This window comes from Mycetocola sp. TRD_SC_2 (assembly GCF_055361225.1).
The window spans coordinates 450,515-508,185 of sequence record NZ_CM143954.1 but is presented as its reverse complement, the minus strand read 5'-3'; the positions used below and the strand labels follow the sequence as shown (position 1 = coordinate 508,185).

General features: G+C 66.0%; 45 protein-coding genes, 1 tRNA gene, 1 other RNA gene and 1 pseudogene (2 of these 48 running past the window's edge). 8 read left to right on the top strand and 40 right to left on the bottom strand.

The window, feature by feature from the left end:
- The 12 genes from ACWA1Q_RS02495 to ACWA1Q_RS02440 all read right to left on the bottom strand — a co-directional run.
- Positions 1-927 carry the 5' portion of a diacylglycerol/lipid kinase family protein gene (locus ACWA1Q_RS02495; protein ID WP_463759241.1) on the bottom strand. It extends 60 nt beyond the left edge of the window, so the window shows 927 of its 987 coding nt (coding positions 1-927); the start codon lies at positions 925-927; its stop codon lies off the left edge, out of view.
- A gap of 153 nt (positions 928-1,080) precedes the next feature.
- A complete protein-coding gene (locus ACWA1Q_RS02490) occupies positions 1,081-1,635 on the bottom strand; it encodes a hypothetical protein (protein WP_463759240.1) in 555 nt (184 codons plus the stop codon).
- Between the two features lie 103 nt (positions 1,636-1,738).
- Positions 1,739-2,353 (bottom strand): thymidine kinase, encoded by a 615-nt coding sequence (locus tag ACWA1Q_RS02485; RefSeq protein ID WP_463759238.1) that lies wholly within the window; start codon positions 2,351-2,353, stop codon positions 1,739-1,741.
- Between the two features lie 19 nt (positions 2,354-2,372).
- Positions 2,373-3,635 carry a glycosyltransferase gene (locus tag ACWA1Q_RS02480; RefSeq protein WP_463760746.1) on the bottom strand — a complete coding sequence of 421 codons (1,263 nt, stop codon included), beginning with the start codon at positions 3,633-3,635 and terminating at the stop codon, positions 2,373-2,375.
- A gap of 189 nt (positions 3,636-3,824) precedes the next feature.
- Positions 3,825-5,303 (bottom strand): malate:quinone oxidoreductase, encoded by a 1,479-nt coding sequence (locus ACWA1Q_RS02475; RefSeq protein WP_463759236.1) that lies wholly within the window; start codon positions 5,301-5,303, stop codon positions 3,825-3,827.
- A 49-nt stretch (positions 5,304-5,352) separates the two neighbouring features.
- Entirely contained in the window at positions 5,353-5,769 is a 417-nt protein-coding gene (locus ACWA1Q_RS02470; protein WP_463759234.1) for a hypothetical protein, read from the bottom strand.
- A gap of 117 nt (positions 5,770-5,886) precedes the next feature.
- A complete protein-coding gene (locus tag ACWA1Q_RS02465; RefSeq protein WP_463759232.1) occupies positions 5,887-7,074 on the bottom strand; it encodes a GGDEF domain-containing protein in 1,188 nt (395 codons plus the stop codon).
- Positions 7,071-8,720 carry a sensor histidine kinase gene (locus tag ACWA1Q_RS02460; protein WP_463759231.1) on the bottom strand — a complete coding sequence of 550 codons (1,650 nt, stop codon included), beginning with the start codon at positions 8,718-8,720 and terminating at the stop codon, positions 7,071-7,073. The genes ACWA1Q_RS02465 and ACWA1Q_RS02460 overlap by 4 nt, the downstream gene beginning before the upstream one ends.
- Before the next feature lie 46 nt (positions 8,721-8,766).
- Positions 8,767-9,825: an aspartate-semialdehyde dehydrogenase gene (locus ACWA1Q_RS02455; protein ID WP_463759229.1), complete on the bottom strand. Its 1,059-nt coding sequence runs from the start codon at positions 9,823-9,825 to the stop codon at positions 8,767-8,769.
- A gap of 137 nt (positions 9,826-9,962) precedes the next feature.
- On the bottom strand, positions 9,963-11,231 hold the full coding sequence (locus ACWA1Q_RS02450) for an aspartate kinase (protein WP_463759227.1): 1,269 nt from the start codon (positions 11,229-11,231) through the stop codon (positions 9,963-9,965).
- 110 nt (positions 11,232-11,341) lie between these two features.
- Complete coding sequence (gene recR, locus ACWA1Q_RS02445) at positions 11,342-11,941, bottom strand: recombination mediator RecR (protein WP_121671627.1); 600 nt, start codon at positions 11,939-11,941, stop codon at positions 11,342-11,344.
- A 6-nt stretch (positions 11,942-11,947) separates the two neighbouring features.
- Positions 11,948-14,797, bottom strand: a complete 2,850-nt coding sequence (locus ACWA1Q_RS02440) for a DNA polymerase III subunit gamma and tau (protein ID WP_463759225.1) — start codon at positions 14,795-14,797, stop codon at positions 11,948-11,950.
- A gap of 239 nt (positions 14,798-15,036) precedes the next feature.
- On the opposite strand from ACWA1Q_RS02440, the gene ACWA1Q_RS02435 reads away from it, so the two are divergent.
- From ACWA1Q_RS02435 to ACWA1Q_RS02420, 4 genes are all read left to right on the top strand, one after another.
- Positions 15,037-16,158, top strand: a complete 1,122-nt coding sequence (locus ACWA1Q_RS02435) for an ABC transporter substrate-binding protein (RefSeq protein ID WP_463759223.1) — start codon at positions 15,037-15,039, stop codon at positions 16,156-16,158.
- A 79-nt stretch (positions 16,159-16,237) separates the two neighbouring features.
- The gene (locus tag ACWA1Q_RS02430; RefSeq protein ID WP_463759222.1) at positions 16,238-17,074 is read left to right on the top strand and encodes an ABC transporter permease; all 837 of its coding nucleotides are present in this window, start codon (positions 16,238-16,240) and stop codon (positions 17,072-17,074) included.
- Complete coding sequence (locus ACWA1Q_RS02425; RefSeq protein WP_463759220.1) at positions 17,062-17,883, top strand: ABC transporter permease; 822 nt, start codon at positions 17,062-17,064, stop codon at positions 17,881-17,883. Before ACWA1Q_RS02430 ends, ACWA1Q_RS02425 begins: the two co-directional genes overlap by 13 nt.
- Positions 17,880-18,956, top strand: coding sequence for an ABC transporter ATP-binding protein (locus ACWA1Q_RS02420; RefSeq protein ID WP_463759218.1), 1,077 nt, complete (start codon positions 17,880-17,882; stop codon positions 18,954-18,956). Before ACWA1Q_RS02425 ends, ACWA1Q_RS02420 begins: the two co-directional genes overlap by 4 nt.
- 90 nt (positions 18,957-19,046) lie before the next feature.
- Here the strand turns inward: ACWA1Q_RS02420 and ACWA1Q_RS02415 are convergent, their stop codons facing one another.
- From ACWA1Q_RS02415 to ffs, 8 genes are all read right to left on the bottom strand, one after another.
- Positions 19,047-20,294, bottom strand: coding sequence for an MFS transporter (locus ACWA1Q_RS02415; protein WP_463759217.1), 1,248 nt, complete (start codon positions 20,292-20,294; stop codon positions 19,047-19,049).
- A 9-nt stretch (positions 20,295-20,303) separates the two neighbouring features.
- Entirely contained in the window at positions 20,304-20,906 is a 603-nt protein-coding gene (locus ACWA1Q_RS02410; protein ID WP_463759215.1) for an ArsR/SmtB family transcription factor, read from the bottom strand.
- A 72-nt stretch (positions 20,907-20,978) separates the two neighbouring features.
- On the bottom strand, positions 20,979-22,619 hold the full coding sequence (locus ACWA1Q_RS02405) for a sensor histidine kinase (protein ID WP_463759213.1): 1,641 nt from the start codon (positions 22,617-22,619) through the stop codon (positions 20,979-20,981).
- Positions 22,616-23,836, bottom strand: a complete 1,221-nt coding sequence (locus ACWA1Q_RS02400; protein ID WP_463759212.1) for an acetate kinase — start codon at positions 23,834-23,836, stop codon at positions 22,616-22,618. Before ACWA1Q_RS02400 ends, ACWA1Q_RS02405 begins: the two co-directional genes overlap by 4 nt.
- Positions 23,833-25,947 carry a phosphate acetyltransferase gene (gene pta, locus ACWA1Q_RS02395; protein WP_463759210.1) on the bottom strand — a complete coding sequence of 705 codons (2,115 nt, stop codon included), beginning with the start codon at positions 25,945-25,947 and terminating at the stop codon, positions 23,833-23,835. Before pta ends, ACWA1Q_RS02400 begins: the two co-directional genes overlap by 4 nt.
- Positions 25,948-26,004: 57 nt before the next feature.
- On the bottom strand, positions 26,005-28,458 hold the full coding sequence (locus ACWA1Q_RS02390; protein ID WP_463759209.1) for a phosphoketolase family protein: 2,454 nt from the start codon (positions 28,456-28,458) through the stop codon (positions 26,005-26,007).
- Between the two features lie 137 nt (positions 28,459-28,595).
- On the bottom strand, positions 28,596-32,180 hold the full coding sequence (locus ACWA1Q_RS02385) for an endo-1,4-beta-xylanase (RefSeq protein ID WP_463759207.1): 3,585 nt from the start codon (positions 32,178-32,180) through the stop codon (positions 28,596-28,598).
- Between the two features lie 282 nt (positions 32,181-32,462).
- Positions 32,463-32,559, bottom strand: an RNA gene (gene ffs / locus ACWA1Q_RS02380) — signal recognition particle sRNA small type.
- 119 nt (positions 32,560-32,678) lie between these two features.
- Between ffs and ACWA1Q_RS02375 the strand changes: the two genes are divergently transcribed.
- Positions 32,679-32,766, top strand: a tRNA-Ser gene (locus ACWA1Q_RS02375).
- Positions 32,767-33,164: 398 nt separating this feature from the next.
- Entirely contained in the window at positions 33,165-33,710 is a 546-nt protein-coding gene (locus ACWA1Q_RS02370) for a hypothetical protein (RefSeq protein ID WP_463759205.1), read from the top strand.
- On the opposite strand, the gene ACWA1Q_RS02365 is transcribed toward ACWA1Q_RS02370, so the two are convergent.
- Positions 33,707-34,291, bottom strand: coding sequence for a GNAT family N-acetyltransferase (locus tag ACWA1Q_RS02365; protein ID WP_463759203.1), 585 nt, complete (start codon positions 34,289-34,291; stop codon positions 33,707-33,709). The genes ACWA1Q_RS02370 and ACWA1Q_RS02365 overlap by 4 nt on opposite strands.
- Positions 34,292-34,328: 37 nt before the next feature.
- On the opposite strand from ACWA1Q_RS02365, the gene ACWA1Q_RS02360 reads away from it, so the two are divergent.
- Positions 34,329-35,144: an aminoglycoside phosphotransferase family protein gene (locus tag ACWA1Q_RS02360; protein WP_463759201.1), complete on the top strand. Its 816-nt coding sequence runs from the start codon at positions 34,329-34,331 to the stop codon at positions 35,142-35,144.
- 219 nt (positions 35,145-35,363) lie between these two features.
- Here ACWA1Q_RS02360 and ACWA1Q_RS02355 read toward each other — a convergent pair.
- The 8 genes and pseudogenes from ACWA1Q_RS02355 to ACWA1Q_RS02320 form a co-directional block, all read right to left on the bottom strand.
- Positions 35,364-35,696, bottom strand: a pseudogene (locus tag ACWA1Q_RS02355) (helicase HerA-like domain-containing protein); the annotation flags it as partial.
- The gene (locus tag ACWA1Q_RS02350) at positions 35,693-36,520 is read right to left on the bottom strand and encodes a hypothetical protein (RefSeq protein WP_463759199.1); all 828 of its coding nucleotides are present in this window, start codon (positions 36,518-36,520) and stop codon (positions 35,693-35,695) included. The pseudogene ACWA1Q_RS02355 and the gene ACWA1Q_RS02350, both read right to left, overlap by 4 nt.
- 288 nt (positions 36,521-36,808) lie before the next feature.
- On the bottom strand, positions 36,809-38,071 hold the full coding sequence (locus tag ACWA1Q_RS02345; protein WP_463759197.1) for a D-arabinono-1,4-lactone oxidase: 1,263 nt from the start codon (positions 38,069-38,071) through the stop codon (positions 36,809-36,811).
- An 85-nt stretch (positions 38,072-38,156) separates the two neighbouring features.
- Entirely contained in the window at positions 38,157-40,031 is a 1,875-nt protein-coding gene (locus ACWA1Q_RS02340) for a glycoside hydrolase family 127 protein (protein WP_463759196.1), read from the bottom strand.
- A 172-nt stretch (positions 40,032-40,203) separates the two neighbouring features.
- Positions 40,204-41,313, bottom strand: coding sequence for an o-succinylbenzoate synthase (gene menC / locus ACWA1Q_RS02335; RefSeq protein ID WP_463759194.1), 1,110 nt, complete (start codon positions 41,311-41,313; stop codon positions 40,204-40,206).
- 76 nt (positions 41,314-41,389) lie between these two features.
- On the bottom strand, positions 41,390-42,421 hold the full coding sequence (locus tag ACWA1Q_RS02330; RefSeq protein WP_463759192.1) for an aldo/keto reductase: 1,032 nt from the start codon (positions 42,419-42,421) through the stop codon (positions 41,390-41,392).
- A gap of 66 nt (positions 42,422-42,487) precedes the next feature.
- Positions 42,488-43,270: a hypothetical protein gene (locus ACWA1Q_RS02325; RefSeq protein ID WP_463759190.1), complete on the bottom strand. Its 783-nt coding sequence runs from the start codon at positions 43,268-43,270 to the stop codon at positions 42,488-42,490.
- Entirely contained in the window at positions 43,267-43,962 is a 696-nt protein-coding gene (locus ACWA1Q_RS02320) for a phosphatase PAP2 family protein (RefSeq protein WP_463759188.1), read from the bottom strand. The genes ACWA1Q_RS02325 and ACWA1Q_RS02320 overlap by 4 nt, the downstream gene beginning before the upstream one ends.
- 199 nt (positions 43,963-44,161) lie before the next feature.
- Between ACWA1Q_RS02320 and ACWA1Q_RS02315 the strand changes: the two genes are divergently transcribed.
- Complete coding sequence (locus ACWA1Q_RS02315; RefSeq protein WP_463759186.1) at positions 44,162-44,980, top strand: DUF2382 domain-containing protein; 819 nt, start codon at positions 44,162-44,164, stop codon at positions 44,978-44,980.
- A gap of 127 nt (positions 44,981-45,107) precedes the next feature.
- Here ACWA1Q_RS02315 and ACWA1Q_RS02310 read toward each other — a convergent pair whose 3' ends face one another.
- From ACWA1Q_RS02310 to ACWA1Q_RS02260, 11 genes are all read right to left on the bottom strand, one after another.
- Positions 45,108-46,139 (bottom strand): arabinan endo-1,5-alpha-L-arabinosidase, encoded by a 1,032-nt coding sequence (locus tag ACWA1Q_RS02310; RefSeq protein WP_463759184.1) that lies wholly within the window; start codon positions 46,137-46,139, stop codon positions 45,108-45,110.
- Between the two features lie 9 nt (positions 46,140-46,148).
- Positions 46,149-47,654 (bottom strand): arabinosylfuranosidase ArfA, encoded by a 1,506-nt coding sequence (arfA, locus tag ACWA1Q_RS02305; protein WP_463759183.1) that lies wholly within the window; start codon positions 47,652-47,654, stop codon positions 46,149-46,151.
- Positions 47,651-48,379 carry a YesL family protein gene (locus ACWA1Q_RS02300; RefSeq protein ID WP_463759181.1) on the bottom strand — a complete coding sequence of 243 codons (729 nt, stop codon included), beginning with the start codon at positions 48,377-48,379 and terminating at the stop codon, positions 47,651-47,653. The genes arfA and ACWA1Q_RS02300 overlap by 4 nt, the downstream gene beginning before the upstream one ends.
- Complete coding sequence (locus ACWA1Q_RS02295; RefSeq protein WP_463759179.1) at positions 48,372-49,712, bottom strand: arabinan endo-1,5-alpha-L-arabinosidase; 1,341 nt, start codon at positions 49,710-49,712, stop codon at positions 48,372-48,374. Before ACWA1Q_RS02295 ends, ACWA1Q_RS02300 begins: the two co-directional genes overlap by 8 nt.
- 2 nt (positions 49,713-49,714) lie before the next feature.
- A complete protein-coding gene (locus tag ACWA1Q_RS02290; RefSeq protein WP_463759176.1) occupies positions 49,715-50,680 on the bottom strand; it encodes a carbohydrate ABC transporter permease in 966 nt (321 codons plus the stop codon).
- A gap of 11 nt (positions 50,681-50,691) precedes the next feature.
- Positions 50,692-51,600, bottom strand: coding sequence for a carbohydrate ABC transporter permease (locus ACWA1Q_RS02285; protein ID WP_463759174.1), 909 nt, complete (start codon positions 51,598-51,600; stop codon positions 50,692-50,694).
- A 92-nt stretch (positions 51,601-51,692) separates the two neighbouring features.
- Positions 51,693-53,027, bottom strand: coding sequence for an ABC transporter substrate-binding protein (locus ACWA1Q_RS02280; RefSeq protein ID WP_463759172.1), 1,335 nt, complete (start codon positions 53,025-53,027; stop codon positions 51,693-51,695).
- Between the two features lie 373 nt (positions 53,028-53,400).
- Positions 53,401-54,408, bottom strand: a complete 1,008-nt coding sequence (locus ACWA1Q_RS02275; protein ID WP_463759171.1) for a LacI family DNA-binding transcriptional regulator — start codon at positions 54,406-54,408, stop codon at positions 53,401-53,403.
- A 150-nt stretch (positions 54,409-54,558) separates the two neighbouring features.
- Positions 54,559-54,750: a YbdD/YjiX family protein gene (locus tag ACWA1Q_RS02270; protein WP_463759169.1), complete on the bottom strand. Its 192-nt coding sequence runs from the start codon at positions 54,748-54,750 to the stop codon at positions 54,559-54,561.
- Positions 54,747-57,041 carry a carbon starvation CstA family protein gene (locus ACWA1Q_RS02265; RefSeq protein WP_463759167.1) on the bottom strand — a complete coding sequence of 765 codons (2,295 nt, stop codon included), beginning with the start codon at positions 57,039-57,041 and terminating at the stop codon, positions 54,747-54,749. The genes ACWA1Q_RS02270 and ACWA1Q_RS02265 overlap by 4 nt, the downstream gene beginning before the upstream one ends.
- A 181-nt stretch (positions 57,042-57,222) precedes the next feature.
- On the bottom strand, positions 57,223-57,671 hold the final stretch of the coding sequence (locus tag ACWA1Q_RS02260) for a multidrug effflux MFS transporter (RefSeq protein ID WP_463759165.1). 781 nt of this gene lie beyond the right edge of the window; the window shows 449 of its 1,230 coding nt (coding positions 782-1,230); the start codon falls outside the window, past its right edge; its stop codon occupies positions 57,223-57,225.

Sequence of the window (57,671 nt, the reverse complement as noted above, 5' to 3'; positions counted from 1 at the left end):
AACCGCGGTTCCCATGCCGTCGCCATCGAGCTCGATCTCCTCGGCCCGGCTGAGCTTCATCGTGAGTTCCCGGCCCTTGACGTAGTTGAGCGCGTTGACGTCCTTCGTCGGCATCTTGCGGCCGAGCTTGGTGCGCATGAGCACCCCGTTCTCCCAGATGATCTTGAACAGGATCTGCACCCAGTGGAACGGGTTTTCGGGCCGCAGAATCAGAATGTCAAACTCGCCGTCGTCGACAGCGGCCTCCGGCAAGAGCAGAACGTTGGCCTGCAGGGAGCCGCAGTTTCCGACAATGATGGTGTGCGCTCGCACGTTCTTGACCCGCCCGGAATCGAGCTTGTAGCGCACGCGCAACTCGTTCTTGTCGGTCAGCGCCTTGAAGATCGCGCCGACGTACGCGAGCCAGCCGACTTTCTTCTTGAGGTCTTCGTCGGTGTTCGCCAGCATCTTCGCGTCGAGTCCGAGGCCCGCCATCACGAGGAACACGTGGCTCGTCGTCGCCGACTCCCCCGACCGGATGTCGATCATGCCCAGGTCGATGTCGCGATCCCGGCCGGTGAACGCCGAGTGGATCGAGTGCTCGAGATCGTCGAGGGTGAGGTCGAGGTTGCGTGCGAGGAGGTTTCCGGTGCCGGACGGAAGCAACGCCAGCGCGGCATCTGAATCGTGGATCGCTTCAGCGGCGGCACGGACGGTGCCGTCTCCCCCGGCAACGATGACCATGTCCACGCCCGCCTCGAGGGCTCGCTTCGTCGCGCCCTGACCCGGGTCTTCGATCGAGGTCTCGAAATACCGCGTCTCGCCCCATCCCGCCGCCTTCTCCTCGGCGGCGACGACGGCCTTGATGGCGTCGAGGTCGACCTTGATCGGGTTGTAGACGAGGGCAGCGACCTTGGCTGATGCCGCGGGCTGGGTGGAGTCGCTCATGATTTTCGCTTCCTGGATCGGGGGCACTGTGCGCACTGCAACGCAGCAGGAGATACGGCAGCTGCTTCTCAGCCTAGGGATCGCCGCCGCCGGAACGCGAAAGCGCCCGGGGCCTTGACAGAGCCCGGACACTTCGGCGTTGAGGGCAGGAATTCAGCGGCGGAACATCTTTGCCGTCGTCTCGAACAGTCCCTTGACCGGGCGCTGCTGCTCACCCTGCTGGGCACCGAGCACGATCATCACGAGGGTGAGCGCCGGCGTCACCCACTGCAGAACCTTCTGCACCTTCTGCGCGGTCTGCATTCCCTCGGATGCCTCCGGCTTGGGCTCGGTGACCCCCTCCGCACCCTCCTCGGAGTGGTCGTCGATGATCCGGCCGAGGATGCCCGAGATGACCGTCGAGGTTCCGGCAGCGATGGTGAACCCGAGCTTGACCGCGGTGTTGCTGCGGCTCTCGGCCTGGTTCTTGAGGCGTTCCTTGTTGCTGGCAATGAGGCCGATGCCGCCGATGCCGTGGATCACGATGGCCGCGAGCTCGACCGGTAGCCAGCGCCACCAGCCGATCGATGCGAGGCGGAGTCCTTCCGACGAGTCGCGAGCCTTCGCCGCTGCGCCGTTGAGCCCGACGGCACCCATGAGGGACCCTCCGAACCAGGCGGCCAGGCCGACATCATGCATGCTGCGGACAACGGTGTTACGACTGGGCATGAGAGTCCTTCCCTTTGAACGATGAGTGTCCAAGGAACCTACGCTCGCCCTCTCCTCACCGGGAGGGACTTGACAGCGCCGCCGAACCGCACGCGGGGAGCGGTCAGCGCACCGGCCCGAGGGCCCCGGCAGACTCCTGCAGGTAACAGACACCACAGAGCGACTCGTAGGTCACCTCGACACCGTCGATCGCGACCTGGTCGCCGTCGAAGATGAACCGGTCCCCCACACGCCGCCCGTTGAACAGCGCTTTGCGGCCACACCGGCAGATCGTCTTGAGCTCTTCGAGGCTGTGCGCGACCTCGAGCAGGCGGCGGCTACCAGGAAAAGCCACCGTCTGAAAGTCAGTGCGGATGCCGTAAGCCAGCACCGGAATCCCCTCGAGCAGCGCGATCCGCAGAAGCCCGTTCACCTGTTCGTCGGTCAGGAACTGCGCCTCATCGATCAGCAGACAGCTGAGGTCGGCGCCGTTTCGCTGGAGTGCCGCCGCCCGGTGGTGCTGGAAGAGAGCGTAGGTGTCGGCATCCGGTTCGATGACGAAGTCGACGGGGCGGTCGACACCGAGCCTGCTCTCGATGTGCGACTCGGCTTTGGTGTCGACGGCGGGTTTGGCGAGGAGAACGTGGTGGCCGCGTTCCTCGTAGTTGAACGCAGCCTGGAGGAGGGCCGTGCTCTTGCCGGAGTTCATCGCGCCGTAGCGGAAGTAGAGTTTTGCCACCCGTCGAGTTTAGTGGTGGTCAGGAGACCGCCGAGCTGTTGCGCTCGGACCACACCCGCTCGGTCGGGCGGCCGTAGGCGAGCTCTGTCGGCTGCCGGAGGGCTCTCAGGTACGCGTCGACGAGGACCCGGCCGGCAGCGGTCCAGGTGAGCTCCTGTGCCCGGGCGAGAGCCGCGCGACGCAACTGCTCACGTGCCTTCGGCTGGTCGAACAGCAGGTCGAGATGTGCGGCGAGTTGCTCGGTGTCGCCCGGCTGGTGGATGAGCCCGTTCACGCCGTGGTCGACGACGGCACCGCTCGAGGTCGAGACGAGAGGCACAACGCCTGCACCCTGTGCTTCGTACGTGACGAGCGCGCTCCCCTCCTCGACGCTGGGAAGCAACAGCACGTCGGCCTTCGCGTAGGCGGTGGCCGGCTTCTTCGTTGGTCCGCAGAGGAAGATCGATGGGTCGTCGAGCAGCGTCGCTACCTGCTCGCGGTAGTCCTCGTCGATCTCGCCGTAGATCAACAGTCGGCCTGTCTCGCTCGCCCGCGACGACAACCATGCGCGGAGCGCATAGTGAAGCCCTTTGCGCGGAACGCCCCGGCCCATGAAGACGGCCGTGAAAGGGTGATCCTTCTCGAACACCGGCACGCGGATCTCGGTCGGGTCGAACCCGTAGCGGTGCCGGATGAGGCGGGAGGATTCGTAGCCGCGCGACAGGAACGAGTCGGCGACGGCATCCGACGGCACGAGAAGCGCGGTGGCGGCGTTGTATTCACGTTCCTCGAGCTCGAGCCGGTCGACGTCACCGAAGGTGGACCAGACCGGCGGGATCTCGAGACCGAGCCGCGCGTACTCCCGGCTCACGACCGTGCACGCCACGGCGATATGGGATCCGGGTGCTTCACGCACACCGGCGACACCCATCCGCTGCGCGAGCTCCAGCGTGCGGGCTCCAGCGAGCGGCCAGGTGTGCACGACGTCGAACGCACCCGCAGCGAGCACCCGGCGCGCCCGCCAGTCGTGCCACATGTAGGCGCGAGCCCGTCCGAGGGTGCGTTCGGGGATCATCCGTCCGACGACATCGAGGGAGCGCACCAGTGCACGGATGCCGACGACAGGTCGGGCGACGCTGGCCACGACGAGCGTCACATCGTGACCGAGGCGAACGAGCTGGTTGACCTGGTGCCAGGCGACCACGCCAGCGCCGGGCCCGCCGATGGCGCCGGGGAAGCTGTACAGGATGTTGAGCGCTGCGGACTCCGGACCGGTATTGCCTGCTGCACCCACAACGACCATCACCCTCTGACACCGACCAGAGGGTGTCTCTCGAGCCGGGCGCGTTTAGGGACGCTGTGGTCCGTTGGAGAATTCCGGGTTGGACCCCCGACTAGGGCTCAAATATACTCTGTTCCCTGAGAGTTGCTCAACTTTGAGCGAACAGGGGTTCCCCAAACAGGGGACCCCTGCTAGTGCGTCTTTCGAGCGTCAGCGAGTGATGGCGAGGGCGTCTGCCGTCTTTGACAAAACCGCCTCAGCCTGCGCCGGGTTCTCGTTGAGCATCGTGCCGTAGCTCGGGATCAGGCTGCTGATCTGCGGTTCCCACCGGGAGAACTCCTGCGGGAAACAGCGCTTGAGAACATCGAGCATGATCGGAACAGCGGTGGATGCCCCTGGCGACGCCCCGAGGAGGCCGGCGATGGTTCCGTCCTCGGCCGCGATGACCTCGGTTCCGAACTGCAGGACGCCACCTTTGTCGGCGTCTTTTTTCATCACCTGGGCGCGCTGGCCGGCGGTGATGAGGTACCAGTCCTCCGGCTTCGCGGTCGGCATGAAGTCCTGCAACGAGCGGAACTTCTTGGACTTGCTCGCGAGCAACTCACCGACGAGGTAGGTGATGAGGCTCGGGTTGTCCTTCGCGACAGCGAGCATCGGCAGGAGGTTCGACGGGCGAACCTGGGTAACGATGTCGAGAATCGACCCGTTCTTGAGGAATTTGGGGCTGAACCCGGCGTACGGGCCGAAGAGCAAGCTCGTGTCGCCGTCGACAACGCGAGCGTCGAGGTGCGGAACCGACATGGGCGGTGCTCCGACAGCGGCCTGGCTGTACACCTTGGCCTGGTGCTCGGCGACGATCTTGGGGTTGTCGGTGCGCAGGAACTGACCCGAGATCGGGAAGACACCGTAACCCTTGATCTCAGGAATCCCGGATTTCTGCAGGAGCTTGAGCGCCCACCCTCCGGCGCCGACGAACACGAATCGGGCGTGTGTCTCGCCCGGGGTCTTGCCCACGAGTTTGCGGTGACGGATTTGCCACGTTCCGTCTTTCTGCTTCTTGAGCCCACGAACCTCGGTGTTGAGGCGAAGCGTGGCTCCGGCATCCGTCGTGGCATCGATCAGCTGATGGGTCAGCGCGCCGAAGTCGACATCGGTGCCCGAGGCGACACGGGTGGCGGCGAATGGCTCGCCCTTGAGGCGCTTCTTCATGAGCAGCGGCGCCCACTTGTGGATGACGCGGGAGTCCTCGGAGTACTCGATGTCGCTGAAGAGTGGCTGCTGCTTGAGCACGTTGTAGCGCTCGCGCAGGTACTTGACGTTCTTCTCGCCCTGCACGAAGGTCATGTGCGGGGTGGCGTTGATGAACGTGGATGGATCGCGCAGGATGCCACGGGCAACGAGCGAGGACCAGAACTGGCGGCTGAGCTGGAACTGCTCGTTGATGCTGATCGCCTTGCCCGGGTCGAGCGAGCCGTCCTTGCCCTCGGGCATGTAGTTGAGCTCGCAGAGGGCGGCGTGGCCGGTGCCGGCGTTGTTCCAGGGGTTTGAGCTCTCCTCGGCGACATCGCCGAGACGCTCGAAGATTTCGATGGTCCAGTCCGGCTGGAGCTGCTTGATCAGGGATGCGAGGGTCGCGCTCATGATGCCGCCACCGATGAGGGCGACATCCACCGGGCTGGAAGCTGTCATGCCTCTAGTTTAGGCGGCGCAGCTGGCCGCGGGCGCACGGAGCGCTCGCTTAGTTCAGCTGCGCCACCCCCTCGCCGATCAGTCCAACCCCGCCGAGCACGAGCCCGGCAGCGAGGACCACAGCACCCACATAGAGCAACAGCACGAACCGGTTGGGCTTCTCCGGGTCGCGGCCGATCACCGAGAGGAAGAATCCGGCGGGCATGAGGATGGCCGCCGACAGGACGAGTGTCGGCGCAGCGACCACCGGCCCGGTCGCACCGCTGCCGTCGACGAGGAGTAGCGTGACCAGGCCGAGGATCACGAGAACGCCGGCGTGAGCGTGGCCCGCGCGGAAGAAACTGGTCTGCAGCGCATTGGCCGGTTGGTGCCCGCGGACGACCCTGAGGAGGAACACGCCTCCTGACTCGATGGCGACCACCGTGAGGAGGACGATTCCCGCGGTGATGATGTTGGGTGCATTCATTGCTGCTCCTGCGATTGGATAGCTGAGGTATCCCATTATGGATATCGCTGCTATCTAACACAAGGGGTCGGCTGAAAGTGCCCTGCCGCGGTTCTGTGGTTTCAGGCGGTATCGACCCTAGCGGGCAGCGGCGGGGTCTACCGCGATGCGATTGCCGCCGGCAGCTTGTGCAGATGCGACGAGCTTGCGGACCTGCGCCGTAAGCGACGCGATGTCCGGCTCGCGCGGCGGCACGAGGACGACTCCCCAGCTGACGCCGAGCCGCAGGCCATTCGCGCTCTCGATCGGCGAGTCGACGAGAGCGGCGCGAACGTCTTCGATATGCGCGTAAGCATCGTCGAGGTCATCGACCATCATGACGCACGCGAACTGCGCTCCCGCGCGACGGCCGATGAGAGCCGTCGTCGGGAGGTGCTCCTGCAGCATCGAGGTGAACGAATCGATTGCGTCGTCGCCAAACGAACGCCCGAACGCCGTGTTCATGTCGGCGAGATTGTCGATCTCCGCTCCGACGAACGCGACGCCCTCACCCCGGCGATTGGCCCGGCGAATCCGGTCGGCGGCCGGGGTCGAGAACTGCGTGTCCGTGAGGATGCCGCTCCACTGAGCCTGCTCGATCGCTCGCGGCACAGTGGGGCTCGGGCGCTCAGCGCGGAGGATCGACATCGATGTGGATGCCACGATGACGAAAAGGATGGTGCAGAAGGTCGTGACCTCGGTTCCGTAGTACTGGCGGAAGAAGTCACTCTCCGGTCCGACGATGACAAAGGCCACCGCTCGCGTTCCGTAGTAAAAGCCGACCAACAGCATGACGAAGGCGAGGATTCGCGCGTTGACGCTCCGCCGCATCCGTGATCGAAACGCTTCGGCGCCGGCAAGTGAGGCGAACGCCGAAACCCCGAGAAGGAACACGATTCCTCCGGCCCAGTCGCCGCCGTCCGGCCCTTCGACGAGCGCGGCGAGTGCGGTGACGAGTGCTCCTCCAGCGACAACGGGGAAGAGGGACCTCCGACCGTTGAACACTCGCGCGCCCGCCCAGACAAAGCCCATGGCGAGCACGAGAGACGCATTGCCGACGGCGACCGCCCACCAGGCGGCGGGCTCCGCTCCCCAGATGGCGAACGACACGGTGGCGAGGATTCCAGCGACGAATGCTGCGCTCCAGAGCCGCCCAGGTGAGTCGTTGCGGCCGAAGATCGTGTTGATGATGAAGGAGACCCCGCAGATCGCGACGATCATGCCGCTGGCGAGGAGAAGCGTCTGAAGGTCGAGCGTGCTCGACCTTTCTTCTATTGCTGTGATCATTCGTCGACGTCCTCGTCGTTTTCGCGCGGGAGGGTGACGACCATCGTCGTCCCGCTGGGGCTACTGGCAGACATCCGGACGTCGCCACCGTGGGATCGGGCGATCTCCCGGCTGATGCTGAGGCCGAGTCCCGTGCCGTGAACCGTCGAGTTACGCACGGACTCGGCCCGGTAGAAGCGCTGAAACAAGTTCTTCTGTTCTTCCTCGGTCATGCCGCGACCGGTGTCGGACACGAATATTTCGACTTCGTCGATATCGCCGATGACAGCGATGCTCACGCGGCCACCGGGGTTGTTGTATTTGACCGCGTTGGAGAGCAGGTTGTCGATGACCTGCCGAATCCGGAACTCGTCTGCGTAAACAACTGGGTCGCCGATCGATGTCAGCAACAGGGATATTTTGCGTTCCTCTGCCACGGGCTTGAGCGCCTGGATCGACTGCTTCGCAATGACGGCGAGATCGGTCGGGGCGAAGTTGAGAAGAAACCCGACCTGTTCGTCATGGGACGCGACGAGGAGGTCAGAGACGAGCGACAGCATCCGGTCGGCGTTCTTCAGCGCTATCTCGACGCGTTCTCGGCTTTCGTCCCCGACGTCTTCGCTGTCTGCGACGAGTTCGAGGTATCCGAGGATCGATGTGAGCGGTGTGCGCAGCTCGTGTGACACCGAGACCACGAGGTCGTCGCGGGCGCCGATCGCCTCGAGCTCAGCGGTGATATCGCGCGACACCCAAACCGAGCCCTCCTGACGACCGTCGGTGTCACGAAGCGGCCGGCCGGTGATAGCGAGTGCTTCGCGGTATCCGCCGGGTTCGCCATACCAGAGCACGACGTCGTCGAAGGATTCCCCGCGCATCAGGCGCTTGTACGGGCGCTCCTCGATGGGGAACGGAGTCGTTTTGTCGGCACGGTAGACGAAGTCGGGGACGATGTCGCTCTCCGCGTAGCCGAAGCGCCGCATGCGGTCGCGATGTGCCCGGTTGACAATCGTGGGGCGGCCGTTCTTGTCGTAGGAGACGACCCCGAAGGTGACGGCGTTGACGACCTCGTCAAGGGTGCGTTGCTGGCGCCTGGCTCGGTCGAATGCATCCTCGAGCAGCATGGCCTGCTGCCGGAGCAAGCGGCGCTGCGCGAGATTCTTCTGGGTGCCGATGTAGCTCGCCGTCGACACGAACGCAAGCACGATGGGCAGAACGAGGAGCTTGGCATTGGCTTCGACGGTTCCCGGGCTGAACAGCCAGAACCCCCAGACGATGAGGCTCGAGAGCGTCGGGCCGACAACCGCACCGATCAAGCCATAGTAGGTCGCCAGCCAGATCACCGGGAAAATGTAGAACAGTGCGGCGCCGAGGGTCGGCTCACCGTAGTTGATCAGGGCGATACCCACGATGTCGATGATCGGCAGCGCAATCGCCACTCGCCGCGCGACTTTGCGCCACGTCAGGGCGGATGCCGCCATGGTCGCCACAAAGATGGCGGCGACGCCGAAAAGCAGCGCGGGCTCTTTCGAGAGGTCGACGCTGATGAGCAGGAGGACGCAGACGAGGACAAGGACCCCGGTGGCCAGCAGCAACTGCCAAAGGAAGACCGAACGCTCGAATCGCGCCTGCCCGTGCGACTCCACGCGGGACGCGGAGGGTAGGGTCATGCCTCTGACCTTACAACCCCGCCAGCAACCGCCACGCTGCGCTGGACTAGACCGCGGCGCTGAGGCGCGCGGCGACGAGCTCCGCGATCTGCACCGCGTTGAGCGCTGCACCCTTGCGGAGGTTGTCGTTCGAGATGAAGAGCGCGAGGCCTTTGCCCTCCGGTGCGCTCTGGTCCGCGCGGATCCGCCCCACGAGGGAGGGATCCTGCCCCGCTGCCTCAAGAGGCGTCGGGATGTCGGCAAGAGCAACGCCTGGGGCATCCGCCAGCAGTTCCGTGGCCCGCTCCGGCGTGAGGGTGCGCGTGAACTCGGCGTTGATCGACAGCGAGTGACCGGTGAAAACGGGAACACGGACGCACGTGCCCGAGACGAGGAGTCCGGGGAGTTCGAGGATCTTGCGGCTCTCGTTGCGTAGCTTCTTCTCTTCGTCGGTCTCGTTCTCGCCGTCGTCGACGATCGAGCCCGCGAGCGGGATCACGTCGAACGCGATCGGGCGCTTGTAGACGACCGGCTCGGGCATGGAGACGGCGGATCCGTCGTGAACGAGCTGCAGCAGGTTGCCGTCTTCGGCTGCGACGCGGATCTGGGTCGCGAGTTCGCGAGCGCCGGCGAGACCGGAGCCCGAGACCGCCTGGTAGGTGCTGACGATGAGACGCTCGAGGCCGGCCTCTTCGTGCAAAACCTTGAGCACGGGCATCGCTGCCATCGTGGTGCAGTTCGGGTTGGCAATGATGCCCTTTTTCGCCTCGTTGATGGCGTGCGGGTTCACTTCGGAGACGACGAGCGGAACCTCGGGGTCCATGCGCCACGCGCTCGAGTTGTCGATGACCGTGGCACCGGCTGCGGCGAACCGCTCGGCCTGGGCGCGGCTGCTCGTTGCACCGGCCGAGAAGAGGGCGATGTCGAGTCCGCTGGGGTCAGCCGTCGCGGCATCCTCAACGGTGATGTCTTCGCCGCGGAAGGAGAGGGTCGTGCCCGCCGAACGCGCCGATGCGAAGAACCGGATGCTCGCAATCGGGAACTCTCGCTGCTCCAGAAGGGTGCGCATGACGGCACCAACCTGGCCTGTCGCGCCGACGATGCCGACATGGACTCCGTTGCTCATGGTGTTTCTCTCCTGTTCGGCACGGAGGCTCCGTGCCTAAGTTCGGACAATTCTCCCAAATCGGCAGTCAAACGGCGATTCCGGGGGTTTCGGCTGCGACTCTCCGCAGTTGCGAACGGTACTCCGTGCTTTGTGCCTTAGCGGCCGGTGCCGCCGTGGACGACGGCTTCGTCTTCGGCGTCGAGGTCGAACGCGGCGTGCACGACGCGAGCGGCCTCCTTGACGTTGTCTGCGCGCGTGATGACCGAGATGCGGATCTCACTGGTCGAGATCATCTCGATGTTGATGCCGGCGAGGTGGAGCGCCTCGAACAACCGGGCCGAAACACCGGTGTTGGCCTTCATGCCTGCGCCGACGAGCACGAGCTTGCCGATCTGGTCGTCGTGCTGAAGCGAGTCGAAGCCGACGTCGTCGCGCTGGTCGAGCAGAGCGGTGAGAACCTTCTGTGCTTCATCCTGCGGGAGGGTGAACGAGATGTCGGTGAGACCGGTGGCCGCCGCCGACACGTTCTGCACGATGATGTCGACGTTGGCGTCAGTCGACGCGATGATCTTGAAGATCTGGGCGGCCTTACCGGGGACGTCGGGAACGCCGACGACGGTGATCTTGGCTTCGGTGAGGTCGATCGCGACACCGGTGACGATGGGGTGTTCCATCTCTTCGCCCTCTTTCGGGTTGATGACGAGGGTTCCCTCGTTGTTGTTGAACGATGAACGCACGTGGAGCGTCACACCGTGGCGGCGAGCATATTCCACTGCGCGAATGTAAAGCACCTTGGCGCCGTTTGCGGCGAGTTCGAGCATCTCTTCACTCGTGATGGTGTCGATCTTCTGCGCCCGCGGAACGACACGGGGGTCCGAGGTGAAGATGCCGTCAACGTCCGTGAAAATTTCGCAGACGTCAGCGTTGAGCGCTGCGGCCAGGGCGACCGCCGTGGTGTCTGAACCGCCACGGCCGAGGGTGGTGATGTCTTCGGTCTCGTCGTTGAAGCCCTGGAAGCCGGCGACGATGACGATGGCACCGGTGTCGAGCGCCTTACGCACGCGGACCGGGTTCACCTCGACGATGCGTGCGGAGCCGTAGTGCTTGTCGGTGCGCATGCCGGCCTGGAGGCCCGTGTACGAGCGGGAATCGACACCGAGGTTCTTGATCGCCATCGCGAGCAGCGACATCGAGATTCGCTCACCGCTCGAGAGGAGCATGTCCATCTCGCGCGGCTCGGGCGGCAGCGGTGAGACGGCTGCCGCGAGGTCAAGCAACTCGTCTGTCGTGTCACCCATGGCAGAGACGACGACGACCACTTCGTTTCCGGCCTTGTGCGATTCGACGACGCGCTTGGCAACGCGCTTGATGCTCTCGGCGTCCGCGACGGATGAACCGCCGAACTTCTGCACGATAAGGCTCACGGATACTCCTGGTGGGGTCGATCGGGCGTTACCCGACTCCCTATTCTAAAGGCGCGCGCATACGCGGGCTGCTATGTGACGGACAGGGGCGCCGGCATCCGTCGCGGCGATCAGCGCTTGACGACCGTGCGGCCCTCGAATGCGCGCCCGAGGGTGACCTCGTCGGCGTACTCGAGGTCTCCGCCGACCGGAAGGCCGGAGGCGAGGCGCGTGATCTTGATCTCGAGCACGGTGAGCAGACGGCTGAGGTAGGTCGCCGTCGCTTCGCCCTCGAGGTTGGGGTCTGTGGCGATGATGACCTCCTGCACGACACCGTCGGCGAGCCGCTGCATCAACTGTCGGATACGGAGGTCGTCGGGACCGATGCCGTCGATCGGGCTGATCGCGCCACCGAGCACGTGGTACAGCCCGCGGAACTCGCGGGTGCGCTCGATCGCAACGACGTCCTTCGCCTCTTCGACGACACAGATGCTCGCGGGGTTACGGCGCGGGTCGCGGCAGATCGAGCAGGTGGGCTGTTCGGCGACGTTTCCGCAGATCTCGCAGAAGTGGACCTTTTCGCGCACCTCGGTGAGCAACTCGGCGAGGCGGGTGACGTCGAACGTCTCGGTCTGCAGGATGTGGAACGCGATCCGCTGGGCAGACTTCGGGCCGATGCCGGGCAGGCGACCGAACTCGTCGATCAGTTCCTGGACGATGCCTTCATACATACGGTTCTAGTCCCTGTTGAATCGGGTCGGCGGTGTGTACTGCTGCTCCTCGATGAAGCTCGCCCCGAGAAGCTCGCGCACGACGGACTCACCGTAGCGACTGTTCACCGCGGGGTGGACGATCTTGCGTGCGCTCGGTCGCTCCTGAGCGAGGGATGCCGCCGGGTCGCGCCGGTCGGTACCGGTTGCGTCGGTCGCGCCCGCGGGTGCGTTGGCCTGCTGCTGCGCTGGCCGGGTGCCCGGTGCTGCGGTTGGGGCCGCCGCCGAGGCGGATGGTGCGCCAGAGCCCGCGGGTGCAGTTCCCGACCGAGCGGGACTGCTCGAGGATGGCGGGCCGGCCGGCGGAGTGAAGCCTGCTGCTGAGCCTGGCCGGATCGCGGCGGCCGAGCCTGCCGGCGGGAGGAATCGGCCGGGTGGAATGATCCCAGACACGTCGCCGATCGCCACCGGTTCGCGGGTAGGGTCCGACAGCGGGTCGGGGTATGGCGGTTCGTCGTCGGGCGGAGGTGCGTCGCGGTCGTCGGGCTCGGGGGCATCGCTGTCGCTCGGTGCGCCAGGCATGGGTGTGCGGGCAGCGCCGCTCGGGGCGGCGCCGGGTGCGGTGGGCGCACCGGGTGCACTGGCGCCCGGTGTTTCTGAGTCCTCGGCTGCGGGAACCGAGGGGTCCGAGGTCGGGATAGCGACGACGTGCCATCCGCCGGCTGCCGGTGGGGCAATCGTCGGCGCGGTGTGTGCGGCGTTGTCCGGTGCGGTGTTCGTCGGGCTGGCAGCGCCAGCTGGTGCCTGTGCTCCGGCGGCCGGACGAGTCGATGCGTCCACGCTCGGTCCGCCCGTGGCGGCCGGCGGATTCGATGTCGCTAGCGCCACCGAGGGTGCGGAGGGGTTGCTCGCTGAAGCGACAGCGGAGCCCGAGCCCTGGCCGGCAGCCGCTGACGGCGCCACTGCTGGTGCCTGGGATTGCGCCTGCCCGGCGGAAGAACCCCCGGGTGCTGCTGTACTCGCGGACGGCGATGCGCCGACACCTGAAGGTCCCGCCGCAGCAGCCGATGCTGCAGGAGTTCCACCCGTCGACGCGGCCGGAGCCGCACCGCCGGCGCGCTGCGTTCCACCGCTCGCCGGTGCTCCGGGACCGCTTGACCCACCAGCGGGGCCGGACGTTCCTGGACCGCCCGAGCTCCCGGGGGAACCGGACGGTGGTGATGCGGGGCCGCGACCAGGGGCATCCGTGTCGCCGGGGGCGTCCACGTGCGCGATGAACTTGACGGTGACGCCCAGCACATCGAGGATCGCCTGGCGCACGACCGTGCTGACGCCGTTGCCGGCCTGAAGTTGCTTGAAGTCGTCGACGTCTTTCGCGCTCGGGAAGCTCAGGCGCAGCACCGCGTCGTCGCTGAACGCGCGCACTGTTGCCGTCTGGGCGACGAGCCACGCCGATCGTTTGGCGGCGGCAACCCGCTCGAGGATTTCGGGCCAGGAGTCGCGGAGCTGCTGGACGGTCACCGGTCCGAGCGGCCGAACCGTGATCGGGGCGGCGGGCGCAGGCGTCGCCGGCGCGGGCACCGTTGTCGCTGCCGGGGCGGGCTCGGTGCGAGCGGGGCGCGGCGCAGCGGGCTCGACCGGTTCGTCGAACGAGCGCTGCGCGGAGGGGGCCGATGCTGGGGCGGGAGGCGGAGCATCCGTCGACGCGGCGTCGGACATGCCGACGCGTCGCTCCAGCCGTTCGACACGGGCGAGGGCGCCCCGGGCGGAATCGTCCATCGACGGCACGAGCACGCGCGCGACCATGAGTTCGAGGTGGAGGCGCGGTGATGTCGCGCCCGTCATCTCGCTCAGCGCGGCGTTGACGATGTCGGCGGTGCGGCTGAGTTCGGCCTGACCGAAGCCGGTCGCCTGCACGGCCATGTGGTCGAGTTCATCCTGCGGGATGCCACGGAGCACGGATGCCGCGTCTCCCCCGGTCGCGCCGACGACGATGAGGTCGCGGAGGCGCTCGAGCAGATCGTCGACGAAGCGCCGTGGGTCCTGACCGGTCTGGATGACGCGATCGACCGCGGAGAAGGCGGCACCGGCATCGCGGGCGGAGAGCGCGTCGATGACCTCGTCGAGCAACGCGGAGTGGGTGTAGCCGAGGAGAGCGACGGCGCGTTCGTAGTCGACGGTGTCGCCCTCGGACCCGGCCATGAGCTGGTCGAGGAGCGAGAGGGTGTCGCGGGCGGAACCGCCACCGGCACGGACGACGAGCGGGAGAACACCAGGCTCGACCTTGACGTTCTCGGACTCGCACATCGTCTGCACGTACTCGAGCATCTGGGCCGGCGGGATCAGCCGGAACGGGTAATGGTGCGTGCGTGACCGGATGGTGCCGATGACCTTGTCTGGCTCGGTCGTGGCGAAGATGAACTTGATGTGTTCCGGCGGCTCTTCGACAATCTTGAGCAGAGCGTTGAAGCCCTGCGGCGTGACCATGTGGGCCTCGTCGAGGATGAAGATCTTGTAGCGGTCACGGGCCGGGGCGAAGATGGCGCGCTCGCGCAGGTCGCGGGCGTCGTCGACGCCGTTGTGGCTCGCCGCGTCGATCTCGACGACGTCGAGTGATCCGCTGCCCTCGCGGCTGAGCTCGACACAGCTCGGGCAGACGCCGCAGGGGGTGTCGGTCGGGCCTTCGACGCAGTTGAGGCAGCGCGCGAGGATGCGGGCGGAGGTGGTCTTGCCGCAGCCGCGCGGGCCGCTGAAGAGATAGGCGTGGTTGACCCGGTTGGTGCGCAGTGCGGTGCGCAGCGGATCGGTCACCTGAGACTGACCGATCAGCTCGGCAAAGGACTCTGGCCGGTAACGGCGATACAGGGCGGTAACCACTCCCTCATCGTAGTCGCCGCCGCTGACACCCGGGCCGGGCGGTGGGATGGGGCTTCCGCTGGCTTCGGGAGGAAAATCGCACCGTTCATCCACATGGAGTGCTTCAGATGGACGGACTCGCTTCCGGGCGACGAGTATTCACCGGCGGTTCACCGGGCGGCTTCCCGCCGCTCCTAACCTCACAAACGCGCGGCCCCTTTCGTTCGCAGCAGGACGACCCGCGCTCACTGGAGGAAACTGTGTCCCGATCACGACTTATCTTCGCCGGAACCGCTCTCGCGGCATCGGCCCTTCTTCTCAGCGGATGCGCGCCGACGCCAGCATCCGGCACCGGTGCCGACGACGTCGATGCCGCCACCGCGACAAGCGTCGATGACTTCGGCGGACTCGAAGGTCTCGTCGAAGCCGCAGAGGCCGAGGGTGAACTGAACGTCATTGCCCTTCCTGAGAACTGGGCGAACTATGGCAAGATCATCTCCGCCTTCGAGGAGAAGTACGACATCACCGTCAACTCAGCCGATCCCGACGTATCGAGCGCGGAGGAGATCACCGCTGCGAAGAACCTCAAGGGCCAGGACACCGCACCCGACGTCTTTGACCTCGGCACCGCCGTCGCCCTCGAGTCGACCGACTACTTTGCTCCGTACCAGGTCGAGACGTGGGACGACATTCCCACGGAAAACAAGGAAGAAACTGGCCTCTGGGTCAATGACTACACCGGCTTGATGTCGATCGGTTACAACGAGGATCTCGTCGACGCCCCGACTTCGCTGGACGACCTGCTCAGCGACAGCTACAAGGGGAAGGTCGCCATCAACGGCGACCCCACACAGGCGGGTGCGGCGTTCGCCGCCGTCGGTTTCGCCGCGATCCAGTCCGGCGGCAGCGTCGACGACTTCCAGCCGGGCATCGACTTCTTTGCCGAGCTCAACGAGGCAGGCAACTTCCTGCCCCTCGACCCGACACCGGCAACCATCGCCTCGGGAGAAACCGCGGTGGTCTTCGACTGGAGCTACAACAACCTGGCTGAGGGAAAGAACGTTCCCAGCTGGAAGACGGTCGTCCTGGACGGACCTGCATACGGCGCCTACTACAACCAGGCCGTGAACGCGGATGCTCCGAACCCGGCTGCGGCCCGACTGTGGCAGGAGTTCATCTTCAGCGACGAGGCACAGAACCTTTATCTCGAGGCCGGCGCATACCCCGTGCGTCTCGCCGCGATGGAGGAGGCAGGCACTGTCGACGAGGCCGCCTCGAAATCCGCTGGCAGCGCGCCGGACGAGCTTCTGTCCCCCGACACTGCACAGACGGATGCCGCAAACGCTCTCCTCGCGGAGCAGTGGGCTGCATTAGTCGGATAGTTTCACCCACCTTGAACGCGCCGGGACCACGGTCCCGGCGCGTTCCTGTCCGCCGGGAAACCGGCCGGAGGCATCCGTCATGAAATACCTCGGCCTCGCGCCGTTCGCCCTCTACGTTCTCCTGATGCTCGTCGTCCCCGTCATTCTCGCGGTGGCGACAGGCTTCACAGACGGCGACGGCGGGTTCACCCTCGACAACATCACCGCGCTGGCGAATCCGGCGATCCTCAGCACCTTCGGCAACTCGTTCGCGCTCTCGGGCATCACCGCGGTCGTCGGCGCGATCCTGGGCGCACTGGTTTGCTACGCGCTGAGTGGCCTTGCGCCAGGCGGCCGGATTCGTACCGCCGTCGACGCAGTCTGCGGGGTGCTCGCTCAGTTCGGAGGCGTAATGCTCGCATTTGCGTTCATCGCAACCATCGGCATCCAGGGCATCGTTACCCTCATCCTCCGCGATCGCCTCGGTGTCGATATTTTCGCCGACGGTGTCTGGCTGTACCAGGTGCCGGGGCTGATCCTCCCCTACCTCTACTTTCAAGTTCCGCTCATGGTGATCACGTTCCTTCCCGCCGTCGACGGGCTCAAGGCGCAGTGGTCAGAAGCGAACGCGACCCTCGGAGGCAGCCGACTGACCTATTGGACGCGCATTGCCGGCCCGATTCTGGCACCGTCCTTCCTGGGGGGACTGGTCCTGCTCTTCGCCAACGCGTTCTCGTCGTACGCCACGGCCGCCGCTCTGATCAGCCAGGGCGCTCAAATCGTGCCGTTGCAAATTCGCGGAGCGCTCATCAGCGAGACCGTCCTTGGCCGCGAAAATCTGGCCGGAACGCTCGCGCTCGGGATGATCGCCGTCATGGTGGTTCTCATGGGTGCGTATTCTGCCCTGGCCCGTCAGACCGAGCGGTGGCAGCGTTGACCGCGCCACGGATCGGGGGAAGACCCAGCCGTTGGACCACCACCATCATCCTCGTCACCGTTGGTGTCATCTTCGCCATTCCGCTGGTGTCGATGGCCGAATTCACCCTCCGCAGCGCTGGCGGCGGCTACGGCTTCGAGCATTGGCTCGCGCTTGTCGATCCCGAGAACGAGCGACGATATCGGATGCTGTGGGCCGGCATCGGCAATTCACTCCTCCTCGCTCCCGCCACCGTGGCGCTCATGCTGGTGCTCCTGGTGCCGACGATGATCCTCGTGCAACTGCGATTCCCACTACTGCGGCGTCCACTTGAACTGATGTGCCTGCTGCCCATCACCGTTCCGGCGATCGCTCTCGTCGTCGGGCTCGCGCCCGTGTACTCGGTGATCTCCGGGGTGTTCGGTAGCAGCGCCTGGACGCTAGCGTTCGCGTACGGCATCCTCGTGTTGCCGTTCGCGTACCGCGCCGTCCAGTCGAACCTGCAGGCGATCGATCTCATCACCCTCACCGAAGCGGCGCGGACCCTCGGTGCCTCCTGGCCAACCGTGACCATCCGGGTCATTGTGCCTGCACTTCGCAGAGGGCTGCTTGCGGCGTCGGTCATCAGCATTGCCGTGGTTCTCGGTGAGTACACGCTCGCGTCGCTACTCAACCGGCAGAACCTGCAAACCGCGCTCGTTCAAGTGTCGAAAAGCGACCCGTACACGGCTGTCATCCTCTCTCTCCTTTCCCTCCTCTTCGCTTTCGCCCTCCTCGCCGTCATCGGCCGGGTGGGTGCCGGCCGCCCGCAGAACAGGACCACATCATGACGTCGATGAGCGCAGCATCCGCCCTCGCCCGCCCCGGCACAGCCGTCGAATTCTCTTCCGTCGTCAAGCAGTACGGCGAGCACCGGGCGCTGGACGAACTCGAGCTGAAGATCGAACCCGGCGAATTCGTCGCACTGCTGGGCCCAAGCGGCTGTGGCAAGACGACGGCGCTGCGTGCGCTGGCCGGTCTGGAGACGATCTCATCCGGCACGGTGTCAGTCGATGGCGCCGACGTCTCACTTATGCCGGTCAACCGCCGCGATATGGGCATGGTGTTCCAGTCGTATTCGCTCTTTCCGCACATGACGGTGACCGACAATGTGGAGTTCGGCCTCCGGATGCGACGATTCCCGGTCGCCGAGCGGCGCCGCCTCGCCGCTGAATCCCTGGAGCTCGTCGGACTTGGAGCTCACGGCAGTCGCTTCGCCCACCAGTTGTCGGGCGGGCAGCAACAGCGGGTGGCGCTTGCGCGCGCCCTGGTCACCCGGCCGCGCGTCCTTTTGCTCGACGAGCCGCTTTCTGCTCTCGACGCTAAGGTACGCGTGCAGTTGAGGGACGAGATTCGTCGCATCCAGCAGGAACTGGGTATCACGACTCTGTTCGTGACGCATGACCAGGATGAAGCTCTCGCCGTCGCCGATCGTGTCGCCGTCATGCGGGAGGGCCGGATCGAACAGATCGGGACGCCGGAGCAGCTCTACTCACAACCAGCAACGACGTTCGTCGCCGCTTTCGTCGGGCAGAGCAACCAGCTGGAGGGAATCGCATCCGGAGGTATCGTGCACGTGCTCGGGCAGAGTCTGCCGACGGGAGACTCTACCGACGGGCAGGTGCTTTGCTTCGTCCGCCCGGAAGACATCTCCGTCCGACCGGTGAACGGATCGGGGCTCGGAACTGTCGTAAGTTCCAGCTTCCACGGCAGTTTCCGCCGCACCACTGTACTCGTCGAAGGGCGGGCGGTCGTGACGCAGCACCCCGCATCACAGTCATACGATGTCGGCAGCGCCGTTGATCTGGTGGTGTCAGCGACCGAGGTCACCGTATCGGCGTTTCCGGCGCCGAACGCACGCTAGACAGACGGTTTCGGGAGCAAAATCGCGGGGCTGGCCCACCGTGACGCCTTGAACCAACTATTTTCCTCCCGAACTCGCAGAAGTGGCGATTCACACCGTCGCCGGCTGCCCGCGGGCGGCATCGAGGCCCTCCCAGCGACTGCCGAACAGCGGCGTCAGCGTGAGCACAGCGTAGAGAACCGCACAGCCGAGCAGCGTCGGCCCCAACCCGATCGCGGCGACGGCCGCCCCGGCAGCGAAACTCCCCAGCGGCATCGCCGCAGCGACCCCCGCCGTCGTGACACCGAAAACCCGCGCCCGCATCGGCTCGGGCGTGAGTCCGTACATCGCGGTCGACAGCATCGGATTGATCGCCCCGGCCGCGAGCCCGGACAGCGCAAACACCAGGAGAAGAACGGGCACCGGAACATCGAGGAACATCGCCAGGTACGGCGGCATCCCCGCGAAGAAGAACGACCAGACGAACAACGCCCGGCCGGCCAGCCGGTGCCCCCACACCGCAAACAGCGCGGACCCGGCGAACGCCCCACCAGCAAAACAGCCCACCATGAACCCGAGCAGCGCCCCTGATTCCGAATTCTCCGCCGCATAAATCGGCTTGAGCACCGTGAGCCCGGCCACATCGATCGCATTGGTCAGCATCACGAGCAACACGACGCTGCGCAAGAGCGGCTGCTTCACCAGAAAACGGATGCCGTCGGCCAACTCCTTCAGGTACGGCTCATCCTCGACCCGCAACGGCCGGGCGACATCACGCGGGATGCACACCACCACGAGAAGGGCTGACACGGCGAAGGTCACGGCGTTCACGAAGAGCGAGTTGGTCGCACCGACAAGCGCGACGAGGATGCCGGCGGTCGCCGCCCCGAGCATCGACGCGGTCCGCTGCACGGCGGACTGCGCACCGGCCGCCCTGGCCAGAGCCACCCCGCCGCGCTCCGCAAGCTCCGGCAGCAGCACGGTCTTCGCCGTGTCACCGGGAGTATCCAACAGCCCGCTCAAAAACACGAGGAGGAGCAACAACCAAAACGGCAGCCCACTCGTCAGCGCGAACACGGGAATCAGCAGCACGGTCACCCCGCTCGCAAGATCAGCGAGAATGCTCGCGCTCCTGTATCCGAAACGGTCGATCACGGCACCACCGAGAGCTCCGCCGATAATGAGCGGCACCGTCGCGAATACTCCGGCCACGCCGGTGGCCAGGGGGGACCCGGTCGTCGCCAGCACGTAGAGCGGCACAGCGACCATGGTGATTGCGTTGCCGGCTTTCGACACAAGCCCGGCGGCGAGCAGCCCGATAAGTGGGACCCGCGACACCGTGGCGATCGTGCTGGTCATCGGAACCCCTCACTCACCGGAATCAGAGGCAACAGACCGTGGGCGCACGAATGCGCTGTACATCAGGCGCGACGGGCGAGCATTCGGCTCCCCGGGGCGGCTGCGCGACTCCCAGCGCTGGGCGAGCTCCTCGAGCTCGTCCGACAACTCGCGCAACTCCTCCGGCGTGAGGAAGGTGACGCTGTCACCGGCCGTCGCACCGGCCACCCACTCCGGCGACAGTGTCGGCTCCAGGTCGATGTATTCGGCCAACTCCGAACTCTGCGCCTGCAGAAACGTGTGCCGCATCGCAACGCTCGCGATGCGCGTGGACGGATCAGCATTCAGTTGCGACGGCTCGTACCGCGTGTGCGACTCAGCCGCCGCCCACCAGCGCTCCCGTGCATCCCGGGCGCGCTCGGGTGCCTCGACGACAAAACGAGCTCGCGCCAGAACACCCACGTGATAGCTGATCGAGCCGGGAGCCTCGTCGAAGATCTCGGCGAGCATACCCACGGAATGAGGTCCAGACACCCGCAGCTCCCCCAGTAGTTTCACCCGCAGGGGGTGCGCAAGGGCGCGCATCGCTTTGGGGTCGGTGAGAGCGTCGACGGGACGTTTCGGAACAGGCATATCGTCAGGATAGTTCCACAAGAGTTCTTGTGCAATAGTGCTTGTGGAAAACGTGGCAGTCGGTACCGACGCTTACCGCCGCGGCAGCCTTATCGTCGCCGTGGTTCCCGCACCGGGCTCTGTACTGAGCGCAAAAGACCCGAGGTGGGCCTCGATGATGCCCTTCGTCACTGAGATGCCGAGGCCGACCCCCGGGAACTCCTGACCGATCCCGGTCGAGCGGTAGAACGGAGACCCCATGGCCTCGAGCTCTTCGGGCGGAATTCCGGCCCCCGAATCCTCCACGACGATGCAGACGCCCTCGTCGTCCGCAGACAGGCTGATCGCGACCGTCCCCCCACGCGGAGTGAATCGCATGGCGTTCGACACGAGGTTTTCAATCGCCTGACTGATCCGGCGTCCGTCGACGATCGCCGTCATCGCAACCGGAGCGTCCAGGCTGAGCCGCACCCCAGCGGCATCCGCAGCGCTCCCGCATCGCTCGAGCACGGTGGCGCACAGCGCGCTGATGTCGTTCAGCTTCCGTTCGAGCTTGACGGTTCCGCGCTCCCGGCTTGCCTCATCTATGAGATCGCTCACGAGCTTCTGCAGTCGATCGGTGTTGCGCTCGATCACCGAGAGGGCGTTCAAAATGCCATCCGGCACGTCAGGATCGTCCATGATCAGTTCCAGATATCCCAGGATCGAGGCCAGGGGGGTACGGAACTCGTGCGATACCGAACCCACGAACGCATTCTTGGCCGAGAGCGCCTCGAAGTAGACGGTGACGTCCTCCACGGCGACGACTGTGCCGGCAAAAGCACCGTCGGAGTTGAGAAGTGGGCGCGCCGACGCCGATAGCGCGTGCTGCTGGGTTCCTGGCGCGCTGATCCACACGACACGGTTCCGGAACTCTTTGCCGTCGATTGCCTCGGTGACGAATCCCTCGGCTGCCGGGATGGGCGTGACACGGTCGGGCTGGAGCAGGAACTCCTGCTGTTCGAGCTCGAGCGGAGTCAAGCCGGTGCTGACGATGACGGGATGTTCGTTCACTGTCCGGTTGGACAGCAGCGCCGTCCCGTCGGCGTCGTACGCGAGGATGCCGACGTCCACCGCGTCGACGATGCTGTCAAGTAGCGCGGAGGTGCGCTTCTCCCGGGCAAGCGATTCAGCGGTAACCTGCTGCTGTTCGGTGAGGGAACGGATGCTTGCAGCGGTGCGCCGCGATGCAACGTATGTGGTTGCTGCAGCAACTGCGACGACAGTCGGGATAAGGAAGTTGACGAGCGACCGCTCCAGAACGAGCCTGCTGTTATCACTGACGCTCATGTCTCCGATCTGGAAAAGCCCGAGGGCGAGCACAACGGCGAGCGCCGCGAAGACGGGCCGGCCAGACAGACCGAGCCAGAGCGCGGGCAGAATAGCGAGGTAACCGAGGGCCTGCACCGGTTCTTCCGGTAGCTGGCGCATGACGATGAGCGCCAGCATGTCGAGGAGCGGCACGGCCAACAGCCAAACCGAGTTCGTTCGCCCGAGGACCGCCGCGAGGATCGTAGCCGCTCCGAAGATGACGATCGCGAGGGCGAAAGCCGGCGTGCGAAGAGGCGCGGGGTCGATGACCATGGCTAGCGCCATCGCTCCCAGAACGATGAGCAAAGCGGCAGCCTGGATGGCGACCTCGGGCCGGTAACCGAACCATCGGGCACCGAGTTCCGCCGTGGGCGCAGGACTCATAGAACCGACATTGTCTGCCTGGCTATCTCAAGCTCTTCGTTGGTGGGGATCACGAGAACCTCGACCTCGGAATCGTTCGCCGAGATCCGCCGCGGGTCCCGCGAGGACTCCTCGTTGCGCTCAGCCGAGAGACGGATGCCGAATCCCTCCAGTCCGGAGAGGGCCGCCGCGCGCACGGCAGCGGCGTTTTCGCCGACTCCCGCGGTGAACGCGATGACGTCGACCCGCCCCAACTGGGCCATGTAGTTGCCGATGTAGCCCTTGAGCCGGTGAACGTACACGTCGAAAGCGACGCTCGCGCGCTCATCTCCGGCGGCGGATCGCTTCAGCACATCGCGCATGTCACCGGCACCACCGAGCCCCAGCAGACCGCTCTTACGGTTGAGGAGCTCATCGATGTCGTCGAAACTCATGCCGGTCCGGCGGTGGAGGTGAATGAGCACGGCCGGGTCGATGTCGCCGGAGCGGGTGCCCATCACGAGACCCTCGAGCGGCGTCATGCCCATGGATGTCTCGACCGAGCGACCGCCGGCGATCGCCGAGGCGGAGGCCCCGTTGCCGAGGTGCAGCACGATCTGGTTGAGGTCTGCGAGCGGGCGGCCGATGAACGCAGCAGCCTCTTCTGAAACGAACTTGTGCGATGTTCCGTGAAAGCCGTACTTGCGCAACCGGTGCTTCGACGCCAGAGTGCTGTCGATCGCGTAGCTGTACGCGGCGGGAGACAGCGTCGAGTGAAACGCGGTGTCGAAGACGGCAACGTGGGGCACGTCGGGGAACGACTTCTGCGCGGCCTCGATGCCCTGCAGGTTCGCCGGGTTGTGCAGCGGCGCGAGCTCAGAGAGCTCTTCGATGTTGATCTTCACGAGGTCGTTGACGAGCGTCGGGCCGAAGAACCGCTTCCCGCCGTGCACGACGCGGTGGCCGACGGCGATGAGCGGATGCCGCTCGAGCGACGGCCCGTTCGCGGCGAAAGCGTCGAGCATGACGCGGAATCCCGCCGTGTGGTCGGGAATCGGGAGATCGCGCGCTGTCGTCAGCGGAGCATCCGACCGGTCGACGGAGGGGACGGCATCCCACGGAATCGTATGGACAGCGTGACCGGTCTCCTCACCGATGCGCTCGACGAGGCCGGTGGCGAGCATCTGCTCGGTGGCCATGTCGATCAGCTGGTACTTGAACGAGGACGACCCCGAGTTGACGACGAGAACAGCGCTCATGCGGGAGTCTCGCCCTGCGCCTGGATCGCGGTGATCGCGACGGTGTTGACGATGTCCTGCACGAGGGCACCGCGGGACAGGTCGTTGATCGGCTTATTGAGCCCCTGGAGCACCGGTCCGATGGCGACAGCACCGGCGGAACGCTGCACCGCTTTATAGGTGTTGTTGCCCGTGTTGAGGTCGGGGAAGATGAACACCGTCGCGCGGCCGGCGACCTCGGAGCCGGGCATCTTCGAGGCGCCCACCGCGGCATCCGCTGCTGCGTCGTACTGGATCGGTCCTTCGACGAGGAGGTCGGGGCGGCGCGAGCGAACGAGGGCGGTTGCCTCGCGAACCTTCTCGACGTCTGCGCCCGAGCCGGATTCACCGGTGGAGTACGACAGCATCGCGACGCGCGGGTCGATGCCGAACTGCAGCGCCGTCTCGGTCGAGGAGATTGCGATGTCGGCGAGCTGCGAGGAGTCCGGGTCGGGGATGACGGCGCAGTCGCCGTAGACGAGGACGCGATCCTGGAGCGCCATCAGGAACACGGAGGAGACGACGTTCACCCCGGGCTTGGTTTTGATGATCTCGAAGCCGGGACGGATGGTGTGGGCCGTGGTGTGGGCGGCGCCGGAGACCATGCCGTCGGCCAGACCAAGGTGGACCATCATTGTGCCGAAGTACGAGACGTCGCTGACCTGGTCGCGCGCCTGGTCGACGGTGACACCCTTGTGGGCACGGATCCGCGCGTACTCCTCGGCGAATTTGAGACCGAGGACCGGGTCGTGCGAGGAGAGGACTTCGGCACCGGAGATGTCGAGGCCGAGTTCGATCGCGCGCGACCGCACCTCGAACGGCTCACCGAGGATGGTGAGCTGGGCGACCCCGCGGGCGAGGAGGGTGTGGGCGGCGCGGAGGATGCGGTCGTCGTTGCCCTCGGGCAGAACGATGTGCTTCGGGTTGGCGCGCGCTCGCTCGAGGAGGCCGTACTCGAACATGAGCGGAGTGACGACGCTCGTGGCGCTGACCTCGAGCAGCTGGAGCAATTCGGCTCCGTCGACGTGCTGTTCGAAGAGAGCGAGGGCGGCGTCATACTTGCGCTGCGAGTCCGCGGCAAGGCGCCCGCGCGTGCGGGTGATCCGAACGATCGTGTCGTAGGTGCCGAGATCGGTGCGGATGATCGGAAGCGTCTGCGGCAGTCCGTCGAGCAGCTGCTCCACGGGTTCGGGCAGGTCGAAACCCCCGTTGAGCACGATGCCGGCGATCGACGGGAACGTGCCCGAGCTCTGCGCCATCATCGCGGCGAGGAGAACTTCGGTGCGATCACCGGCGACGACGAGCACGGCGCCTTCGATGAGGCGGGGCAGCACGTTGACCATTCCCATGCCGGCGACGACGACGCCGAGTGCTTCACGGCCGAGCAGGGCGGGGTCGCCCTTGAGCAGCACGCCATCGGTCGCGGTCATGATCGATTCCATGCTGGGCGCGATGAGGTACGGGTCTTCGGGGATCGACCAGACCGGAACGCCCGGCTTCGCTTTCTCGATCGCGGCGGTGACTTCGGCGAGGTTGTCTGGGTCGACCCTGTTGGCGACGACGGCGAGGAGGGTGGCGTGGGCGTTCCTCAGTTCGAGGAGCGCGAGTTCCGCGATGTCGCCCATGTGGTCAGCGCTGCGCGGGTCGGCCTGGCCGAGGCGTTCGCCCGAGCCCTGATTGGAACGACCGCCGAGAACGAGCAGAACAGGAGCACCGAGGTTTGTCGCGATCCGGGCGTTGTAGCCGAGCTCGGTCGGGCTCCCGACGTCGGTGTAGTCGGAGCCGAGAATGACGACGGCGTCACACTGGGCCTCGACCGCCTTGTAGCGGGAGACGATACGCGCGAGGGCCGCATCGGCATCCTCGTGGACCGCGTCGTATGTGACACCGATGCACTCGTCATAGCTGAGGTCGACGCTGTCGTGGTCGAGCAGCAGCTCGACAACGTAGTCACGTTCAGAGGTCGAGCGGGCAATGGGACGGAAGACTCCGACCCGTTGCACCTGGTGCGAGAGGGTATCCAGGGTGCCCAACGCGATTGTCGACTTGCCGGTCTGTCCTTCAGCGGACGTGATGTAGATGCTCTTCGCCACGGGTTCAGCCTACGTGCCTGATGGAGTGCCGTCGTTGCCTTGCGATCTGAGAAAACGTCAGGCGTTATCTCCGCCCGTCTCGTCGACGCGTTCCTGGGCGTCTTCTTGCGACAGGCCATCTCCGACTCCTTCCCACCGCCATTTCGCCACCTCTGGGATGTCTTCCCCGTGGTCCCGCGTGTACTGGCGGGCGCGCAGCCGGGCGTCCTGCATGTCCTGCCGAAGCGCCGCCGATGTGGCGGCGAGGTGCGGGACCCGGTCGATGACGTCGATGACGAGCCGGTAGCGGTCAAGGTCGTTGAGCATGACCATATCGAACGGTGTCGTCGTCGTGCCCTCCTCCTTATAACCGCGCACGTGCAGGTGGTGGTGCCCGGTGCGCTTGTAGGTGAGTCGATGGATGAGCCACGGATAGCCGTGATACGCGAAGATCACCGGTTTCTCGGTCGTGAAAATGGTGTCGTACTCCGCGGCCGACAGTCCGTGCGGGTGCTCATGTTCGCTCTGCAGTTTCATCAGGTCGACCACGTTGACGACGCGCACCCTCAGCTCCGGCAGCCGCTTCCGGAGAATGGATGCCGCCGCGAGCGTCTCGAGGGTCGGCACGTCACCGGCGCACGCGAGAACCACATCGGGTTCGGTCCCGTCCTTTTCGGTTCCGGCCCAGTCCCAGATGCCGAGACCCCGGGTGCAGTGAGCAATGGCGTCGGGCATGCTGAGCCAGTTCGCCTGGGGCTGCTTGCCGGCGACGACGACGTTGACGTAGTCGACCGACCGGAGAACGTGGTCATAGGTCGAGAGGAGGGTGTTGGCATCCGGCGGAAGATACACCCGGACGACGTCGGCTTTCTTGTTGACGACGTGGTCGATGAAACCGGGGTCCTGGTGGCTGAACCCGTTGTGGTCCTGCCGCCAGACGTGGCTCGACAGCAGGTAGTTGAGGCTCGACACCGGCAGCCGCCACGGGATTTCGCGCGACGTTTTGAGCCACTTGGCGTGCTGGTTGAACATCGAGTCGATGATGTGGATGAAGGCTTCATAACAGTTGAACAGCCCGTGCCGACCGGTGAGCAGGTACCCCTCGAGCCAGCCCTGGCACTGGTGTTCGCTCAGCACCTCCATCACGCGGCCGGCTCGGGAGAGGTTCGTGTCGACCGGCAGGATGCCCGCGTTCCACTGCTTGCCCGTGTGTTCGTAGACGGCGGGGGCGAGCCGGTTGGATGCTGTTTCGTCCGGCCCGAAGATCCGGAAATTGTGCGGGTTCTCGGCGATCACGTCGGCGAGCCAGGTGCCGAGAACCTTCGTCGACTCCGCGGTGGATCCGCCCGGCTGATCAACGTCGACGGCATAGTCGCGGAAGTCGGGAAGGTCGAGCTCGCGTCGCATCCGCCCGCCGTTGGCATGCGGTGTCGCGCTCATCCGCAGGTCACCGTCCGGTGCGAGGGCGGCGACGTCGTCGACCAAACGCCCGTCGTCGTCGAAGAGCTCGTCGGGACGGTAGGTGCGCAACCAGTCCTCGAGAACGCGCGTGTGAGCATCCGTGTCGCGTGCATTGGCGAGGGGGACCTGATGGGCGCGCCAGGTGTTCTCGACCGGCTGCCCGTCGATCTCTGCCGGGCAGGTCCAGCCCTTGGGGGTGCGGAGGATGATCATCGGCCAGCGCGGTCGTGTCACGCCCTCCCCCGCCGCCTGCTGTTCGGCGGCGGTGCGTTTGATCTCGGCGATCTCGTCCAGAATCGTGTCGAGCGTTTCGGCCATGCGGGCATGGACGAGCATCGGATCCTCCCCGTCGAACCCACCCGAGACGATGTACGGCGAGTGGCCGTAGCCGCGCATGAGATCGAGCAGTTCTTCTTCGGGGATGCGGGCGAGCACCGTCGGGTTCGCGATCTTGTATCCGTTGAGGTGGAGGATCGGCAGCACGACACCGTCCTGCAGCGGGTCGACGAACTTGTTCGAGTGCCAGCTCGTGGCGAGCGGGCCGGTCTCTGCTTCTCCGTCGCCGACGACAGCCGCAACGAGAAGGTCGGGGTTGTCGAAAGCGGCACCGTAGGCGTGGCTGAGCGCGTAGCCGAGCTCGCCACCCTCGTGGATCGACCCGGGTGTCTCCGGAGCGACGTGGCTCGGGATGCCGCCGGGGAACGAGAACTGGCGGAACAGCCGGCGCAGTCCCTGCTCGTCCTCGCTGACTCGCGCGTACACCTCGGAGTACGTTCCCTCGAGGTAGGCGTTGGCCACCATGCCTGGTCCGCCGTGGCCTGGGCCGGCGATGTAGAGCATCGCCTGCTGCCGTTCGCGGATCACCCGGTTGAGGTGGGCGTAGACGAAGTTGAGGCCCGGCGTCGTTCCCCAGTGCCCGAGGAGCCGGGGTTTGATGTGGTCGGCGGTGAGTGGCTTGCGGAGCAGCGGGTTGTCGAGCAGGTAGATCTGCCCGATGGAGAGGTAGTTCGCCGCCCGCCACCAGGCGTCGATGCGGGCAAGGGTGTCCTGATCTACCGTCGTCGGAGCCATGGCCTCATCCTAGGGAGCACAGTGCAGGTGCCGATAGGCATGGATTGGAACCGCCTGGACCACGAAAACACCCGTCCCGGCCAAGAACACGCGGTATGCCGAGTGTTTTCGTCCGGAACGGGTGAATTCGTCGGGAGTTAGCCGCCGATCCGCGCCGCGTGGCGCTTGCGCATCAGCACGATTCCGCCGAGCAGGAGCATCAGCCCGACGAAGAGCCAGCCAGCGATGTTGGCTCCGGTGTCGGCGAGGTCGTCAGCTCCGGTCGGGTCGGCACCGGGTTCAGCGCCCGGGTCGGACCCTGGCCCGCCCGCAGCCGCTGTCACGGTGAGGGATGCCGCGGCGATCGTCTCTCCGTCGACGAGCGCAGCGATTTCATACGCGTCCGCTTCGACCGAGGCAGGAATGGTGACCTGCACGGATGCCGCGCCGGCGGCATCGGTCACAACCGTCGTGAGCTCGATCGGTGCCGCGACCGCGAAGAGGGCGAACCCTGCTGCGGCCGGGTTGCGCAGCATCAGGTCGACCTCGGTGTTGGCCTCGAATCCGGTGAGCTGAACATCGACGTCACCGCCCGCTGCGACGCTGCCAGGAGACAGCGAGATCTGCGGCTCGGTTCCGGTCACGGCCGACACCAGCTGGGCGACACCCCAGCGGGCGGTCGACTGGTAGCCGGCGCCTGACGGGTCTGCCCAGTTGCGGATGCCGGTGCGGGCACCGTCGGATGCGTCGTTGACCTGGACGTCGAGACCGTGGAACGATCCCTCGCCGCCGTACTCGAGCAGGCTGACCGCGACCTCGACGAGGTAGCCGCCATCGGTGCGAGTCGTCGCTGACTCGACGCGGGCCCGCTGGAACGGCTCATCGCCGGTTCCGAACGACACAGCGTTGTCTGCACTGATACGGATTTGCGTGTCGTCGTAGCGGTAGGAACCGTTCTTGACGTTGCCTGCGTCGACGTAGATCTCGACGGAGTCCTGGATCCACGGGTCGGATCCTGAGACGTCGACCTCCTGGTCGGTGACCTCGGCGAGGAGGTACAGCGTGTTGTCTCGCCAGAGCGTCCTGAATTCAGCGGATGCTCCCGCCGTGCCTTCGACCTGCTTGCCCGTTTCGATCGTCCCGGCTTCGGCCCACACCTCGTCGACGTCGCCGTCGATCGTGGGTGCTGTTCCGGTCTCGAGAACCTCAACGTAGGAGAGCGGTTCGAGCAGGGTCAGTGTTCCGACAGCGCTCGCCGAGTTCCAGCCGGCGGCTGTTCCATCGGTGAAGATGCGAACGTCGAACTCGACGGTGTCACCCTGTGCTGCCGCGTCGAGCGGGAGGTGCGCGACCACGCTGAATCCGGCATCCGTTTCGGTGACGACGGCATCGACATCACCCGAGCCGTCGCGGTTGACGGTCGCGGTCTCGTCGCCCCAGGCGAACTCGACCGAGTCGGCGGCGGCGTCGGTCACGTGAACGAACGCGCTCAGGTGGTCGGGCTGCCAGCGCAACTGGAACTCGCCGCTCTGCTCGATCTGCTGAAGCGGGAGCTGCTCCCACTCGAGTGCCGTCGTTGCGTCGTCGTCGAGAGTGACGTCGCCCTGGAACACATTCGCGGTGCGCAACCGGGCGGGCAGCTCAGCGTCGACGATGCCGTAGTAGGCGGGCTTCGCAACGAGAGCGTCGGTGAACACGAGCGGTGCACCGGAGCTGTTGCGCCAGCTGCGACCGTCGGTCAGTCCCCACACCGTCACCGAGAAGAGCTCGTCGGCGTAGTTCCGGAAGATGCGGAACGCGTCACGGTAGAAGTAGCCCTGCTCGACAAGCTTCGCCTGGGTCACCGGGGTGCCCGTTGTGACGTCGAGTTCGGTCACGGCCTGCAGGAGCCCGAGGTCCGAGAACGCCGCGAGGGCGGTCTCGAGGGAGTCGACCGGGGTCGACAGGCTCAGGTGGAACTGGTGGCCGACGCCGTCGATCGGAACGCCGCGATCGAGCATCCGTTCGATCAGCGCGCGGTACCGGACCTGCTTGCCGCTCTGCTCCGTGTTGTAGTCGTTGATGAACAGCGTCACCGGGCGGTCAGCGCCTGCGGCGGCGTACTCGTCGTTGAAGGCTTCGTCGGCGTACTGGAACGCGAGGTCGATGAAGTCCTCACCGAGGATGCGGAACCACTCGCTGCGGCGCAGACCGTCGGCGTTTTCGTTGCCGTCCGAGACGACTTCGTTGACAACGTCGAACGCGTTGAGCGGGTTGGTGTCGCTTCCGAAGGCGCCGTAGGTGTCGTACATGTGCTCGGCGACGTTGAAGATGTGCGTGCGCATGCGGTCCCGGAGGATCTGCTGGTCGGCGGCGCTCGTCGTGAGCGCGACACCGGCGTCGTCCTGGAAGAACCACGCCGGGGTCTGGGAGTGCCAGACGAGGGTGTGGCCGTAGACAGCGAGGTCGTTGTCCTGCGCGAACTGCATGAGCGTGTCGGCCTCGGGGTGAGGCGTGAATTCGCCGGCCTCGTTGTACCAGGCCTCCGGCTTCATGAAGTTCTCGGCGGTGACCTGGTTGAAGTGCCGCGTGAGCAGTTCAGCGGCGTTTCCGGTGGTCTCGCGGCTGTCGATGGCTGCGCCGACCGGGAAGTCCACCGTGTCCTGAATCGGTGTGATGTCCTCGACCTCTCCCCCGGCGGGGACGGTCACGCTGATGTCGTCCACGAGGAACGACGACGTGTTGCCGCCGTTGTACGCGGTCTCGAAGTACAGCAATGCTGAGTCGGCCTCACCCATCTGGAAGGTCTGGGTCACCTGCACCCAAGCGCTGTTCGACATGCCCGGGAACTGGCCGAGCGTTCCGTAGCTCGTCGTCTCACCCGCGGTGCGTGCGAGGCTCAGCCAGACATCGCCCGCTGGCTCACCATCGGCGAACTTGATCCAGGCCGACACTTCGTAGGTCTGGCCGGGGAGCAGGATGCCGGTGACGTCGTGGCCGAGTCCCTGCCCCTGCGAGGTGCGCTCGGAGACGAGTGCCGCCTGGGTGCCGCTGTGAGCATCGTCGGTCGTGATCGTGACGGATGCTTCGCCCGCCGCGTCCGCGCGGGGAACCCAGGCGCCGAGGCCGTCCTCGAATCCGGTGTTGAGCGATGAGAGGTCGGACTCGCCGGGGTCGGCCGGATCAGTTGGGTCGGTCGGATCAGTCGGCTCTTCCGTGCGGAGGGCGGAGATCGAGATGTCGTCGACGAGGTAGCTGTACGGCGAGCTGTCGGCGGAATCGGCCGTGCCGAGATAAGCCTGCAGCGCCGAAGCATCCGCTCCCGCGGGGATCACATACGAGCCGGTCACGGTGGTCCAGGCGTCGGCAGACATCGTCGTGTTGCCGATCCAGCTGTAATCGGGCTTCATGACGAAGCGCACGTCGGCGGGTGCCGCATCAGCGTCGGCGAGCCGTACTCGCATTGAGAAGGTCAGGGTGTCACCAGCTTCGAGAGTGTCGAAGAACCCGGCGGGGGTCTGGATGCCGCTGAAGTCGCTCGCGCGATCGCCGACACGAAGAACGGTGCCGCCCTCCTCGTCTGCGACGTAGGTGAGTGCGGCTTCGCCGCTCGACTCCCAGCCGCCAAGTGTGCTGTCTTCGAAGTCGGTGGTGACGAGGGTTTCCGGTTCCGCTGCTGCGGCCGGGGATGTCAGCGCCGGGACCAAAAGCGCTGCGGCCAGGGTTCCTATGACAATTTTGCGGGACAGGGATCGTACGCTCATGACGCTCCTTTGCGTGGAAAAGCGAGACTGCTTTGCGGTGCGGAACGGATGCCGTCTGCACCTGACGGACTTCTCGAAAGTTTCGACAGCAAAGTCGAAATCCCGTGAGTTGCTCGCAGCCTATGTCGACGCCACTTTTGTTGTCAAGACCCACAAACTTTCGACAACCCCCGAAGGAGGGCGCGCGCGAGGGCGGCTCGCGACCGCGTCGAAGGGTGGTTCCTGAGCAAGGTCGCTCGGCGACCGCGTCGAAGGGCGGTCCCGCCGGAGCGGCGGTTAAAAGTAAAAGACTCCTCGCGCACCCGCCAGAGCCCGGTTACCCTTGCTACGTTTCCGTCCTGGGGGAGTTGGCCTGGATGGCGCCACGCGAGGAGCCAGCATCCATTCTACGACATCAGGGAGAGGTGTTGTGCGTGCACGATCGGGTGCGGTCGGATGCTCCTCGCAAGCACGATAGGATAGCTGAGGTTGAAAACGTGTGAGCGTTGGATCCGGCCAGGAGAATTCGCCTAGTGGCCTATGGCGCACGCTTGGAAAGCGTGTTGGGTTAACGCCCTCGGGGGTTCGAATCCCCCATTCTCCGCCAACGAAAAACAGAAACGCCCACCGGAAAACGGTGGGCGTTTCCGCGTTAGCGGGGCCGAACCACACTTCAGTTGTCACTAACGCACCGCAAAACCCTGAATAACCAGCGTTAGCGGCAAGTGAACGCGCCCCGCAGCATCCGCCCGCCGTTCAGTTGTCGCTAACGCAAGTAAGAGCGCCGATTAACCAGCATTAGCGACAAGTGAACGGGCCCCGTGGCATCCGCTCACCCTTCATCCGTCCCATATGCCGGAAATACCCGCCGGAATCCGGCATTTGGGACAGCCGAAACACGCGCTCCGCTCCGCACCCATGCGGGTGGTCCCCCAACAGGTGGCTATGCGCGACTCGATTCATGCGCCAGAATAAAATCCGAGGCGGGGGCGCAACGTGACGAGTATGACCGAAGACAAAGTGGTGGTGTCCGTTCGCGTTCGCCAGGGGCTCCTTGCCCAGGGCATCGCGGCGGTGCTCGCGCTGAGCGTGCCCGTGCTGCTCGCTCTGTACTGGCTCACCATTCCGACCGGTGGCTGGGTGTGGGTCGCCGCGGCGCAGGCGTTTGTCATCGCCTTTCTGATCTACTCGATCATCCGCTACCTGCGTGTGCGGATCACCGTGACCCCGACCCATCTGGTCGAACACCGGTTTTTCTGGGGAACCACTCGCGTGCCCTTCGAAGACATCGGCCGCGTCATCATGCTCGAGATGCACCGCACCATGGCGTCGCAATCCCGGTTGCAGATGTTCGTGCTCGATGACTCGGGCCATCCGCTCGTGCGGATGCGCGGGGAGTACTGGTCACGCAACGGCATCAACCGCATCGCATCGCACCTGACCATGGCGCCGATCGAGCACGTCGATCACCCGGTCACGCTCGACGAGCTGCAGGCGACGCGACCCGAGATGCTCTACTGGTTCGAACGCCGACCGCGCCGGATGCCCTAGACCAGCTTCCTGCCCAGAGTGACGCCCCCGGCATCCGCTGCCAGTTCGGTGAATCCGACCCGCCGGTAAAAGGCCTGAGCGTTCGTGTTGACTGTTCCGACCACAAGGTGCAGACCACGGATGTCTCGCTCGGCAAGCGCCGCGGCAAGCGTCTCGATCAACGTGCGACCGAAACCCTGTCCCTGCGCCTCCGGCAGGAGGTCGATGTGCAGGTGCGCCGGGTAGTCGTCGACGGCTGCGATAAGCATCCGGTTCGGGTCGGCGGCGGACACGAGCAGCTCTCTGTCGGACCCATCGGCGTCATATCGCGCTGCTGCTTTCGGCCACCACTCGGCGCTGAACCACTCGGCGAATGCGCGGGTGTCGGCCGTCCCGAGGATGTAGCCGACCGCCCGCTCACCGTTGTCGACCACGAAGGCGAGCTCGGGCTCCCGGTCGACGTACGGCAGGGCGTAGATGTCGGGAAGGAGGCCGTCCGACGAGTGCAGCCCCGTGGCATCCTGCCCGCTGTCGCCGGTCCGCACGCAGATGTCGGCGATCGCTTCACGGTCGGCGGGTGTGTACGGGCGAATGCGCATCATCCGGCCGAGTTTACGCAGGTCTTCTAGGCTTGCCCCCATGACCTGGAACCCCGCGACGCCCGAGGAGTACCTGCGGCGGTGGCATTTGACGCCCGCCGGAGCGGCATTCTCGACACCGTCGTCGCACCTGCAGCCGGTCGTGCACCGCGGCGAGCGCGCGATGCTCAAGGTCGCCCGCATCGAAGAAGAAGCGAACGGATGCCGCCTGCTGGCGTGGTGGAACGGCAACGGCGCCGCTCGCGTGCTCGAACTCGATGATCACGCGGCGGTCCTCGAGGAGGGCGGCGCGTCGCTCGCACCAGGTTCGGCGGCGGATGACGACCGGGCCACTCGCATTCTTTGTGGTGTCGCGGAGACGCTGCACGCGGCATCCGACCGGGGGTTTTCGAGGCGGCCGAGCGGATTGGTTGGCCTCGACGTGTGGTTTCGGGCACTATTCGCGCGTGCCGGGAGCGACGGCCCGTACAGGCGAGGGGCCGACCTCGCCCGGCGCCTGATCGCTCGTGGCGGGCGCTCTGTGGTGCTCCACGGTGACCTGCACCACGGCAATGTGCTCGGCTTCGGTACGCGCGGGTGGCTCGCGATCGACCCTAAGTACCTCGTCGGCGACCGGGTTTTCGATTACACGAACATCCTCTGCAATCCGGACCCGGAGCTGGCTGAGTCCCGGTTCGATCGGCGGGTTGAGCTCATTTGCAAGCTCGCCGCGATACCCGAGCGGGAGTTGCTGGAGTGGACCGTGGCGTGGACAGCGCTGAGCGCGAGCTGGTTCGCCGACGACGGCCGCGCCGACGAGGAGCGGCGGGTTCTGCGAATCGGTGCACTCGCGGAGGCGCGGCTCGGGGTTCGGTGATCAGGGTTGCGAACCGAGCCAAGGAAACAGCGCCGGGGGAAGGATGAATCGAGCCAGGGCATCCTTATGTCGGCACGATGTCCTTGTCTCAGCCGGACGCCCCAGCGCGGCATGAGCGGACGTCGGGCGCCCGCCCCCGCTAGCGCCGCCGGCGGGTTCCGAAGATGCCCTCGACGACCCCGGTGAGGATCGTCTTCGTCGCCCGGGAGCCGAGCACCTCTCGCGGAGGATGACGCCGACGGTTGCGCTGGAGAGACCGCCGAGCTCCTTGAGTTCTGCCTTGCCCTCGTCGCTGATGAGGAACGTGAGTACGGCGCGCAGGTCGGTGAGGTCGAGGAGCGGGAGTCCGGCACGATCGGCGTAGTGGAAGACGAGGCCGAGGCTGGACTCCTGCGTGTTGTTGAGTCCGAGGACTTTGCTCAACAGGATCGGCCCGAAGCCGGCAATCGTCGCACGGATCGGAACACCCTTGCCGACGCCTCCGAGTGAGAAGTATTCGAGGGGAAACGCTTCGGGTGTCCAGTCCTGGCCGATCCCCCGCGTGCGATTCAGCCGGATGCCCCGGGTGCCGCGGGTGCTGCGGGTGCTGCGGGTGCGGTCGCTGCAGGTCCGACGTCGGGTGCTTCGGACTCCGGTGCACTCGCTGCGGTGGACGCGGCTGACTCTGCCGCCTGCGCTGACTCCGCCGCAGTATGCGTGGAACCCGCCGCCGCGGATGCACTTGCCGTTTCTGAGTGTTCGGCGGACTCGCTGGCAAGAACGGCACTCGCGTCCGCGGCGGACTGTGCGTTCGTCAGCGCATCGGCCGCGGCTTGCGCGGCCGCTTCATCGGCGGGAGCCGCGTGTGCCGGTGTGTCCGCGGTGTCCGTCACAGTTTCTGCACCCCGCACCCCATCGGTGGAGGGTGGTTCGGCGGCGGCATCTGTCGCCGACGGGGCGACCTCGGGCCCAGCGTCCTGTACCTGCTGCGCGACGGCAGCTTCTGACGACCGCATGGCTGCAGCCGTTGTTGCGGCTGCAGCTTCTTCGGCGGATTCCCGTGCGCTGACGGCGGTGGAGTCCGCCGCGGCTTTCGCGGTGGCGGTCGCGTCGGCGGCGGCGGTCGCCGCGGCATCCGTGGACCGGTTTTTTGCCGCTGTCGCTGCGTCCGCTGCCGTGCGGGCAGCGGCCGTCGCGGCCTCGCCGTCGGCGGTCGCTTTCGCGGCCGTCACCTCGGCCTGCGCTTCAGCGGAGGCCCTGGCTGCTGCCGCGGCATCCTCGAGCCTCTGGAGGGCGGCGGCTGCTGCGGCCTGCGCTTGCCCAGCTGCTGCGGCCAGGGCGGCGGCTTCGGCCCGTGCGGCGGCGAGTGGGTCGGTCGGGTCGGCAGCATCGCTCATAGGTCGAGCCTATCCACCTGCCGTTCGGGCCGGCCGGTGCTTGCGCGGTCGCTCGATTCGTATGGTGCCCGTGACCGACGTCGGAGAAAACGCGCCATCCGGCCCGAAACCGCGCCCTTCAGGCCCGAACCGGGCCGAAACTCCGCAATTGCACACACCCAACCCGGACCCCCGGACCCCCGGACCCCCGGACCCCCGGACCCCCGGACCCCCGGACCCCCGGACCCCCGACGATTTTCCTCCCGAAGCACAACGCACGCACAAGCACGAGGACGCATGAGCAGGGCTTCAGCGGGGCAGAGCCGTCCGCTCCAGAAACTCGTTCACAAACACGCGCGACGGGTCGAGCCGGGCCGCAAGCGCATGGAAGTCCCCCAGCCTCGGGTACACCCGCTCGAGCAACTGCGGATCGGGCGTGAAAACCTTTCCCCAGTGCGGTCGCGCGCTGAACGGCGCGAGCGCAGCCTCGAGTGTCGGCAACAATGCCTCGACCTCGGGCTGCTTCTTGAGCCAGGTGAAGTGGAGGCCGACGGCATCCGTGTCGTATGCCCCGCTCAGCCACAGCGTGTCCGCTGCGAACGTCCGGATCTCACAGACCTGGAGCAGCGGCGAAACCCGGTCGGCGAGTGACCGCACCGCACGCAGCGCATCGACGGCGTGAGCCCGCGGCACGAGGAACTCGGACTGCAGCTCCTCACCGTTCGAGGGCGTGAAGTCGAGCCGGAAGTGCGGCAACCGGTCCAGCCACGCACCGGCGACACCCATCTGCGGCGTGCAGTTGATGGCGGAGATTCCGGGGAGCGGATGCCGGTCGGCCGGCGCTGCAACCGCACCGAACAGGCCAGAAGGAGCAGCGACATCAACTCCTGCACGGCGCTTCAGCCACACCTGGTCGAGAACATCCGGATTCCGCCACGTGGTGAACATCGACACGCTGTAGGCGGCCCCGGTGATCGCGTCGAAGTTCTCCTCGACGGCTGCGAACGGAAGTCCCTCGAACACGGACTGCTCGATGTCGAACGTCGGCACGATGTCGAGCGTCACGCGCGTGACGATCCCGAGCGCACCGAGGCTGACGACGGCACCGTCGAAGTCCGCGTCACCGCGCCGCAACTCGAGCACGTCGCCAGACGCGAGCACGATCTCGAGCCCGGCAACCGACGCCGCGAGCGACGGCACAGCGTTACCCGACCCGTGGGTTCCCGTGGCGATGGCCCCACCGACGGAGATGTGAGGCAGCGACGCGAGGTTCGGCAGCGCCCACCCGGCGGCCTGCAGGTCGGCGGCAAGGTCGCCGTAACGGATGCCAGCACCCACCGTCACGGTGCGATCCTCGGTCGAGAGAACCGGTGCGAAGCGCAAGAGCTCGGTCGAGATCAGCAGGTCGGCGGAGTCGGCGATCGGGTTGAACGAGTGCCGGGTGCCGATCGCACGCACCGAGGTTGCACCCGCGAGCAGGGATTGCACGGCGTCGACGCTCGCCGGAGCTTCGATGCGGGCGGCGCCATACGCGTAGTTGCCGGACCAGTTCGTACCGAGAACGGATGTCACAGTTGCCTTTCGTGCGCCGGGGCGCGAGGAGTTCGAATACCTCGCGCATGCGGCGAGGGCAGCCGGGCAGCGAACCGCCCGGCACTCAGATCGTCGGCAGCCAGACCCGCATCCCACCGGGGCCGCGATTGCCCCAGCGGTAGTACGGCACCAGTGCCACGTCCATCGTGTCCAAAAGTGTAGCCGTGCCGCCGGTCCGCGCCGGGTACAGCCCGGCCTTCACCGACTCGAGTTGCGCGCCCCGCACCCGCACCGTCAGCGAACCGGAGCCGGTTTCGTCGACGGTGGCGCCGGCATCCGCATCGATTCGTACGTCCTCGATCACGACGCCGTCGGGCAGGTCGGGCTGCTCGAGCGCGTAGACGATCGGGCCGCGCGTGACCACGACGCACCCGCGAACGGCGTCGATGTGCGGGTGTGGTTCGCGCACGACGGCGGGCATGTCGAGCGTGAGGGTGATTGAACGGATGCGCCCGCCCTGCACGCGCAGATACCCTTCGCTGACCGGCAGGTCGACTACGGATCCATCCACGGTGAGCGCGAACGACGAAGCCCAGCCGGGCACGCGCAGAGCGACCTCGTGCTCGAAGGGTGCGTCGAAATCGATGCGGACCGTACTGTCGAACGGATAGTCCGTCGTGACGGTGGCCGTGGCATCCGGGAGCGTGATGCGACCGGACTCGTACAGGTGCAGCTGGAGTGCGCCGTCTCGGGTGGTGGCGGCGTAGGAGTGCAGTGAGGCGACGAGCCTGGCGAGGTTCGGCGGGCAGCAGGCGCAGTCGTACCAGGGCACGCGGCGGGCGGGCGCCTGCTCGTGTTCGCCGTCACGATGGGTGCGCACCTGCAGCGGGTTGGAGTAGAAGAAGTTGCAGCCGTCCGGCGTCGTCGAGGTGGCGACCGCGTTGTACAGGGCTCGTTCCATCTCGTCGGCGAAGCGTCCTTCGCCGGTGATGAGGAGCATCCGCCAGTTGAACATGACACTCGAGATCGCGGCGCAGGTTTCCGCATAGGCGCGGTCCGGCGGCAGCTCGAACGGGTCGCCGAACGCTTCGTCGCGATGCCGCGAGCCGAGCCCGCCGGTGACGTACATTTTGCTCGAGTGGATGTCGGCCCAGATCCGTTCGAGCGCCTCGAGCAGGGCGTCGTCGCCGTTCTCGACGTAGGCGTCGGCGACTCCGGCGGCAAGGTACAGCTGGCGCACCGAGTGGCCGGTCGCGCCCTCCACCTCGCGCACGGGGGCGTGGTCCTGGAAGTAGCCGTAGCCGAACCGGTCCGGCCCGACGAGTTGGTGCCCACGCAGGTCGATCATGCGCTGGGCGAGGTCGAGCCAGCGTGTCTCCCCGGTCAACCGGTACACCTCGACGAGCGCGGTTTCGACCTCGGGGTGGCCGTCGACGGCATCCGTTCCGCTAGCGCCGAGGCGCTCGTCGACGAGGGTCGCGAACCGGAGCCCGATCTCGAGGATGTCGCGTCGCCCGGTCGTGCGCACCCACGCGACGCCCGCCTGCAGCAGGTGGCCGAGGCAATAGAGTTCGTGGCCCCAGCGGAGGTCGGTCAGCTTCTCATCCGGCCGCGCGACCTGGAAGTGGGAGTCGAGATATCCGTCATCCTCCTGCGCCGCCTGCAGCAGCGCGACGGTGTCGTCGACGAAACCCGTGAGCGCGTCGACGTTGCCGCGCCCTGCCTCCCAGCCGATCGCTTCGAGGACCTTGAAGACATCGGAATCCGCGAACTGGAAGCCGACGAATTCGCCCTGCTTCTGCCCCGCGGCGACCCGCAGGTTGTCGAGGGTTCCGGATACCTCCAGCTGGGCGACACAGTGAGCCAGCGTCGCCTGCGCGTTCGTCTCCTGCCAGGTAGCGAGCATCCCGTTTCCGGTGAAGGTGACGGCGTCGAACGGCAACGGATCGAGCGTCGAGCGTTCGGACGTGCGGGGTGCGACGGGACCAGCAATCGGCATAGCGCTCCTTTGTTTACAACGTTGTATATATTCAGTCTGGGCGGTCGGGCTGGCCGCTGTCAACCGCTGGGCGCCATCCCGTTTCCACTCCCCGCGGTCGGATTCACCCGGCGTACCGCGTGCATCGGTCGGCAACGTGTGAATCGGCGAGCATCCGCGTCGTCGGGGCGACCTACGGCCGCAACTGCACCGGCGCGGCGAGCGCCCACGCCCGCACCAGGTCCGTGCGCACCGTGACCCCGGATCCTGAACCTGTTGGTACCAGCAACCGCCCGTCCATGAGCACGAACGGTTCGGTGAGGTCCTCGGCGTAGTAGCGGTCCGACGCGCTCGTGTCCCCCGGCAGTGTGAATCCTGGCAGCGCCGCGAGCGCCACGTTCATCGCACGGCCGATGCCGGTCTCGAGCATCCCGCCGCACCAGACCGGGATGCCGCGTTCTGCGCACGCATCATGGATCGCGACAGCGGGCAGGTACCCACCGACCCGGCCGGGCTTGATGTTGACGATGGAGGTTGCACCGCGCTCGATGGCATCGATCGCGACCCCGACTGAGACGATCGACTCATCGAGGCAGACGGGTGTTTCGATCGCGGCGGCAAGTGCGACGTGGGAGGCGATGTCCTCCTCATCGAACGGCTGCTCGATGAGGAGCAGGTCTGCGGAGTCGAGTCTGCCGAGATGCGGGATGTCCGCCCGCGAATACGCGGTGTTCGCGTCGACCTGCAGCGCAGCATCCGGGCCGATCAGTTCGCGCACGCGGCGAACGGGTTCGAGGTCCCAGCCGGGTTTGATCTTGAGCTTGATGCGCCGGTAACCGGCATCGACGTAACCCTGCACCTCGCCGAGCAGCTCATCGATTGAGGTGCTGATCCCCACCGAGACCCCGCAGTCGACCTCGGTGCGGACGGCGCCGAGATACCGGGCGAAGCTCGTTCCGGATGCTCGCAGCTCAGCATCGAGGACGGCCGCCTCGAGCGCCGCTTTCGCCATGCGATGCCCAACGACCGGCGCGAACAGGGTAGCGAGGGAGTCAGCGGTGACGACCGGCGCCCGGAACAGCAGCGGAGCAAGGTGATGCTCGATCACGTGGGCGCAGCCGTCGACGTACTCGGAGCTGTAACTCGGTGAGGACCCGGCGACGCACTCGCCCCAGCCCTCACCCGCGTCGCTCACAAGATGCACGAGGAGGACGTCGCGCGCCGTTTCGCGGCCGAAGCTCGTTTCGAACGGTCGCACGAGGGGCATCGCGACGCGGTGGAGGGTGATCGACTCGACCTTCATGGGCTGAACCCTATCCTTCGACAAGGTCGCAGAGCGACCTGCTCAAACCGTCCCCCCGCCGCGAACGTCGCTCGCCTTACCGGCCGCCGTCGACCGGACGGTTTCGTTGCGCGATGCCGGCAGTCCCGTAGGGGTAGTCGTCCATCTCGGGTGCGCTGGCATCCGTCAGTCGCTGCAGTTCGTCGGCGCTGAGCTCCAGATCCACCGCTCCGAGGTTGTCGGTGAGCTGCTCGATGGTGCGCGCCCCGAGGATCACCGAGGTCACCGCCGGCTGCGCTCCCAGCCATGCAAGTGACACCTGCGACGCGGACGCGGAGTGGGCATCCGCGATCTCGGTCACCGCATCCAGAACGCGCCACGTGCGCTCGTTCGCGTTGCGTGCCTCCCACGCCTCCATGCCGCGCTGCGGGTTCTGTCCGAGCCTGGTCGCACCCGTCGGTGATACGTCGCGCTCGTACTTTCCGCTGAGCCAGCCGCCCGCGAGCGGCGACCACGGCAGCAGTCCGATACCGGCGTCAAGCGCTGCCGGAACGATCTCGTGCTCGATGTCACGCACGAGCAGGTTGTACTGCGGCTGCAGCGTCACCGGCGCGGTGAAAGAAGAAGCGGATGCTACGGCGACCGCTTTGGTCAGCTGCCAGCCCAGGTAGTTGGAGAAACCGTAATACGAGATCTTGCCGGCGCTGACCGCGTCGTCGAGAAAGCGGAGGGTCTCGTCGACCGGTGTGAGGGCATCCCACGCGTGCATCTGGTAAAGGTCGATGTGGTCCACCCCGAGCCGGGTGAGGGAGGCGTCGAGCGCGGTGCGGAGGTGGCGCCGCGACAGGCCGACGTCGTTGGGACCTTCACCCATCGGAAACCGCCCCTTTGTCGCGAGCACGATCGATGCCGCTTCGGTGGGGTGGGCGGCCAGCCAGCGCCCGATGATCGACTCGGACTCTCCCGCACTGTAGACATCGGCGGTGTCGACGAACGTGCCCCCCGCCTCGACGAACGTGGTGAGGATCTCGCCCGACGTTGCTTCGTCTGCTTCAGCTCCGAACGTCATGGTTCCGAGAGCGTGGGCTGAGACGACCGCGCCGGAGCGGCCGAGAGTGCGGTATTCCATGGGATTCCCTTCGATGAGCGTCCGACACTACCCGGCGGTGTTCACCCCGGTGAAGGGGGTTGCGGGTCAGCGGAAGACGTACCCGCCGTCGAGAAAACGAACCATCAGGCCCTCGTCGAAGGCCGGGCCGAACACGGCGCGGGAGGCGTCGCGGAACTCGGCCGCGGCATCCGGGTCCTCCCGGCGGAACGCCTCGAAGTCGGGATGCAGCTCGAAGCGAATGCCGTCTTCGCCTGCGCTCTGGCGCGGCGCGGGAGATACAGCACCCGCGCCGCGCCGAGAGACCCGCGCGAGCGCCCGGTCGATCGTCGTGGAGACCCCGGCGGAGTCGAGCTGCCAGCTCACCTCGAACCGGTCGCTGTGATCCGAGCCCGTGATCTCGTCATCGAGCCGGCCGTAGAAGTCGGGCAGGTACGCCCGAACCGTTGCCCCGAGCTTCTCGAGGTTGAGGTGGGCGTTGCGGCGGATGAGCGGGTCATACGTCCACCGCACTTCGTTCACCTCGTGTTCCAGCGCGACCGCCCGCTGCTCGAGCTTGAGTGCGAACCCGACGCCGCCCCTGGCATCCGGAGTCACGGCGGCGACGTGGGAGTGCACGTGCAGCCCGCCGTCCCAGCCGAGGACGCCGACGAGCGCGCCGACGGTCCGGCCGTCGCGCTCGGCGAGCAGCACGGTGTTTCCCGCGTGCGCGATCGCTTGCACGAACGACGGGTCGGCGCCCGATCCACGACCCCACGTTTCGTCGAGCAGCCGGCAGATCTCGGCGTAGTCGCCCAGCCGCGTCGCAGAACGGATGCCTGCTCCGCACGCGGCCCGAGCGGCATCCGCATGGTCGCGGGGCGAGGTCACGCCACCGATTCCCTGCTGTCGGGTACCGCCGCGGACTTCTTTCGCACCGGTTCACCCGAGATGCGTGACGCGAACGGAGCCCAGAGGATCAGGACGACGCCGGCACCGAGCAGCGCCCCGCCGATCGTGTCGGTGAGCCAGTGAACGCCGAGGTAGGTGCGGGAGAACATCATCAGTGCGACCCAGAGGAACCCGGCGATCCAGACCCAGACGCGGGGGAAAATGATGCCGAGGGCGACGGCCATCGTGGCGGCGTTCGCCGCGTGTCCGGAGGGGAATGAGCCGAAGTCACTCACGACGAGCATGTCCTCTGGACGTTCGCGGCCCACGAGCGACTTGAGCAGCTGGGCGACTCCGACGCTCACGAGCGACACCACCGCGAAGAACAGCGCCGACCACGGGCGTTTGATCAGCAGCAGGATGATGACGATGAGGATCGGCAGGATGTAGCTACCGAAGATGCCTCCCCCGAGCCAGTTCATGCCGTACGACATCCACTCGAGGAACGGCAGACGGCCCTCATCGAAGACCTCCTCGCTCCATTCGGAGTCCAGCTCGAACGGCAGGTTGTTCCCGCGCTGAACGATGAGGAAGGCGAGGAGGATGCCGAGAAGGAGCGCAACTCCTCCGGAAATGTAGGGCCAGCGACTGGTGACCCGTTTGGCGGCTGGGTCGGCCTGGTGTTGAGACATTTTTCAATGATGCCCCGAGGGTCGAGAAAAGCGGCGCGTTGATCGAGGGGGTTGCATATGTTGTGACGGCTCCCGAAGCGTGTCAAGCCCGTCGTGGAGATCGCAACGTTCGACGCATACTGAGGCATCGGCGCAGTGAACCCGCTGCGCCTCGCCAGCTGCCCCCCGAGCGAAAATCAACCAGACAAGGAAGTTAGTGATGATCGACACCAGCAGCATCGACAGCGTGATCGGCTCGACGGCCTTCGACTCCACCGGGAACAAGATCGGCAAGGTCGGTCAGGTCTACGTCGACCCCGACGATGGCCGTGCCCTCTGGGCGAGCGTCAACACCGGGTTCTTCGGAACCTCCGAGTCCTTCGTGCCCCTCGAGGACGCGTCCCTCGACACGGACGGTCTTCGTGTCGGTTACGAGAAGGACTTCGTGAAGGATGCCCCGCGCGTCGACGTGGACGGTGAACTCAGCCCCGCCGATCAGGACGCGCTCTACGAGTATTACGGCATGACCGGAACCGCCGGATACACCGGCTCGACCACGGGCACCGACACCCGCACGGACGCGAGCTACACCGACACGGATCGCTCAGGCGGAGTCGGTGGCCCCGGACAGGACACCTCAGGACCGAACACCGATTCGGCCATGACGCGGTCAGAGGAACAGCTCAATGTCGGCACCCAGGAGGTGCAGACCGGCAAGGCCCGTCTCCGCAAGCATGTCGTCACCGAGCAGCAGAACGTGACCGTACCGGTTCAGCGCGAAGAGGTTCGCCTCGAGCGCGAGCCGATCACCGACGCGAACGCCGGCGACGCTCTCTCCGGTCCCGACCTGAGTGACGAGGAGCACGAAGTCACCCTCACCGAGGAGCGGGTCGTCGTCGACAAGGAGACAGTCCCGGTGGAGCGGGTCCGGCTCGACAAGGAGACCGTGACCGAACAGCAGAACGTGACCGAGGACGTTCGCCACGAGGAGATCGAACTCGACGGCGACGCCACAACACGCGGGACCGACCGGCTCTAACCCGAGGAGCCCAGCGAGAGGGCAGTTCACCAGCATCCGGCGGCTCACAGCCGGGTGCTGAACTGCCCTCTCGTTGCGTTGAAGCACGGGTTCACGACCGTGTTCAGGGGCTCGATTCGCGCACGGTTCAGCGCACGACCGGCCAGCCGTCGACCCAGTGGAGCGTCGAGAGTCCCAGCCGGAACACTCCATCCAGCTCTTCGTCGTAGAAGTGATACGCGAGGATGCCGTCACTCACCGACTGACCGCCCGGCCCGATCCGCGGACCCTCGGTATCGAGCACGGAGGTACCGCCGTTCTCGGTGAGCGGAGTACCGTCCGCGTCGACGTAGGGCCCCGTGACCTCCTTCGATCGCCCGACAGCGATGTTGTAGCTGCTGTCGACGCCCTGGCAGCAGGAGTCGCGCGAGAAGAAGAGGTAGTAGTAGCCGTCGTGCGGCAGGATGTACGGCGCTTCGATCGCATTGGGCGGCGACTGCCGGTCGGCAAGGAGGACAGGGTCGTCCGTTGACACGGGCATCCCGCCCGGCCACGCGAGTTCGACCATCCGCAACCCGCTCCAGAACGAGCCGAAGCTCATCCAGGGGGTGCCGCCGGCGTCTTCGACGATGCCGGGGTCGATCGCGTTGAAGTCCGTGCCGGTGGAGGCGAGAACCGTGCCCCGGTCCACCCATTCGTACCCCGCGGCATCCGGGTCGAGCGTCGTGTTCGTGGCGAGCGCGATGAGCGACGAGTTGCTGCCGAACGTCGACGCCGAGTAATAGAGGTACCAGGTGCCGTCGTGCTCGTAGAGCTCAGGTGCCCAGAGGTTGTCGACGCCCGGCACCGCCTCTGCGAGCCAGGCCGGTTTCTCCGGCCACACCTCGCCGGCATACTCCCAGTCGACGCCGTCGTCCGAGCGACGGATCTGGATGTTGCCGTCGCCGACTCGCCCGTTGCCGGTCGAGTAGATGAACCACGGTTCCCCCTCGGCACCTCGAACGAGCGCAGGGTCATGGGTGTCGGTGCTCCCGGTGGGTTCGGGGAGACGTTCTTCAGCGACCGACGCGGAGCATCCGCTCAGAAGGAGTGCGAGCCCCGCCGTCAGCGCCGCTCGCCGAAACGGCAGTTTCGCACCCAGGCGGCGCCTCTTCGAGGGTTGTGGGTGCGAAACTGCCATGTCGTCGACCTAGCCCAGGGCCAGAGCGGACCAGGACACCGGCGGCAGCGTCACGGTCAGGATGCCGTCGGCCAGGGTCGCGGCCGAGAGGTCACGGAGTCCGACCCGGTTTTGGTCCTCGAGCGTGTTCTTGGCGTACACGTCGTCGTCGTGGAGAGTGACGGCTTCGGTGATGGTGGATGCCTCGAGTCCGGACACATCGATCGACACCTCGATCGACTCGGTCTGGCTGCGGTTCACGAGGAACACAGCGCTCGATCCGGTCTCGGCGTCGGCCGTTGCGACCGCGTCGACGAGCGGTGCGTCGCCGTGGACCTTGGTCGCGTAGGTACCGACGTCGATGCGTGGGCGGAGCACTTCACCGCGGGCGAGGCGCGACGTGACGGAGAAGGGGAAGAAGGTGGTCTGGCGCCAGACCGCTCCACCCGGCTCGGTCATGATGGGCGCGATCACGTTCACGAGCTGCGCGAGCGATGCTGAACCGACGCGGTCGTGGTTCTTGAGAAGCGTGATGAGCAGGTTGCCGAGCACGACGGCATCCGCCACCGAGTACACGTCCTCGAGCTGGCGGGGAGCGAACTCCCAGTCCTCGTTGACCTCATCTGAGGCCTGGTGCTCGTCGAGGTACCAGATGTTCCACTCGTCGAACGAAAGCTGGATCTTCTTTTTGCTGCGCAGCTTGTTGCCGACGTGATCGGCGGTCGCGACGACGGTCTCGATGAAGTACTGCATTTCGAGCGACGAGGCGAGGTACGAGTCGAGGTCGCCGCCACGCTCCTGGTAGTAGGCGTGGCACGAGATGTAGTCGACGTGCTCGTAGCTGTGCTCGAGAACCGTGCGCTCCCAGTCGCCGAACGTCGGCATGCTGGATCCGCTCGAACCACAGACGACGAGCTCGAGGCTCTTGTCAGCGGCCTTCATCGCCTGAGCGGTGCGTGCCGCGATCTTGCCGTAGTCGTCAGCGGTCATGTACCCGGTCTGCCACGGGCCGTCCATCTCGTTGCCGAGGCACCACATGCGGATGTCGTGCGGCTCGGGCGTGCCGTTGGCAATGCGCTGGTCGCTGAGCGCGGTTCCCGAAGGGTGGTTGCTGTACTCGAGCAGGTCGAGCGCCGCTTCGATCCCCCGCGTGCCGAGGTTCACGGCCATCATCAGCTCCGACCCGGTCAGCTTGCACCACCTGGCGAACTCGTCGGTACCGACCTGGTTCGATTCGAGAGCGTGCCACGCGAGGTCGCGGCGCACCGGACGGTTCTCGCGCGGGCCGACGCCGTCTTCCCAGCGGTAACCGGAGACGAAGTTTCCGCCCGGGTACCTGATGGTGGTCGACCCGAGTTCCTTCACGAGCTCGACGACGTCGAGGCGGAAACCGTCCTCGTTCGCGGTCGGGTGCCCCGGCTCGTAGATGCCGTCATAGACGCAGCGTCCGAGGTGCTCGACGAACGAGCCGAAGATTCGGCGGTTGATGGGAGCAACGACTGCGGTGCGGTCGATGGCGATTGTTGCGGTGGTCACGCGGGTATTCCTTCTCTCTGGTGCAGTGGCGAGCTCACGACGCGAGTTGCCGGGTTGAAAGGGTTGTCGGCTACCGTAGCCCCGATATCCGGGCGACTCGCGGGGGCGAGCCGTGCGAGGCGGGCGTCTATGATCCAGCCGGCGACGAACAGGGGCACGGATGCTCCGACGAGCGGAACGGGGACGCCGAACGCCATGAGCGCATACGCGAGCACGCCGAGGCTGACGATCAGCGACACGCTCATGCCGGGTGAAACGAGGGGCAGCACGATCGCGTACCGCCAGGTTGCATGGGCGGATGCCCGGTAACGGCTGCAGATCGACACCGCGGAGAACGCAGCGAGGGCGGTGAGCAGGGTGGAGGTCAGAAACACCGCGAACAGCACGGCGGCGAGCGGGTCGCCGGAGGCCGCGAGGGTCTGGAACGCTACGAGGTCGACCGCGATGAGGAGCGTCGCGAGGGTGAACGGGATCGAGACGACGGCGAGGTGCCAAAACTGGCTGCGGTAGGCGGTGACGAAGTCGCGCACGATCGAGTCCGGCGGCACACCCGCACGCATGCGGGCGGCGACGATCGACGTGGCGACCGCTGCCGGGAAGAGCCCGAACACGACGAGCCCGGCGAGAGTTCCGACGACGAAGAGCAGGTTGAGCAGGACGAGGGCGAGAGCGAACCGCAGCCAGGTCATGAGCCGGCCGGCCCAGCCGATTTCGGTGTCACTCATGGCGTCCAGCGGTTCCCTGCCACGCGACACCGTCGGCGTCGATCCCGGCGAACGAGAGTGCTGCACGCCCGGTGGCCCAGTCCCACGAGACGAAAATAACGGCGTCGAGCTCGGTCGCGCCGACCGCGAGCCGGACCCGCTCGGGCTTCCCCGATGCCAGGAGGTCGGGGGTCGCCGGAACCGACACGGGAAGCGGGACGGCGTCGACGATGTCGGTCGATGCCGGGTCGAGGCGCAGCACGCGCCAGACCCCGGCGACCGGAGCGGGTTCGGCGAGCAACTCGAGCTCGCGCCCTGCGAACGGTTGAGGCGAGACGACCGGCCAGCCGGCATCCGTGAAGAAGACGCGACGCAACTGGACGACGTGCTGGCTCGGGTCGTCGGCGAAGCGCACGTGGTGCACCATGAAGTACTCGTCGCCGTCGTCGCCGGGCTCGGTGAGGATCGAGTTGTGCCCGGGGGCGAGCCAGCCGGTGTCACCATCGAAGCGATAGCTGCCGAGGATCTTGGTGCCGATCGAGGTGGGCTCCGCGTCCAGGTCGGTCAGGTCGCGGCCGTTGGCGTCGAGGTACGGCCCCGTGATCTCTGGGGCGACGGCGACGCGCACGTGATAGGTCGAGAACAGCGAGTCGTATGAGACGAACAGCACGAACCGGTCCTCGTCGGCGCGGTACACGACATACGCGCCCTCGATCGCGGTGTCGACGGATTTCCGCCGGCGTGCGATGACCGTTCCCAGGTCGCCCGGTGTCGCGGCGAAACCGGTCGCGGCGTCGAGCGGGAGCGTGTAGATGCCGGAGAAGAACGAGCCGTAGGTCAGCCAGGGGGCACCATCGCGATCGAGAGTGACGGCGGCGTCGATCGCGTTCTGCGTCGTCTCCCCCTTTCTCGTTGCGACGACGATTCCGCGGTCTTCCCACGGGCCGGCGAGGTCGGATGCCACGGCGAGGCCGATCGCGGACGTGGTCGACCCGAAGGTCGACGCGGAGTAGTACATGTGCCAGCGCGGTTCGTCGCCGGGCCAGCGCACAACTTCAGGCGCCCAGAGCCCGGGCGCACCGGTCCACTCGAACGCGTCGGCGGGGACGCCGTCGAGGGCGGTGCCGGCGAAGGTCCAGGTGACGAGGTCGGTCGAGGTGCGCACGTGGACACCGGACGGAATCTCGGTGGCGTTGGCGACAGCATCCGTCGAGAACATGTACCAGGTGCCGTCGTCACCGCGCACGACGGTGGGGTCGTGGGCATGCCGGGCACCCCACGTGGTGGCGTCGCCGGTGGGCGCGGGAACCAGGCGTTCGGGCACGGCGGAGACACTCGAGTCGAGGATCGACATAACTATCCCTTCGCGCCGGTGAGGGCGACGGACTCGATGATCTGGCGCTGGAAGATGACGAACACGATGAGCACAGGCAGGAGCGCGATGAACGACGCCGCCATGATGAGCGGGTAGTCGGTCTGGATCGCGTACGCCGCGTTGAAGTTGGCGATGACGAGCTGGAGTGTCTGCTTCTCGGGGGTGTTCAGGTAGATGATCGGGGCCAGGTAGTCATTCCAGACGAACATGAACCAGAGGATGAACTGGGCGGCGAGTGCCGGTTTGATCGCCGGGAAGATGAGGGTGAAGAAGATCTGCAGGTACGAGGCACCGTCGAGCTTTGCCGCTTCGATGATCGAGTCCGGGACGGTACCGAGGTATTGCTTGAGGAAGAAGATCATCACGATGTTGCCGAACATGCCTGGAACGATCAGCGGCAGCAGGGTGTCAACCCATCCGATCTCGGCGAAGACCATGAACTGCGGGATCATGATCGTCGGGAACGGGATCATGAGGCCGGCGAGCAGGCCGAGAAAGAGGACGTTCTTGAACGGCATCCGCATTTTGGCGAACGCGAACGCGGCGATTGCCGAGAACAGCGACCCGATGATCGTGACCGAGCAGGCGACGATGAGGCTGTTCTGAATACCGGTGGCGAGCGGCCCGGCCGTCCACACCCGCAGGTAGTTGTCCCAGATCACCGGATCGGGGATCCACTGCGGCGGAAGCGCGAAGACACTGTCGCGGGTCTTCAGCGAGGTCGAGAAGGTCCAGAGCAGAGGAGCGAGCATCGCGACGGCACCGATCGACAGAACGATCGTGACGAGCACGTTGCCGAGCGTGTAACGCCCCTTGCGGGTCAGAGGGGTGCGCTTGCGCCCGGCGGCGGGCGGACCGGGCAGCGCGCCGTCCGGTGACAGGGGCGGAACCCCGAGGGCGGTTGCTCCTGGACCACTGGGGGCGAGAGCTGACGTTGATGACGACATAGTTGCCTGCCTCAGTCGATCGAGAACGAGTTACGGCGGTTGAGCCGGAATTGGATGGCGGTGATGGCGAAGATGATCAACCCGAGCACGATCGACATGCTCGACGCGTAGCCCATCTGCAGCTGACTGAAGGCTTTCTGCCAGATGTACCAGACGATGCTCGCCGAGCTGAACTCGGGGCCACCGGTCGGCGTCATGATGTTGATCTCGATGAAGATCTGCGAACCGCCGATGATGCTGGTGACCACGAGGAAGAAGGTGACCGGGCGAACCATCGGGAGCGTGATGTTCCGGAACTGCTGCCAGGCGTTGGCGCCGTCGAGTGCCGCCGCCTCGTAGAGGTGGCGCGGCACCGACTGCAGCGCTGCCAGGTAGAGGAGCATCGAGTAGCCGAGACCCTTCCAGACGGCCATGATGATGAGCGCCGGCTTGACCGTTGCGGTGTCCATGAGCCAGTTTGGCCCGTCGATCCCGATGATCGCGAGGCTTTGGTTGATCAGGCCGAAGTCTCCGTTGAACGCCCACTGCCAGAGGATGGCGACGGCGGCGATCGACGAGATGACCGGCACGTAGTACACCGTGCGGAAGAAGGTCGTTCCGCGCATCTTGCGGTTGAGCGCGAGGGCCAGCACGAGCGAGATGACGAGGCCGATCGGGATTCCGATCATCATGAAGAAGGTGTTCCACATCGCCTTGGCGAAGTAGGGGTCGTTCCACATCTGGATGTAGTTCGCGATGCCGTTGAAGGTCGGGTCGCCGAGGCCGTTCCAGCTGGTGAACGAGGCATAGACGCTGAACAGCAGCGGATACGCGGTGAAGAGCAGGAACCCGATCAGCGGGATGGCCACGAAGCCAAGCGCGGCGAGGTGCTCACGGCGGTGGAGCCTGGAGCGGCGAACCGGTGTCGATGTCGCGGTCATTCGAGGATCTTCCTTGATCAGGGTCGAGAGGGTGAGAGGCGGATGCCGCGGCGCGCGTACGCGACGCACGCCGCGGCATCCGGTTTCGGGTGTTAGCCGATTCCTGCCTGCTGGTTGGCGGCATCCAGGAACGCCTGCATCTTGGGCTGGGCCTCCTTGAGGTACTCGGCGGCGGTCTGCTTGCCGTCGATCACCGGCTGGATGTTGGTGAACAACTCGTCGTACCACTCACTGTTGTAGGTGTTGTTGGCGGGGAGTCCACGGCCGTAGTCATTGACGATCTGGAGGAATTCCTCCTTGTTCGCGGGCTTGGTCGTGGAGTCTTCGACCCAGGTGTCGGCCATGTCCTTGAGGTTCGGAATCTGGATTCCGGCGTCGACGAGGCTCTGCTGCGCTTCGACGTCTGCGGTCAGGTACTCGACGAGCTTGACGGCCTCCTCGGGGTACTCGGTTCCGTTCGAGACGGCGATGCCGAGCGAACCGACCCAGGTGGCGCTCTTGCCGCTCTCACCGACCGGGTAGGGGATGAGATCCCAGTCGAAGTCGAGCTCCTCATAGGTGGAGACGTCCCACGGGCCGACCGGGAAGAAGCCGAGCTCACCCTTCATCCAGCGCTGGTAGGTGTCGAGGGTCTGTGCCTCTGCGACCGACGGGGTGACGGCGTGCACGTTCTGCAGGTCAGCGAACCACTGGAGCGCCTCGGCGAACTCGGGGGTGTCGACGGTGACCTTGGTGCGGTCCTCGTTGAGCCAGTCCCCGCCGTTCGACCAGACGAAGGGCTGCAGGTTCCACTGCACGTTGAGGCCGGTGCCCCACTGGTCGGTCTTGCCGTCGCCGTCGGTGTCCTTCGTCAGCTGCTTGGAGATGTCGACGAACTGCTCGAGGGTGAGCGGGGTGTCCTTGTCTGGCAGCGGAATGCCTGCCTCTTCGAACATGGTCTTGTTGTAGCCGAACGAGAACGGTCCGACATCCTTCGGAAGTGCGTAGATCGCGCCGTCGCCGACGAGCTTGCCGTCGTAGCGGTAGCTGTCGACTCCGTACTCCCAGATGTTGTCGAGGTCGATCGTGTCTGAGCCTTCGACGTACTCCGTGATGTCCTTGACGACGCCGTTCTTGACGTAGGACTGCACGTCGCCCTGGTTGATGTAGAAGACGTCGGGCACTTTTTTGCCGGCGATCGCCGCCTTGAGCTTGGTGATGTACTGGTCTGCGGTGGTGACGATGACGTCGACGTCGATGTCGTTCGCCTTCTCGAATTCGGCGATGGCCTTCTCGTAGGCCTTCTTCTCGTCTTCACCCCCGCGGAACATGAACGTGAGCTTCTTCTCGCCGGAGTCCTCGCCGGCTGAGGCGGAGCATCCGCTGAGCAAGAGACCGGCTGCAGCGAACATTGCTACAGATGTGGCCATCAAACGTGACGTCTTCATCACGTGTCCTTCCCGTTTGGCTGTGCTGTTGGATGGCTGGATGCTTCGCACGCTAAGCGGGATGGGCATCGTTGGCCGTGTTGTTTTTACAACGTTGTACTGAACTGTGCCACGGGGTCATATCGTCCGTCAATAGTTTCGGGGAACATTTTTCCAACGTTGGAAAAGTTGCCCGAATCGCGAATTGCCCACTCCTGCGGGTGCCGCACCCGCAACACCCGCGAACCCGGGCAACTCGTGGGAACCCACCCCAAATTCAGGAGCCGACTCCAAATTCAGGAGATCTGCGGCGACACGCCGTATGGGATCGCTCTCGTACGGCGTGTCGCACCGGATCTCCTGAATTTGAGGTCGCCGGGCCGGTGGAGGTACGTCAGTCGGCGGTCGACTCCCGGCCGATCACCGAGAAGTCGGTGAGGTATTGCCTCGGCGGAGCGTCCCGGTTGGCGATGCGCTCCACGAGCACGTCGACCGCCATGTCGGCGATCTCATCCCGACCGGGATCGACGGTCGACAGCGTCGGCAGCGAGTACTTCGTCTCATCGAGACCGTCGAATCCGATCACAGCCACGTCATCCGGGATGCGACGGCCGGACTCCTGCAGGACCCGCATCGCTCCGAGGGCAAGCGTGTCATTGAGCCCGAACACCGCGTCGAACTCGACCCCGGAGTCGAGCAGTTCGTGCATCGCCTGGGCGCCGTCGAGCCGGTGCCAGAGACCGACGTAGCGAATGAGCGACCCGTCGGATTCGATGCCGGCCTCGGCGAGAGCATCGAGGTAACCCTGCAGCCGCAGCGCCGCCGATCCGACCAGCTCACCCTCGTGCGCACCGATCACCGCGATCCGCTTGCGTCCCTTGGCGATCAGGTGCGCGGTCGCCGCCTTCGCCGCTTCGACGTTCCGCATCGTGACGTGGTCGGTCGGGCCACCGAAGATTCGCTCACCCAGGAGCACGAGCGGATACGAGACGTTGAGATGGGCGACATCGTCCGAACTCATGCCGAGCGGGCTGAAGATCAGCCCATCGGTGAGCTGCAGCCGCGGACTCGACAGCATCTCGATCTCGCGGTCACGGTCTCCCCCCGCAGTCTGCTCGATGAGGACCACGAGGTGACGCCGCTCTGCCGCGCGGATGACGGCATCCGCCAGTTCGGCGAAGTAACTGAGGCTGAGTTCGGGCAACGCGAGTCCGATGACGCCGGTCTTGCCCGAGCGCAGGCTGCGCGCCGAGATATTCGGCTGGTAGCCAAGTGTGTTTATCGCGGCGAGCACCTTCTCGCGCGTCGTCGGCCGAATGTGCTTGTAGTCGTTGACGACGTTCGACACCGTCTTGATCGACACGCCTGCCAGCGTCGCGACGTCGTGCAGGGTGACCGCCATCGAAACTTCCCGCTCTGTGAACTGCTTCTGCACGGGCGAGTCGCCGCATGCTGTGGTTATGAACCTACAACGTTGCAGGAGTACAAAGCAGCCGGGGATCGTGAATTGAGGGCTGAGTGCGAGACGGATGCCGCGGCATCCGTCTCGCACTCAGCAACAGCGACCCTGTGGGTTCCGGTCCTGTTCGTCGTCGCGTTCGCGCCAGAACAAGCGCTCGGGCAGAGGAGGAGTACCGGGGTGAGTCGCGGCGTGATGGGCGAGGTACACCTCGTAGGCGTTGTCGCCCATCACCGCCTTGAGGTAGCGCGCGGCGGCGCTGAGGCCGGAGACGAGGGCGTTCATTCGTGCCTCGCTTTCGCGCGGCGACGTTCGACCGGAAGGGCGTCCCACTCTTTCTGGATGCGCTTCTCGGTCTTCGTCGACGTCAGTCCGGAGCCGGCGAAGATCCTCGACGGGACCACCGGATCCTCGGTGTTGATCCCACCGCCGTTCTGGAACGCTCGGAACGTGCGGAAGAGCGCGATTCCGATGACGATGACGGTGAGGGTCACGAAGAGAATCGAGAGCGAGCCCTGGACGACCGTGTTGCGCACGACCGCTTCCATGGCGGCGCGAGTCGGGGCGGTGCCGAAGCTCTCCTCCCCGGCAGCGAGCGCCTCGCGGAACGCGGCGTTCTGGGCCCAGTACCCGACCGCGGGAACCGGCGAGAAGATCTTGTAGAGCGACGCTGTGACGGTCACAACTGTCGCGAACGCGAGCGGCAGCGCCACGACCCAGAGGTACTTGAAGTAACCGCGGTCGGCGACGATCGCGAGGCAGACGGCAAGCGCTATGGCCGCGAGCAACTGGTTCGCGATACCGAACAACGGGAACAGCGTATTGATCCCGCCGAGCGGGTCAGTGACCCCCATGATGAGGATCGCTCCCCACGCCGCGACCATGATCGCCGTACAGATCCACGCCCCGACCGTCCAGCTGGCATCCCGGAATTTCGGAACGATGTTGCCGAGGGTGTCCTGCAGCATGAACCGGGCGACGCGGGTTCCTGCGTCGACGGCGGTGAGGATGAAGAGCGCCTCGAACATGATCGCGAAGTGGTACCAGAAGCTCATCATCGCGGTTCCGCCGATGAACGACTGCATGATGTGCGCGAGCCCGAGTGCGAGGGTCGGCGCGCCGCCTGTCCGCGAGACGATGCTCTCCTCCCCCACGTTTTGAGCGGTCTGCGTCAGCAACTCGGGTGTCAGGTTCACGCCGGTCAGCCCGAGCGAGTTGACGAACGCGACGGCACCCTCCACCGTGCCGAGGGTGTTGGCCGCCGAGACGTTCATCGCGAAGTACAGTCCGCGATCGATCGAGATCGCGGCGACGAGCGCCATGATCGCGACGAAGCTCTCCATGAGCATGCCGCCGTAGCCGATGAAGCGGGCCTGGCGCTCTTTCTCGAGGAGCTTGGGGGTGGTCCCGGATGCGATGAGCGCATGGAACCCGCTCAACGCACCACACGCGATGGTGACGAACAGGAACGGGAACAGCGATCCAGCGACGACAGGACCACCGGCCGGGTCGCCGGCGAACTCGCTGAACGCGGGGACGGTGATTTCGGGGCGGACGAAGATGATCGCCGCCGCGAGCATGAAGATCGTGCCGATCTTCATGAACGTCGAGAGGTAATCGCGCGGTGCGAGCAGCAGCCACACCGGCAGGATCGCCGCGATGAAGCCGTAGATGATGATGCCCCACGCGATGGTGGTGCGGTCGAGGGTGAACGCGGCAGCGCCCCACTCGGTCGCGGCGACGGCGCCGCCCCCGACGATCGCGGCCATCAGCAGCACGAACCCGATGATCGACACCTCGGTGATCTTGCCCGGGCGGAAGTAGCGCAGGTACACGCCCATGAACAGCGCGATCGGAATGGTCATCGACACGCTGAAGACTCCCCACGGGCTCTCACCGAGCGCGTTGACGACGACGAGAGCGAGGATCGCGACGATGATGACCATGATCACGAGGGTCGCGATGATGGCGGCGGTCCCCCCGATCCGGCCGAGCTGGTCGCGGGCCATCTGGCCGAGGGACCGACCCCCGCGGCGGGTGGAGAAGAACAGGACAAGGTAGTCCTGCACAGCGCCGGCGAGAATCACGCCGACGATGATCCACAGGGTGCCGGGCAGATAGCCCATCTGGGCGGCGAGCACGGGACCGACGAGCGGACCGGCACCGGCGATCGCGGCGAAGTGGTGGCCGAAGAGCACGCGACGGTCGGTCGGGACGTAGTCCTTGCCGTTCGCCTTGTACTCGGCCGGCGTTGCCCGTCGATCGTCGGGGCGGGTGATGGCCCGCTCGATGAACTTCGAGTAGAACCGGTAGGCGATGAGGTAGGTGCAGACAGCGGCGAAAACGAACCAGATCGCATTGACGGTCTCACCGCGAACGACAGCGAGCATGACCCACGCCACACCGCCGAGCAGCGCTATGGCGCCCCAGATCGCGATCTTGAGCGGCGTCCAGTGCCGTTCATCCGCCTCGCGCTCCGCCTCGGGAACGGCGACAGGCGGCAGGCCCGGGTCCTGCTCGATGATCGCGGCGGTATCGCCCGCCTCCGGTCGTATGCGCTTCACGTCGTCGCTCATTTCGGACCCCCTTGTCGCGGTTCACCCGCGCCGTCCGGCATCCGATATCGCCGCGTTGCGAGTCTGTTCTGCGCTTGATGCTACAACCGGCGCCCCTCATTCGGGGCGTATTGGTCAGCGGCAAAATTTCGGCGCGTCGCGGGTACCAATCAACCCGGGCGGCGCCGGGGGTTCGAGCCAGCTACCCGACGAGCGCTGGCACCCGTTTCGGCTGCACGATGAACCACAGCGCCGAGATCGACACCAGCGCCGTCACGAGCATCACCGATCCCATCGGCACGGCCGAGTCGATGCCCAACCAGCCAACGATCGGTGAGATCAAACCGGCGAGGCCGAAGTTGAGGGCACCGAGAACGGATGCCGCGGTGCCCGCTTCACGCGCGTGGTTGACGAGTGCGAGGACCTGCACCGCCGGAAAACCGAAGCCAGCGGCCATGATGAAGAAGAACAGCGGGATGAGGATGCCGAGGAAGCCAGCGCCCGACGAATCGAGCAGGATGATGGCGGCAGCGGCGATCGCCTGGGTCGCCGTTGTCGCGCCGAGTATCCACTGCGGGCCGAACCGGCGCATGAGCCGCGACGAGACCTGCACACCGATGACGATGCCGAGCGAGTTGATCGCGAACAGGT

Excerpts from the sequence above, each read along its gene's own strand:
- recR (WP_121671627.1), bottom strand. The coding sequence starts at position 11,941 with ATGTATGAAGGCATCGTCCAGGAACTGATCGACGAGTTCGGTCGCCTG.
- ACWA1Q_RS02295 (WP_463759179.1), bottom strand. The coding sequence starts at position 49,712 with ATGTCGATCCTCGACTCGAGTGTCTCCGCCGTGCCCGAACGCCTGGTT.
- ACWA1Q_RS02370 (WP_463759205.1), top strand. The coding sequence starts at position 33,165 with ATGACCGAAGACAAAGTGGTGGTGTCCGTTCGCGTTCGCCAGGGGCTC.
- ACWA1Q_RS02300 (WP_463759181.1), bottom strand. The coding sequence starts at position 48,379 with ATGAGTGACACCGAAATCGGCTGGGCCGGCCGGCTCATGACCTGGCTG.
- ACWA1Q_RS02475 (WP_463759236.1), bottom strand. The coding sequence starts at position 5,303 with ATGACAGCTTCCAGCCCGGTGGATGTCGCCCTCATCGGTGGCGGCATC.
- ACWA1Q_RS02410 (WP_463759215.1), bottom strand. The coding sequence starts at position 20,906 with ATGCCTGTTCCGAAACGTCCCGTCGACGCTCTCACCGACCCCAAAGCG.
- ACWA1Q_RS02470 (WP_463759234.1), bottom strand. The coding sequence starts at position 5,769 with ATGAATGCACCCAACATCATCACCGCGGGAATCGTCCTCCTCACGGTG.
- ACWA1Q_RS02365 (WP_463759203.1), bottom strand. The coding sequence starts at position 34,291 with ATGATGCGCATTCGCCCGTACACACCCGCCGACCGTGAAGCGATCGCC.
- ACWA1Q_RS02455 (WP_463759229.1), bottom strand. The coding sequence starts at position 9,825 with ATGAGCAACGGAGTCCATGTCGGCATCGTCGGCGCGACAGGCCAGGTT.
- ACWA1Q_RS02320 (WP_463759188.1), bottom strand. The coding sequence starts at position 43,962 with ATGTCTCAACACCAGGCCGACCCAGCCGCCAAACGGGTCACCAGTCGC.
- ACWA1Q_RS02290 (WP_463759176.1), bottom strand. The coding sequence starts at position 50,680 with ATGTCGTCATCAACGTCAGCTCTCGCCCCCAGTGGTCCAGGAGCAACC.
- ACWA1Q_RS02430 (WP_463759222.1), top strand. The coding sequence starts at position 16,238 with ATGAAATACCTCGGCCTCGCGCCGTTCGCCCTCTACGTTCTCCTGATG.
- ACWA1Q_RS02270 (WP_463759169.1), bottom strand. The coding sequence starts at position 54,750 with ATGAACGCCCTCGTCTCCGGCCTCAGCGCCGCCGCGCGCTACCTCAAG.
- ACWA1Q_RS02275 (WP_463759171.1), bottom strand. The coding sequence starts at position 54,408 with ATGGCGGTCACCCTGCACGACGTCGCGACGCTGGCAGGCGTGTCGATC.
- ACWA1Q_RS02390 (WP_463759209.1), bottom strand. The coding sequence starts at position 28,458 with ATGGCTCCGACGACGGTAGATCAGGACACCCTTGCCCGCATCGACGCC.
- ACWA1Q_RS02490 (WP_463759240.1), bottom strand. The coding sequence starts at position 1,635 with ATGCCCAGTCGTAACACCGTTGTCCGCAGCATGCATGATGTCGGCCTG.
- ACWA1Q_RS02340 (WP_463759196.1), bottom strand. The coding sequence starts at position 40,031 with ATGCCGATTGCTGGTCCCGTCGCACCCCGCACGTCCGAACGCTCGACG.
- ACWA1Q_RS02310 (WP_463759184.1), bottom strand. The coding sequence starts at position 46,139 with ATGGCAGTTTCGCACCCACAACCCTCGAAGAGGCGCCGCCTGGGTGCG.
- ACWA1Q_RS02420 (WP_463759218.1), top strand. The coding sequence starts at position 17,880 with ATGACGTCGATGAGCGCAGCATCCGCCCTCGCCCGCCCCGGCACAGCC.
- menC (WP_463759194.1), bottom strand. The coding sequence starts at position 41,313 with ATGAAGGTCGAGTCGATCACCCTCCACCGCGTCGCGATGCCCCTCGTG.
- ACWA1Q_RS02480 (WP_463760746.1), bottom strand. The coding sequence starts at position 3,635 with ATGGTCGTTGTGGGTGCAGCAGGCAATACCGGTCCGGAGTCCGCAGCG.
- ACWA1Q_RS02400 (WP_463759212.1), bottom strand. The coding sequence starts at position 23,836 with ATGAGCGCTGTTCTCGTCGTCAACTCGGGGTCGTCCTCGTTCAAGTAC.
- ACWA1Q_RS02385 (WP_463759207.1), bottom strand. The coding sequence starts at position 32,180 with ATGAGCGTACGATCCCTGTCCCGCAAAATTGTCATAGGAACCCTGGCC.
- ACWA1Q_RS02280 (WP_463759172.1), bottom strand. The coding sequence starts at position 53,027 with ATGAAGACGTCACGTTTGATGGCCACATCTGTAGCAATGTTCGCTGCA.
- ACWA1Q_RS02465 (WP_463759232.1), bottom strand. The coding sequence starts at position 7,074 with ATGATCACAGCAATAGAAGAAAGGTCGAGCACGCTCGACCTTCAGACG.
- ACWA1Q_RS02460 (WP_463759231.1), bottom strand. The coding sequence starts at position 8,720 with ATGACCCTACCCTCCGCGTCCCGCGTGGAGTCGCACGGGCAGGCGCGA.
- ACWA1Q_RS02350 (WP_463759199.1), bottom strand. The coding sequence starts at position 36,520 with ATGAGCGATGCTGCCGACCCGACCGACCCACTCGCCGCCGCACGGGCC.
- ACWA1Q_RS02405 (WP_463759213.1), bottom strand. The coding sequence starts at position 22,619 with ATGAGTCCTGCGCCCACGGCGGAACTCGGTGCCCGATGGTTCGGTTAC.
- ACWA1Q_RS02330 (WP_463759192.1), bottom strand. The coding sequence starts at position 42,421 with ATGGAATACCGCACTCTCGGCCGCTCCGGCGCGGTCGTCTCAGCCCAC.
- ACWA1Q_RS02285 (WP_463759174.1), bottom strand. The coding sequence starts at position 51,600 with ATGACCGCGACATCGACACCGGTTCGCCGCTCCAGGCTCCACCGCCGT.
- ACWA1Q_RS02315 (WP_463759186.1), top strand. The coding sequence starts at position 44,162 with ATGATCGACACCAGCAGCATCGACAGCGTGATCGGCTCGACGGCCTTC.
- ACWA1Q_RS02360 (WP_463759201.1), top strand. The coding sequence starts at position 34,329 with ATGACCTGGAACCCCGCGACGCCCGAGGAGTACCTGCGGCGGTGGCAT.
- ACWA1Q_RS02265 (WP_463759167.1), bottom strand. The coding sequence starts at position 57,041 with ATGAGCGACGACGTGAAGCGCATACGACCGGAGGCGGGCGATACCGCC.
- ACWA1Q_RS02415 (WP_463759217.1), bottom strand. The coding sequence starts at position 20,294 with ATGACCAGCACGATCGCCACGGTGTCGCGGGTCCCACTTATCGGGCTG.